General features: G+C 67.6%; 46 protein-coding genes (1 of these 46 running past the window's edge). 18 read left to right on the top strand and 28 right to left on the bottom strand.

Annotated features, from left to right (window positions below; genetic code table 11):
* The 4 genes from AB4Y92_RS09670 to AB4Y92_RS09685 all read left to right on the top strand — a co-directional run.
* Positions 1-301, top strand: partial view of a copper resistance protein B gene (locus AB4Y92_RS09670; protein ID WP_441819441.1) — the 3' portion only. Its footprint begins 731 nt before the window's first position; the window shows 301 of its 1,032 coding nt (coding positions 732-1,032); the start codon falls outside the window, past its left edge; it ends in the stop codon at positions 299-301.
* Positions 302-311: 10 nt separating this feature from the next.
* The gene (locus AB4Y92_RS09675; protein WP_441819442.1) at positions 312-1,025 is read left to right on the top strand and encodes a c-type cytochrome; all 714 of its coding nucleotides are present in this window, start codon (positions 312-314) and stop codon (positions 1,023-1,025) included.
* A gap of 180 nt (positions 1,026-1,205) precedes the next feature.
* Positions 1,206-1,640, top strand: coding sequence for a hypothetical protein (locus AB4Y92_RS09680; RefSeq protein ID WP_235114693.1), 435 nt, complete (start codon positions 1,206-1,208; stop codon positions 1,638-1,640).
* Positions 1,641-1,732: 92 nt separating this feature from the next.
* Positions 1,733-2,944, top strand: a complete 1,212-nt coding sequence (locus AB4Y92_RS09685) for an NAD(P)/FAD-dependent oxidoreductase (RefSeq protein WP_441819542.1) — start codon at positions 1,733-1,735, stop codon at positions 2,942-2,944.
* A 176-nt stretch (positions 2,945-3,120) separates the two neighbouring features.
* Here AB4Y92_RS09685 and AB4Y92_RS09690 read toward each other — a convergent pair whose 3' ends face one another.
* The 9 genes from AB4Y92_RS09690 to AB4Y92_RS09730 all read right to left on the bottom strand — a co-directional run bounded on the left by AB4Y92_RS09690 (position 3,121) and on the right by AB4Y92_RS09730 (position 18,653).
* Positions 3,121-7,212: an ATP-binding protein gene (locus tag AB4Y92_RS09690; protein ID WP_441819443.1), complete on the bottom strand. Its 4,092-nt coding sequence runs from the start codon at positions 7,210-7,212 to the stop codon at positions 3,121-3,123.
* 82 nt (positions 7,213-7,294) lie between these two features.
* Positions 7,295-7,966 (bottom strand): response regulator, encoded by a 672-nt coding sequence (locus AB4Y92_RS09695; RefSeq protein ID WP_441819444.1) that lies wholly within the window; start codon positions 7,964-7,966, stop codon positions 7,295-7,297.
* Between the two features lie 323 nt (positions 7,967-8,289).
* The gene (locus AB4Y92_RS09700) at positions 8,290-9,027 is read right to left on the bottom strand and encodes an OmpA family protein (RefSeq protein WP_441819445.1); all 738 of its coding nucleotides are present in this window, start codon (positions 9,025-9,027) and stop codon (positions 8,290-8,292) included.
* A gap of 580 nt (positions 9,028-9,607) precedes the next feature.
* The gene (locus AB4Y92_RS09705) at positions 9,608-11,068 is read right to left on the bottom strand and encodes a WS/DGAT/MGAT family O-acyltransferase (RefSeq protein WP_441819446.1); all 1,461 of its coding nucleotides are present in this window, start codon (positions 11,066-11,068) and stop codon (positions 9,608-9,610) included.
* A gap of 191 nt (positions 11,069-11,259) precedes the next feature.
* Positions 11,260-12,690 (bottom strand): cryptochrome/photolyase family protein, encoded by a 1,431-nt coding sequence (locus AB4Y92_RS09710; RefSeq protein ID WP_441819447.1) that lies wholly within the window; start codon positions 12,688-12,690, stop codon positions 11,260-11,262.
* A 197-nt stretch (positions 12,691-12,887) separates the two neighbouring features.
* Positions 12,888-14,594, bottom strand: a complete 1,707-nt coding sequence (locus tag AB4Y92_RS09715; RefSeq protein ID WP_441819448.1) for a S8 family serine peptidase — start codon at positions 14,592-14,594, stop codon at positions 12,888-12,890.
* A 417-nt stretch (positions 14,595-15,011) separates the two neighbouring features.
* Entirely contained in the window at positions 15,012-16,658 is a 1,647-nt protein-coding gene (locus AB4Y92_RS09720) for a S8 family serine peptidase (RefSeq protein ID WP_441819449.1), read from the bottom strand.
* Positions 16,659-16,899: 241 nt separating this feature from the next.
* Positions 16,900-17,991, bottom strand: coding sequence for an alanine racemase (gene alr, locus AB4Y92_RS09725; protein WP_386789044.1), 1,092 nt, complete (start codon positions 17,989-17,991; stop codon positions 16,900-16,902).
* Positions 17,992-18,317: 326 nt separating this feature from the next.
* Entirely contained in the window at positions 18,318-18,653 is a 336-nt protein-coding gene (locus AB4Y92_RS09730) for a glycine zipper 2TM domain-containing protein (RefSeq protein WP_148648876.1), read from the bottom strand.
* Positions 18,654-19,029: 376 nt separating this feature from the next.
* Between AB4Y92_RS09730 and AB4Y92_RS09735 the strand changes: the two genes are divergently transcribed.
* Complete coding sequence (locus AB4Y92_RS09735; RefSeq protein WP_441819450.1) at positions 19,030-19,650, top strand: hypothetical protein; 621 nt, start codon at positions 19,030-19,032, stop codon at positions 19,648-19,650.
* Positions 19,651-19,797: 147 nt separating this feature from the next.
* Here the strand turns inward: AB4Y92_RS09735 and AB4Y92_RS09740 are convergent, their stop codons facing one another.
* From AB4Y92_RS09740 to AB4Y92_RS09775, 8 genes are all read right to left on the bottom strand, one after another.
* Positions 19,798-20,346 carry a hypothetical protein gene (locus AB4Y92_RS09740; protein WP_441819451.1) on the bottom strand — a complete coding sequence of 183 codons (549 nt, stop codon included), beginning with the start codon at positions 20,344-20,346 and terminating at the stop codon, positions 19,798-19,800.
* Positions 20,347-21,002: 656 nt separating this feature from the next.
* Positions 21,003-23,150, bottom strand: a complete 2,148-nt coding sequence (locus tag AB4Y92_RS09745; RefSeq protein ID WP_441819452.1) for a peptidoglycan-binding protein — start codon at positions 23,148-23,150, stop codon at positions 21,003-21,005.
* A 325-nt stretch (positions 23,151-23,475) separates the two neighbouring features.
* Positions 23,476-24,000: a hypothetical protein gene (locus tag AB4Y92_RS09750; protein ID WP_441819453.1), complete on the bottom strand. Its 525-nt coding sequence runs from the start codon at positions 23,998-24,000 to the stop codon at positions 23,476-23,478.
* A gap of 223 nt (positions 24,001-24,223) precedes the next feature.
* Positions 24,224-25,639: a replicative DNA helicase gene (locus AB4Y92_RS09755; RefSeq protein WP_215058513.1), complete on the bottom strand. Its 1,416-nt coding sequence runs from the start codon at positions 25,637-25,639 to the stop codon at positions 24,224-24,226.
* Positions 25,640-26,031: 392 nt separating this feature from the next.
* Positions 26,032-26,484 (bottom strand): 50S ribosomal protein L9, encoded by a 453-nt coding sequence (gene rplI, locus AB4Y92_RS09760; protein WP_057943042.1) that lies wholly within the window; start codon positions 26,482-26,484, stop codon positions 26,032-26,034.
* 208 nt (positions 26,485-26,692) lie between these two features.
* Positions 26,693-26,923 (bottom strand): 30S ribosomal protein S18, encoded by a 231-nt coding sequence (gene rpsR / locus AB4Y92_RS09765; RefSeq protein WP_031372470.1) that lies wholly within the window; start codon positions 26,921-26,923, stop codon positions 26,693-26,695.
* An 11-nt stretch (positions 26,924-26,934) separates the two neighbouring features.
* Positions 26,935-27,363, bottom strand: a complete 429-nt coding sequence (gene rpsF / locus AB4Y92_RS09770) for a 30S ribosomal protein S6 (protein WP_441819454.1) — start codon at positions 27,361-27,363, stop codon at positions 26,935-26,937.
* 348 nt (positions 27,364-27,711) lie between these two features.
* On the bottom strand, positions 27,712-29,502 hold the full coding sequence (locus AB4Y92_RS09775; RefSeq protein ID WP_441819455.1) for a DUF885 domain-containing protein: 1,791 nt from the start codon (positions 29,500-29,502) through the stop codon (positions 27,712-27,714).
* Positions 29,503-29,759: 257 nt separating this feature from the next.
* Here AB4Y92_RS09775 and AB4Y92_RS09780 point away from each other — a divergent pair, with 257 nt between their 5' ends.
* Both AB4Y92_RS09780 and AB4Y92_RS09785 read left to right on the top strand, forming a co-directional pair.
* A complete protein-coding gene (locus tag AB4Y92_RS09780) occupies positions 29,760-30,749 on the top strand; it encodes a glycosyltransferase family 2 protein (protein ID WP_441819456.1) in 990 nt (329 codons plus the stop codon).
* Positions 30,750-30,842: 93 nt separating this feature from the next.
* The gene (locus AB4Y92_RS09785; RefSeq protein ID WP_441819457.1) at positions 30,843-32,972 is read left to right on the top strand and encodes a DUF7024 domain-containing protein; all 2,130 of its coding nucleotides are present in this window, start codon (positions 30,843-30,845) and stop codon (positions 32,970-32,972) included.
* A 36-nt stretch (positions 32,973-33,008) separates the two neighbouring features.
* On the opposite strand, the gene AB4Y92_RS09790 is transcribed toward AB4Y92_RS09785, so the two are convergent.
* Together AB4Y92_RS09790 and AB4Y92_RS09795 are read right to left on the bottom strand one after the other, a co-directional pair.
* Positions 33,009-33,347 (bottom strand): HesB/IscA family protein, encoded by a 339-nt coding sequence (locus tag AB4Y92_RS09790; protein WP_441819458.1) that lies wholly within the window; start codon positions 33,345-33,347, stop codon positions 33,009-33,011.
* 218 nt (positions 33,348-33,565) lie between these two features.
* Positions 33,566-34,792, bottom strand: a complete 1,227-nt coding sequence (locus tag AB4Y92_RS09795; RefSeq protein ID WP_441819459.1) for a DUF2891 domain-containing protein — start codon at positions 34,790-34,792, stop codon at positions 33,566-33,568.
* Positions 34,793-34,911: 119 nt separating this feature from the next.
* Between AB4Y92_RS09795 and asnS the strand changes: the two genes are divergently transcribed.
* The 4 genes from asnS (at position 34,912) to AB4Y92_RS09815 (ending at position 38,008) form a co-directional block, all read left to right on the top strand.
* The gene (gene asnS / locus AB4Y92_RS09800) at positions 34,912-36,312 is read left to right on the top strand and encodes an asparagine--tRNA ligase (protein ID WP_441819460.1); all 1,401 of its coding nucleotides are present in this window, start codon (positions 34,912-34,914) and stop codon (positions 36,310-36,312) included.
* 245 nt (positions 36,313-36,557) lie between these two features.
* Positions 36,558-36,863, top strand: coding sequence for a hypothetical protein (locus tag AB4Y92_RS09805; protein ID WP_057943048.1), 306 nt, complete (start codon positions 36,558-36,560; stop codon positions 36,861-36,863).
* Positions 36,863-37,174, top strand: a complete 312-nt coding sequence (locus tag AB4Y92_RS09810) for a hypothetical protein (protein WP_441819461.1) — start codon at positions 36,863-36,865, stop codon at positions 37,172-37,174. Before AB4Y92_RS09805 ends, AB4Y92_RS09810 begins: the two co-directional genes overlap by 1 nt.
* A 48-nt stretch (positions 37,175-37,222) precedes the next feature.
* Positions 37,223-38,008, top strand: coding sequence for an SDR family NAD(P)-dependent oxidoreductase (locus tag AB4Y92_RS09815; RefSeq protein ID WP_441819462.1), 786 nt, complete (start codon positions 37,223-37,225; stop codon positions 38,006-38,008).
* Positions 38,009-38,165: 157 nt separating this feature from the next.
* On the opposite strand, the gene AB4Y92_RS09820 is transcribed toward AB4Y92_RS09815, so the two are convergent.
* The 9 genes from AB4Y92_RS09820 to AB4Y92_RS09860 all read right to left on the bottom strand — a co-directional run bounded on the left by AB4Y92_RS09820 (position 38,166) and on the right by AB4Y92_RS09860 (position 51,304).
* Positions 38,166-40,007, bottom strand: a complete 1,842-nt coding sequence (locus tag AB4Y92_RS09820) for a carboxypeptidase regulatory-like domain-containing protein (protein WP_441819463.1) — start codon at positions 40,005-40,007, stop codon at positions 38,166-38,168.
* Between the two features lie 8 nt (positions 40,008-40,015).
* Positions 40,016-42,199 carry a hypothetical protein gene (locus tag AB4Y92_RS09825; RefSeq protein ID WP_441819464.1) on the bottom strand — a complete coding sequence of 728 codons (2,184 nt, stop codon included), beginning with the start codon at positions 42,197-42,199 and terminating at the stop codon, positions 40,016-40,018.
* On the bottom strand, positions 42,196-43,374 hold the full coding sequence (locus tag AB4Y92_RS09830; protein WP_441819465.1) for a BatA domain-containing protein: 1,179 nt from the start codon (positions 43,372-43,374) through the stop codon (positions 42,196-42,198). Before AB4Y92_RS09830 ends, AB4Y92_RS09825 begins: the two co-directional genes overlap by 4 nt.
* A complete protein-coding gene (locus tag AB4Y92_RS09835; RefSeq protein ID WP_441819466.1) occupies positions 43,371-44,264 on the bottom strand; it encodes a DUF58 domain-containing protein in 894 nt (297 codons plus the stop codon). The genes AB4Y92_RS09830 and AB4Y92_RS09835 overlap by 4 nt, the downstream gene beginning before the upstream one ends.
* Before the next feature lie 98 nt (positions 44,265-44,362).
* On the bottom strand, positions 44,363-45,370 hold the full coding sequence (locus AB4Y92_RS09840) for an AAA family ATPase (protein ID WP_441819467.1): 1,008 nt from the start codon (positions 45,368-45,370) through the stop codon (positions 44,363-44,365).
* 461 nt (positions 45,371-45,831) lie between these two features.
* Positions 45,832-46,506, bottom strand: a complete 675-nt coding sequence (locus AB4Y92_RS09845) for a DUF4159 domain-containing protein (protein ID WP_386793288.1) — start codon at positions 46,504-46,506, stop codon at positions 45,832-45,834.
* A 92-nt stretch (positions 46,507-46,598) separates the two neighbouring features.
* Positions 46,599-48,224 (bottom strand): TldD/PmbA family protein, encoded by a 1,626-nt coding sequence (locus AB4Y92_RS09850; RefSeq protein WP_441819468.1) that lies wholly within the window; start codon positions 48,222-48,224, stop codon positions 46,599-46,601.
* A gap of 96 nt (positions 48,225-48,320) precedes the next feature.
* Positions 48,321-49,655: a TldD/PmbA family protein gene (locus AB4Y92_RS09855; protein WP_441819469.1), complete on the bottom strand. Its 1,335-nt coding sequence runs from the start codon at positions 49,653-49,655 to the stop codon at positions 48,321-48,323.
* A 20-nt stretch (positions 49,656-49,675) separates the two neighbouring features.
* Positions 49,676-51,304, bottom strand: coding sequence for a TldD/PmbA family protein (locus tag AB4Y92_RS09860; RefSeq protein WP_441819470.1), 1,629 nt, complete (start codon positions 51,302-51,304; stop codon positions 49,676-49,678).
* A 439-nt stretch (positions 51,305-51,743) separates the two neighbouring features.
* Here AB4Y92_RS09860 and AB4Y92_RS09865 point away from each other — a divergent pair, with 439 nt between their 5' ends.
* The 7 genes from AB4Y92_RS09865 (at position 51,744) to AB4Y92_RS09895 (ending at position 57,654) form a co-directional block, all read left to right on the top strand.
* The gene (locus AB4Y92_RS09865; protein WP_441819471.1) at positions 51,744-53,171 is read left to right on the top strand and encodes an aldehyde dehydrogenase; all 1,428 of its coding nucleotides are present in this window, start codon (positions 51,744-51,746) and stop codon (positions 53,169-53,171) included.
* 7 nt (positions 53,172-53,178) lie between these two features.
* Positions 53,179-53,907 (top strand): carbonate dehydratase, encoded by a 729-nt coding sequence (gene can, locus AB4Y92_RS09870; protein WP_441819472.1) that lies wholly within the window; start codon positions 53,179-53,181, stop codon positions 53,905-53,907.
* A complete protein-coding gene (locus tag AB4Y92_RS09875) occupies positions 53,904-54,341 on the top strand; it encodes a RidA family protein (protein ID WP_441819473.1) in 438 nt (145 codons plus the stop codon). The genes can and AB4Y92_RS09875 overlap by 4 nt, the downstream gene beginning before the upstream one ends.
* Before the next feature lie 5 nt (positions 54,342-54,346).
* The gene (locus AB4Y92_RS09880; RefSeq protein WP_441819474.1) at positions 54,347-54,892 is read left to right on the top strand and encodes a 3-hydroxyanthranilate 3,4-dioxygenase; all 546 of its coding nucleotides are present in this window, start codon (positions 54,347-54,349) and stop codon (positions 54,890-54,892) included.
* Between the two features lie 7 nt (positions 54,893-54,899).
* Positions 54,900-55,910 (top strand): amidohydrolase family protein, encoded by a 1,011-nt coding sequence (locus AB4Y92_RS09885; protein ID WP_386815358.1) that lies wholly within the window; start codon positions 54,900-54,902, stop codon positions 55,908-55,910.
* A gap of 43 nt (positions 55,911-55,953) precedes the next feature.
* Positions 55,954-57,240: a kynureninase gene (kynU, locus tag AB4Y92_RS09890; protein WP_441819475.1), complete on the top strand. Its 1,287-nt coding sequence runs from the start codon at positions 55,954-55,956 to the stop codon at positions 57,238-57,240.
* 165 nt (positions 57,241-57,405) lie between these two features.
* Positions 57,406-57,654: a GIY-YIG nuclease family protein gene (locus AB4Y92_RS09895; protein ID WP_441819476.1), complete on the top strand. Its 249-nt coding sequence runs from the start codon at positions 57,406-57,408 to the stop codon at positions 57,652-57,654.
* Positions 57,655-57,671 lie beyond the last annotated feature (17 nt).

The raw sequence follows: 57,671 nt of genomic DNA on the forward strand, positions 1-57,671 counted from the left end.
CGGTCGCAGCGCCCTGAACTTCGAAGCCGAGTACGAGTTGCTGCTGACCAACCGGTTGATCCTGCAGCCGCTGATCGAGCTCGACCTGTTCGGCCGCGACGATCCGCGCCGCGGCATCGGCTCGGGCCTGAGCACGGTGGAAGCCGGCTTGCGTCTGCGCTATGAGTTCACGCGGCGGTTCGCGCCCTACATCGGCATCAGCCGCGAGCGCGCGTTCGGCGGCACGGCGGATTACCGCCGCGCCGACGGCGAGGACATCGACGACACCCGCGTGGTCGCGGGCCTTCGGGTTTGGTTCTGACGAGGTCGTAATGAACAAGACGATACGAGGAACGTTGCGGCTGAGCGCCGCGACGCTGGCGGCGCTCGGCCTGGTGGCGGGCGCGTTGTGGTGGGGCGTGTACGACGTCGGCGCGGATGCGCCGCATACCAAGCCGGTGTACGCCGTGCTGGAGTTCGCGCGCGAGCGCTCGGTGGCGATGCGCGCGATGCAGCTGAGCGTGCCCGCGCTCGACGATGAAGCCCGCATCCGCAACGGCGCGGGCAACTACCAGGCCATGTGCGCCGGCTGCCATCTGGCTCCGGGCATGGCGCCGACCGAGTTGTCGCGCGGTCTGTATCCGGCGCCGCCGAACTTGTCCGCGCGGCAGGTCGACGCGGCCGCCGCGTTCTGGACCATCAAGCACGGCATCAAGGCCTCGGGCATGCCGGCCTGGGGCGCGAGCATGGGCGATGAGCACATCTGGGACCTGGTCGCGTTCCTGGGCAGGCTGCCCGCGCTGGACGCGGCGCAGTACCGCGATCTGGTCGCGCGCAGCGGCGGGCATTCGCACGGTGGCGGCGAGACCGGCGACGACGATCATCACGCGCCGATGCCGTCGGACGCACCCCACCAGCCGCCGCATCCGCACGGCGAACACGACGCCCCCGCGCCGGACCACGGTCACGAAGCGGCCCCGCCGCCGAGCGCCGGACCGGCCGCGCCGCCGCGGAACCGTGAACACGGACACGCGCACGGCCATTGACCCGCGCACCCTCGCAGCGCCCGGCCGCTCGCCGGGCGCGGCGGCGGCGCGAAAGCCCGCCGGTGGCGAGGTTCCGACCGTTCCAGTGGCTATGATGAACACGTCCCGGCGGCGGTTTGGGCGCGCCGGTCGACACGTTATGATGGCCGCAGAACGTACCGGCACAGCCGAGGAAGCACCATGTCGATCAATTCCAAGGCCCGCCGCGACGCCAAGAAACGCAAACTCGCCAAGGCCCGCAACACGCCACTGCCGATCGCCGGCACCCGCATCGAACCGCACGCGGAACTGCGCGACGCCCAAGGCCGCCTGCTCGGCGGCATCGTCCGCCGCGAGGGCGAATGGACCCTGGGCCTGGGCGGCCGCATCGTCGGCGGTTCCGACAGCGCGGCGCGGGTGCTGGCCCTGCTCGAACGCGCCGCGACCATGCACCGCAACGAAGGCCGCGAGGTCAGCCTGGGCTGTTCCAGCGCGCTGCGCATCGCCGCGCAGAGCGAAGTGGCCGAGCGCGGCCTGAGTTTCGAGCAGTTCCAGTTGGAACTGGAGAAAGAACTGGCGATCGACCCGATGCCGGCGCTCAACGTCGTCCAGGGCGGCAGCGAAGTCCGGCACTGACCGATTCAGCGCCGCTCGCCGAGCCGCGCAATCACCTTGCGATTACGCCGCGCCGGCTTTGCTAGGCGCATGCCTTGCCTGCCCCGCTGCCCGTGGACCTGAAAAGCGGATACCCGTTCTGGGCGATCCGCAACGGCCTGATGCACGCGTTTCCGCGCCTGCAGCAGGATCTGCGCTGCGAAGTGGCGGTGATCGGCGGCGGCATCAGCGGCGCGCTGATCGCCGACGAACTGGCCGCGCACGGGTTCGAGGTGGCGGTGATCGAGCAACGCGACGCCGGCTGGGGCAGCACCGCGGCCAGCACGGCGCTGCTGCAGTATGAGATCGACACCCACCTGATCGACCTGTGCGCGCGCTACGGCGAGACCTTGGCGGCGCGCGCTTACCTGGCCTGCGCGCAGGCCATCGGCGATCTGCGCACTGTCGCGCGCGATTTGCGCGATGTCGATTTCCGCGATCAGTCCAGTCTGTACTACGCCAGCAAGCCCGCCCACGTGGCGGTGCTGCGCGAGGAAGCGGCGTTGCGCGCCCGCCACGGCCTGCGCCTGCGCTGGCTCGACGCCGAAGCGCTGGCGTCGGACTACGGCCTGCGCGCGCCCGGCGCGATCCTCAGCGACTGCGCGGCGTCGGTGGACCCGTACCGGATGAGCCTGCGGCTGCTGGCGCGGCTGCGCAAACGCGGCGCGCAGGTGTTCGATCGCAGCCGCATCGAACGGATGCAGGCGGGTTCGCGCTCGGTCGAATTGATCAGCAGCGACGGCGTACGCGTGCGGGCCGAGCATGTGGTGGTCGCCGCCGGTTATGCCGGGCAGCAGTGGATCGATCAGCGCCTGGCGCGCAACCGCAGCAGCTACGCCTTCGTCACCGATCCGTTGCCGGCCGAGGAACTGCAGGCGCTGCAAGACACCATGGTGTGGGAATCGGCGCGGCCTTACCTGTACATGCGCAGCACCGGCGACGGCCGGCTGGTGGTCGGCGGCTGCGACGACGCCATCGACATTCCGGCCAGGCGCGATCGCCGGGTGCAGTCGCGAGCGAAGAAACTCGTGCGCAAGGTCGGCGAGCGTTTGCCGCGGCTGGAACTGCAACCGGCCTTCGCCTGGGCCGGCACCTTCGCCGAAACCGCCGACGGTCTGCCCTGGTTCGGCCCGCATCCGCAGCATGGGCCCAGAGTGCAGTTCGCGATGGCTTACGGCGGTAACGGCATCACCTACAGCATGATCGGCGCCGGTTTGCTGCGTGCGCGTATTCAGCGGCGCAAGCATCCGTTGGCGAGTCTGTTCTCGTTCGCGCGGCTTAAGTAATGCCGACATGCAGGTGCGTGGCGAGTTGAGCCAAGGGCATCGGGCCTGAAAGGCCCTCCCACAACAGACCTCGTGGCTTCGTAGTTTTTGTGGGAGGGCCTTTCAGGCCCGATGCCTTCCGCTCAAATCGCGACAGCCCTGCAGGCACATGCCGGACAAACGCCGAGACGCCCCGCTCAACCCGGCCCGATCGCCTGTTGCAAACGCTCGCGAAGCCCTTGCAGCCGCTGCGCAAAGGCGTCGACTTCATGCAGCAATTCCGCCAACGGCTGACTCAACAACCGGGCTTCCAACTGCTGGCCGGCACGCGCGATCTCAGCATCGTACAAAGCCACACTGCCGACCACGCGATGGACCGCCGCCGCGACCGCCGCGCCGCCGCCGCTGGCCAGCGCCTGCGTCAGCCGCTCCTGATCGTGCGGCAGTTCGCGCAGCAACAGCGGCAGCACCGCGTGCAGGGCCGGCGGGAATGCAGCGGTCAATTCCTGCGCGTACACCTGCGGAAACGCAGCGGCCATCGCTGATGCGTCGGCTTTTGCTTCAGCGCCGCCGCCGGCCGCTTCATGCGAGCGCGACTGCGCCGGTATCCAACGCTGCAACGTCTGACGCAGCTCCGCCAGATGCACCGGCTTGGTCAAGTACGCATCCATGCCGGCGGCGCGGCACAGGTCGACCTGCTCCGGCAGCGCGCTGGCGGTGATCGCCACGATCGGCAAGCGCGGCCCGCCGCGTTCGCGTTCGCCGGCGCGGATTTCGCGAGTGAGCGTGTAGCCGTCCATCAGCGGCATCTGGCAATCGGTCAGCAGCAGGTCGTAGCCGCCGTGCTGCAACGACGCCAGGGCCGAGCGGCCGTCGTTGCACAGATCGCAGCCGTAGCCCAGTTGCAGCAGTTGCCGCCGGATCAGTTCGCGATTGACCGCGTTGTCCTCGACCACCAGGATGCGCGCGTCGTGCCGCACCGCCGCCGGCGCCGCGTAGTCGCGTTCGCTCTGGCCTTCGCCGGACGGATCGCGCGCCCAGGCGCAAGCGCGGACCACGTGCAGATGCAGCAGCGGGTTGGCGTCGATGACGTAGTCGGCCGCGGCGGGCGTGCCCGGCATCCGCACCACGCGCACGGTGTTCGCGGCATCGCCGTCGTCGAACCACAGTTCGGCGGGCGCGCCGCTGTCGACCGGTTCGTGACCCAGCGCCAGCAGCAATTGACGCAACGCATCGGCGCGGCGCGCATCGGCAAGCGTGACCGCGACACCCAGGCCGGCGTTGTCCGCGCCCGGAGATTCGTAAAGCCCCAGCGGCACCGTGGCGATCACCCGCGTGCCCTCGCCCACCGCGCTGTCGATGCGGATCGCTCCGCCCATCAGCTCGACCAGACTGCGGCAGATCGACAGGCCCAGGCCGGTGCCGCCGAAGCGGCGCGAGGTGCTGTCGTCGGCCTGATGGAAGGGCTCGAACACGCGCGCGACCTGCTCCGGGTCCATGCCGATGCCGGTGTCGCCGGCTTCGATCCGCAGCAGCGCGCCGGCGTTACCCGCGCGGTCCCGCGCCGCGCCCGGTTCCAGGCGGATATCCAGCCACACGCCGCCGCGCTCGGTGAACTTGACCGCGTTGCCGAGCAGGTTCAGCAGCACCTGCCGCAGCCGCATCGCATCGCCCAGGTAGAACCGCGCGACCGCCGCGTCGATGCGCGCGTCCAGGCGCAGGCCCTTCTTGCGGCAGATCGCGGCGATATGCATGACCACCGAATCGGCCAGCACGCGTGGTTGCAGCGGCGCATGTTCGATGCGCAGATGCCCGGCCTCGATCTTGGACACGTCGAGGATGTCGTCGAGAATGTCCTGCAGCGCCCGCGCCGAATCGTGCATGTGCCCGAGCAGCACGTGCTGATCGTCGTCCAGCCGCGATTGCTCCAGCAGTTCGAGCATGCCGACCATGCCGCCCATCGGCGTGCGGATTTCGTGGCTCATCGTGGCGAGGAAATTCGACTTGGCCCGGGTCGCGGCCTCGGCCAGTTCCTTCGCCGCCTCCAGCGCCGCGGCCTGGGCGTGGGCGTGGGTGACGTCGAGGAAGTAACCGGTGTAGCCGGCGGCGCCGGCGTCTTCGCCGGGCTGGGTTTGCCGCGGCAATGCGTTGACCCGCACCCAGCGGATCGAACCGTCGTCGGTCGCCACGCGGAAATCGGCGTTGATCTCGCTGCGCGCCTGTTCGGCGGCGGCGATGGCATCGAGCACGCCGGCGCGATCGTCGGGATGAATCCGCGCGAACAAGGCCCGGGCATCGGCGACGATGGCTTCCGCGCCGATGCCGAACAAAGGCTCCGGCCGCCCGGTCAGATACGGGAAACGCAGGCGGCCCTCGCCGTCGCGCTGGGCCTTGAACACCACTCCGGGCAGATTGCCGGCGACTTCGCGCAGCTTGCTGTCGGCCGCTTCGCGACGGCGCGATTCCTGGCGCAGGCGCAGATAACCGGCGGCGATCGCGCCGATCACCAGCACCGCCACGCTCAGGATCACGATCACCCGGCTCCAGGGCACGCCGTAGTTGTACTTGGCGCTGATCCAATGGTTGTGGATGCGCTGGCGCTCGGCCTCCGACACGCTCGCCAATTGCTGGTCGATCATCGTCATCAGCGGCGTCAGGCGCCGGTCGGCGACGAAAGCGAGTTCTTCGTCGCTGCCGGCCGGCGTGACCTGCAGGGCGCTGAAGGGATACTGGGTGTTGATCACCCGATCGATCACCACCAGGTTGCCGACGTGCGCGTCGACCTTGCCGGCGACCAGCAACTTGAGGCCTTCGGCATTGGTCGTCACCCCGACCAGATTGACGTCGGGCGCGGCCTTGAGCACGGCGCGGCCGGTCAGATGCAGATGGGTGACCGATACGCGCTTGCCGTCCAGACTTTCCAGGCCGACCGGGCTGGCCGCGCCCTGCGCGGTCACGATCACCACCGGGATGCGCTCGATCGGCTGGCTGTAGATCCAGTGCGCGCCGGGCAAGGCGCCGATCGGGATCACCGCCAGATCGGCCGCGCCGGTGGTCAGCGCGTTGGCCGCGCCCTTGAATCCATTGGCGTTGACCGGCTGGAACTGGATGCCGAGCCGGTCTTCGACGATGTGCGCGTAGTCCGGAAGAATGCCGACCGGGCTGCCGTCGCTGTCGCGCGCCGACAGCGGCGCGGCGTTGTCGTTCAAGGCGATGCGCAGCTTGGGCAGGTTGCCCAGCCATTCGCGCTGACTGGGATTGAGCTCGCCGTCGAGGTCGGCGCTTTGGAAATCGCCGCGCAGCCACTGCACGCGCAGCCGGTCCACGCGCGCCGGATCGCGCTTGATTTCTTCGTCGATCAGTTTCAGCAGCGGCAACTGCGCGTGCGGCGCCGCGTACAGCACGGCCAGGTCGTCGCGCTGCATCGACGGCGGGGTCTGCGAGCCCGGAACCAGCTCCAGGCGCGGATAGGCGCGCTGGCGCAGGTACCAATCCAGGATGTACGGCGCCTCGAAGAAGACGTCGGCCTTGCCGTCCTCGATCGCCTGCAGGGCCTGGACGCTGCCGGCCACCGGGACCAGTTCGGCCTGCGGATAGCGCTGGCGATTGCGGGTGTGCGCCATCATCGCCGCCGGGATCGCCATGCGCATGCGCTTGAGGTTGTCCCGGGTGAGCAGGCGCGTGTCGTCCTTGCGCTTCACCGCGTACATCGACATCCGCATGATCGGATCGGTATAGGACAGACAACGGGTGCGCGGGTAATTGAGCAACACGTTGACGGCCACATCGACGCGGCCCTCGCACAACGACTTGAGCATGTCCTCGGTGTTGCTGGTGCGCACGTACTGCAGGTCGATGCCGCGCGGGCGCAGAATTTCCTCCAGCAGTTCGATGCTGAAGCCGCGCGAGTGGCCCAGGTTGTAGTCGGCGAACGGCATCGCTCCCCAATCGGGGACCGCCACGCGCACGACTCTGGGCAGCGCGGGAGCGCCGCTGCGCGCACGCAGAGGCGGCACGATCGTCGGGCCGGTTCGCGCGGGGGTGGCGACGGTGGGAACGATGGAATCGGGGATTGCGGCGGGAACGACGCCGGAGGACGGCGGCGCGGTGTCCTGTGCCGGTTCCTGCGAATCCGCCTCGACCTGGGCCGGGGTGTCGGGCGATCCACGCGTGGCCGCATCGGCCGCGGCCGAATCCATCTGCGCAGGTTCGACCGCGCCGCCCGGCGCTATCAGCGCGAGCAGCAGCGCCAGCGCCGCGATACGCCATCGATGCGCACGCCGTTGCATGCCATTGCCCCGCGCCGGCATAGCGCCGCGCGGGCCCGTGCCCGCCGTCGCATCGATAGCGCTCGCCGCTGTCATCGCCGGCTCAGGAAAGCAATCCCTTGGAGCGGGCGTAGTCGTAGATTTCCAGATCGTTCCTGAGCCCGAGCTTGGTCATGGCATCGGTCTTCTGGCGGCTGATGGTCTGCTTGCTGCGATGCAGTTGCGCGGCGATCTCCGACACGCTGCTGCCGGCGGCGAACAGGCGCAGGACTTCGGCTTCGCGCGGCGACAACGCGATCTCCTCGCGCTCGCCGCCGCTGCGCACGCTGTCGAGCATCGGCCGCAGCGCCTCACCGTAATAGTGCCGGCCTTGCATCACCGCGCGCACGGCCTGTGGCAGTTCGGTGCCGGCGGCGGCTTTGTCAAGCAGGCCCTTGACCCCGGCGTCCACGATGGAACGCAGCACCGGCACGTTGCCGATCATGGTCAGCACGATCACCGGCAGGTGCGGATGACGGCGTTGTATCTGCCCCAACAGGCTCAGGCCGTCGCCGGCGCGGCTGCCGGGCATGGAGAAATCGGTGATCAGCAGATCCACCGGCGTGCTGGCCAGCAGGGTCAGCAATTCGTCGGCGTTGGCCGCTTCGGCGACCACCCGCCAGTTTTCGTTGAGCGCCGAGGCCGATTCCAACAGCGCGCGCACGCCCGCCCGCACCACCGGGTGATCGTCAGATAGCGCGATGCGCAGGCTCATGCCGTCGATACGGGGATTCACTGTCGCTCATTACTAGCACAGGGTGGGCCATCGGCCGGTGCGACCAAAGTCGCAACGGCGGCATCGAAACGCGAGCGCTGAATCGCGCATCGACCCGGGCATTGTAACGCCTGAAAAATCGCTTGATTCCCTATGAAACCAATCGCGCCCGGTGCGGGGGCATGCAAGCCGAGCGCGTGAATTATTAAATGATTTCTAACTATAAGCACCGGGCCGTAAGCCGGCCCGGTGCCTGGATCGATCGCGGCGCGACCTGCGCCGGGCAGCGCGGCGCGATGTGCGTCGCCGCCGCGACTACGCCGATCGATATCGCGGCCGATGCCTCAGGAGCGCACCGGCACCAGGGTGATTTCGACGCGGCGATTCTGCGCGCGGCCCTGTTCGGTGTCGTTGCTCGCGATCGGGCGGGTCTTGCCGGCGCCGGTGAGAATGAAGCGGTCGCGCACCAGTCCCTTCGACATCAGGTAGTTGCCGACGCTGGCCGCGCGTTGCTCGGACAGGCGCTGGTTGACCGCGTCGGAGCCGATGCTGTCGGTGTGGCCGGCGACCTCGACGATGGTCTGGTTGTATTCGGTGAGCGTGCTGGCGACGTTGTCGAGCACCGAATTGAACTGCGGCTCCAGGTTGGCGCTGTTGAAGGCGAAGGTGATGTTGCTGGGCATGTTGAGGGTGATGTTGTCGCCCTGGCGGACCACGTCCACGCCGGTGCCCGACATGCGCTCGCGCAGGGCGCGTTCCTGGCGGTCCTGGTAGTTGCCGATCGCGCCGCCGGCCAGGCCGCCGACACCGGCGCCGATCAGGGCGCGCTGGCGGCGTTCGGTGGCGTCGTCGCCGCTGAGCAGACCGGCGGCGACGCCGGCCAGGGCGCCGATCAGCGCGCCCTTCTGCGTGCGGTTCATCCCGCCCTGCTGTTGCGGCGGCGGGTTCTGGCCCTGCGGATACTGGTTATTGGGATACGGCTGCTGCTGGCCGCCGTAGTAACCGCCGCCACCGGTGGCGCAGCCGGCGAGCAGCGCGGTCATCGCGGCGGCCGCGAGGGCGAGTTTGAGCTGGGTCTTCATGGGATTCCTCGTCTGTGTGGCGGAGCGCAGACAAGCTAATCACGCCGCCGTTGGTGGCGAGTGACGAGGGCCCAGGCCTGTTCAGGCGGCGGTACGGAATTGGCGATGCGATAGGGAATTGGGCGTCGGGTGGCTGCGCGGCCGACTGCCGTTGTTCTCGCGAGGGGGGCCGCGGCACTGGTCTGTGTCATCGCGAAGATGGATCGGCCCACTCACCTACGGTCACTGCTCGCAACCTACCTATCGTCATTCCCGCGAAGGCGGGAATCCAGAGACTTCAGCGTCATCCTTCAAGAACGTCATTCCCGCGAACGCGGGCTCCGCTTTACTTCGGTGTAGCCGAGTATCCAGCGACTTCAAGCGTTCTCGCACGAAAGGCCCTGGATTCCCGCGTTCGCGGGAATGACGGTAGGTGAGTGCGATTGAAGGTTGGTGGGTTGCGACGAATGAAGGCAGGACACGAACAGGAAGTACGTCAGGACAAGTGACGGCAGGTAGGTTACGACGAGACCCGGGTACGCAGCCCGACTCCCGAATCGAGGTTCCGTTCCGGAACCCCAGTCCTCAAACCCTCAAACCATCAAGCCATCAACGCGTCCGCACCTTCCGCATCCAAGGTGAAGTCCCAATTCCCCATCAGCGCCAGATACAGCAGCTTGTCGAACTCGGCGCCGAAGCGGCTGATGACCGCGTCGGGATCGGGGATCAGCTTGCCGTCGGCGATCAGGCCGAAGTGGACCCGGCCGTTGTAGCTCAGGATCGAAATGCCCACGCCGATCGAACCGGTCTGCGGCACCCAGAACATCATCTCGTCCAGGCGGCTGCCGGCCATGTACAGCGGCTGCTGCGGCCCGGGGACGTTGGTCGCCACCGCGGTGGCCTTGCGGCTGAACAACTCCAGCGCCAAGCCCTGCACCTGCGCCGGCGCCATGCCGAGCGCGGCCAAAAGTCCAAATGCAACAATAGCTTGGCGTGAATTCTTGAGATTATTCATGCACTCAGCGACCCGCTCCACGCGGCGGATCGGATTGCTCTCGCCCACCGGTAGATCCAGGAACACCAGGCCGAAGTGATTGCCGAGCTTGCGCGCATGCTCCAGCGGACGCAGGTTGACCGGCACGGTCGCGCGCAGGGTCATGCCGTCGACCTGATCGCCGCGTTCGATCATGTAGCTGCGCAGCGCGCCGGCCGCGGTCGCCATCAGCACGTCGTTGACGGTGCAGTCGCAGGCGCGGCCGACCGCTTTGACTTCTTCCAGGTCCAGCGGCTCGGCCCAGGCCACGCGCTTGGACACGCCGAGCTTGCCGCGCAGCATCGACGGCGGATCGTCGGACAGCGACAGCGCATGCAACAGTTCGCGGGCGATCTCCCCGCCCTCCTTCGCCAGCATCGCGGCGAGGGTCGGGTCGCGGTACATCTCCATGCCCTTCTCGATCGCGCGGCTGCCCAGCTTCATGTAGCGATCGACCGCGCCGACGCGGCGCGCGACATCGGCGCCGTCCTGCTTGAGCCAGGCATGGGCCAGATCGCTACCCTTGGCCGGCTGCGCGGTGGTGTCGGTCAGCGACAGCAGCACCTGCACCAGGGCGATGCCGTCGGCATAGCTGTGGTGAATGCGCGCGACCAGCGCCGAGCCGCCGTTGTAGCGCTCGATCAGATGGAATTGCCACAGCGGCCGGCTGCCATCGAGCGGACTGGACGCGAGCTGGCTGACGAAGCGCTCCAGCACGCGCTTGCCGCCGCGTCCAGGCAGCGCGGTGTGCTGCACGTGCCAGTCCAGGTCGAGGTCGTCGTCGGTCTGCCAATACGCTCCGCCGGCGGTGTCCACGGCCTTCTGGCGGAACCGGGCGTAGGCGAGGAAGCGCTGCTTGATCACCCGCTTGAGCGCATCGACCGACATCGGCTCGGCGAACATCAGCACGCCGGTGATCATCATCGGATTGGTCGGACGTTCCATCCGCAACCATGCGGTATCGACCCGCGACATCGCTTCGCGGCGCGCGCGTTTGCGCGGCGGTGCATCCGATTCAGCCTTGGCCATGCGCCCTCCCAACGTGTCCGGCGAGTGAATCACGCGCTGGTTGGGGCGTCAACGCGAGGAGCCGGGAATAGGGAATTGGGAACAGGCAATGGTGAGAAGAACGGCGAATCAAGGGAACGCGGGCAATAGCGACATCACCTCGTCGGCCGATGCGTAGCTTCGCCGGTTTCTGTCGTTACCTTCTTTCCCCGCTACTCCCGCAACTTGCGGTAGGCCTCCAACGCCGCATCGCGCCCCGCTCCCAGATCGACCAGCGGCTGCGGCGGATAGTCCGGTGCGGCCCGGCGCAGCGCCTGCGGATCGCGCCACGGCGCATGCCGCAACGGCGCCGGCAACGCGGCGAGTTCGGGCACCCAACGGGCGATGTAGTCGCCGTCGGGATCGAACTTCTCCGCCTGCGTCACCGGATTGAACACGCGGAAATACGGCGCCGCATCCGCGCCGGTGCCGGCCACCCACTGCCAGCCCAGGGTGTTGCTGGCCAGATCGGCATCGACCAGGGTGTCCCAGAACCAGCGCGCACCATGGCGCCAGTGATAGCGCAGGTGCTTGGTCAGATAGCTGGCGACGATCATGCGCACGCGGTTGTGCATCCAGCCGGTGGCCCACAACTCGCGCATGCCGGCATCGACGATCGGCACACCGGTCAGCCCCTGCTGCCACGCCTCCAACTTCGGCTGCGACAGTCGCGCCCAGGCGAAATCGGTGAAGCGCGGATTGAAGTTCTGCTCCGGCGTGTCGGGAAAGTGATGCAGCAGGTGATGGGCGAATTCGCGCCAGCCCAGTTCGCGGATCGCCGACTCGACATCGCGCGCATTGCCGGCGTTGCGCTCGCGCTGCAGTACCGCGGCCGCGCGCCACGGTGCGATCTCGCCGAAATGCAGATGCGGCGACAGCCGCGAGGTGCCGACCCGGTCGGGCCGGTCGCGTTGGCTGGCATAGCCTCGCAAGGCGCCGTCCACGAACGTCTCCAACGCCGCGTGCGCGCCGGCTTCGCCGGGCGTCCAGTGTTCCCAGAAGGTTTCCGCCCAGTCGCGTTGCGGCGCGAGTTTGAGCGCCGCCAGCGGCACCCCCTCGGGACCTTCGCGGGTGTCGGGCAGCGACGCCGGCGGCTCCCACAGCGGCTCGTCCTTCCAGTTCGCCAGCGCGGCGCGCCAGAACGGCGTGAACACCTTGAACGGCCCACCCTGCTTGGTGCGCAGCGTCCACGGTTCGAACATCAGCGCGCCGTTGTAGCTCTCCACCTCCAGGCCCATGCGCCGCAGCGCCTGCTTGATCTTGGTGTCGCGCTTTTCGATGTAGGGCTCGTAGCGGCGATTCCAGAACACCGCCTGGGCGTCGGTGGCCAGCACCAGCGATTGCAGCGTGGTCAGGCTGGGGCCGAAGAACCGGCGCAGGTGCGAGCCGCGCTTGCGCAGGTCGGTATCGAGCGCGGCAAGCGAGCGATGCCGCCAGGCGTCGGAAGCGCCGCCGGGCCGCCAGGTGCCGTGTTCGTCCGGCGCATGGATGTAGATCGGCACCGGGACGTAGCCGGCGTCCAGCGCCGCACGCAAGGCCGGGTTGTCGGCCAGGCGCAGGTCGTCGCGGAACCAGACCAGGGCGAGAGGTGGGGCTTCGGGCATCGGGGCGGCGCGCTCGACGGGCACTCAGTATGCCGTCGCCACCGGCGTCGACGGCAGCGGCATGCGCGATCCGGGCCGGGGTGCCCGGCCTGGAAGCGCAATCGCCGCTTCCCGGGGGAAGCGGCGATCGCGGCTCAACGGTAGTCCAGCAGGGGCCGGCCCTTGCCGACCCCCGGATTCGGATCGCTCCGGACCGATTACGGCGCGCGCTTGAGCTCCTCGACCGCGGCCTTGATCTGGACCAGGCCCCAACCGGTGTTGTTGTCGCGGCCGGCAACGTCGATGTCCTTCGCCGTGGTCAGCAAGGCATTGCGAACCTGCTGCGCCGTCGCGCTCGGGCGTGCGCTCCACACCACCGCAGCCGCGCCGGCGACATGCGGCGAGGCCATCGAGGTGCCGGTCATGTACGCATACGAGCTGTCGTTGGCGATCTGCTTGCCGCTGACCGTGGCGACCTGTCCCACCATGCCGGCCAGGATGGCTTCACCATCGGCCTTGCTGATGCCGACCACCGGAATGGTCAGGGTGATCGCCGTCCCGCTGGCGTTGAACAGTCCGGCCTTGAGCGGGCCGTCGGCATTGTTGTAGATCACCACGCCGAGTGCGCCGCCCGATTTCGCGTTGCTGGCCTTGACGCCGAAATTGATCTCGCCGCGCTGGCACAGCACGACCTTGTTCTTGAACGTCGCCGACGACGCCTTGCACAGGCCGCCGTCGACCCAGCCGGCGCTGGCGCTGGAACCGGCCGAACCATTGAAGACGTCGGCCGGCATGCTGGAGTTGCCGACCAGCAGCGGGTCGCCCGTGGCCAGACCCAGGCTGCGCACGCCCACGCCCGGCGCGGCCAGGTCGATCTCGCTGTTGAACTCGGAGTTCGGGTCGCGCTGGTTGCCGGAGTCGACCGACGCCACCGACAACACGCTCGGATAGGACGCGGGATACCCCAGCGGGTTCGGCGGGGTGGTGCCGAACAGGCTGGGCGCTCCCGTCAAGGCCCAGTTGCCGGCCGCCGCGACCACCAGCACGCCGCGATCGGCCGCCGCCTGCAATTCCTTCTTCTCGGTGCTCGAGGATATCGTCCCGCCCAGGCTCATATTGACGACCTTGGCCCCGGCGGCCTCGCACTGCTTGATCCCGGCGACGGTGTCCGAAGCGTAAGTAGCCTGCTTGCAGTCGACGCCGGCGAACCGCTTGACGATATGCAGCGACACCTTGCCCGGGCTCACACCGACCACGCCGATGTCGTTGTTGGCCGCAGCAATGGTGCCGGCAACGTGAGTGCCGTGGCCGCAAGTGTCGGCATCCCAGCCCTCGGTGGCGTTGGGATTGTTGATGCCGGTGATCGTGACCCCGGCCAGATCTTCATGCGAGCGCTTCAGGCCCGAATCGATCACGCACACCTTGATGCCCTCGCCGGTCGGCGCGCCGGCGTCGATCACGCCGTCGCCGTCGGCATCCCAGGTCGCGCTGGCCTGGATGTGATTGACGCCCCACGGAGTGTCCTGTGCCAGCAGATAGCGCTCCGGATCGATCTCGACCGACTCCACGGAAGGATCCTTGCGCAGGTCCTCCAGCGCCGCGGCCGACGGCAGGGTCAACACCGCCTTGTTGAGTCCTTCGAACAGATAGTGCTGCCTGGCCTGGCCGAACTTGCGCTGGGCCAGCCGCGCATTCACGCCGCGCACGTTGGCGTTCATGCGTTCGTGCGCCTGGCCCACGAGTGCGGCGATCTGATCCAGCAGCGCCTTGGGGTCCGTGGACAGCTTGGGCACCGAGGTCGGCGTTTCCTTGAACTGGACCCATACCCGCTTCGTGCCGGTAGCGGTTTCGGCCTGAGTCGCACTCGCGATACACATCGTGGCCAGCGCCACACACATCGCACCTGCCAGCTTGGTCTGCTTCATCGTGTCGTCCCCTGAGCTTTGTGAAGCAGGTTGAGCCCGGCCGATACCTATCCGTTGACGGATGGCGACCGGGTCAAGGACGAAAACGACGGCACGGCCCGCGTCCCCTATGGCGGCGCTGGCTTTTCAGACTTGTCCTAACTCACGGAATGCACGGAACTTGCGTACCCGAGCGACGTGATGCGGACTGATGATGAATTCGACAGCAAACAGCAAGCCAACTAGGGCGCGTAATTTATGGCCGCCGCGAAATTTTCCGGATGCATCCGCCGGATCGACCGCACGAAAACCCGGCGCCATCGCCTGCGTCCGCGCCGGTGCGGACGCGTGCGCACGCGCGCCGGTCCGGGCCGCTGCGAAACAAAAAAACGGGGGCCGCGAAGGCCCCCGTTTGCCGGTTCGAACCGACCTGTGCGTTTACTGCGCTTGCAACTCGGCGATCGCCGCCGGAATCTGCACCAGACCCCAGCCGGTGTTGTCGTCGCGGCCGGCCGCGTCGATGTCCAGCGCGGTGGCGTCGAGCGCGTCGCGCACCTGCTGTGCGGTCGCGGTGGGCTTGGCGCTCCACACCACGGCGGCCGAGCCGGACACGTGCGGGGTCGCCATCGAAGTGCCGCTCATGGTCTCGTAGGCGTTGTTGGCCACCGACGGGGCGGCATCCACGGTCGCGGTCTGGCCGGCCAGATTGGCGACGAGGTATTCGCCGTCGGCCTTGCTGATGCCCACCGCCGGCAGGGTCGAGGTGGTCGGGGTCAGGTTCGGCGCGGTGCCGGTGTACAGGCCGATGTTCAAGGCGCCGTCCACGTTGTTGTAGATCACAACGCCGGTGGCGCGGCCGCTCTTGGCCTTGGTGATCTTGTCCAGGAAGGTGTTGGTGCCGCGCTGGCAGACCACGATCTTGTTGCGCCAGGTGCTGGAGGAGGTCTGGCACAGGCCGCCGTTGACCCAGCCGGCGCTGGCGGTGGTCTGCTTGGAACCGGCGACCGGGGTCGCGGCGAAGCTGGAGGTGCCGACGGTCAGCGGATCGTTCTTGAGCGGATAGGTGCTCTGCACGTCCACGCCCGGCGCGGCCAGTTCGACCTTGGGCGTGAACTGGGAGAAGTCGGCCTTGACGTTGGCCGAGTTCACCGCCGCCACCGAGACCACGCTGGTGTAACCGGCCGGATAGCTCTGGGTGTTGTTGCCGTCGTTGCCGGCCGCGGCGATGCTGAGCACGCCGGCGTCGGCCACGGTCTGGAACGCGGTGCGTTCGGCGGTGCTGGCGGTGGGGCCGCCCAGGCTCATGTTGATGACCTTGGCGCCGGCGGCCTGGCAGCGCTGCGCGGCATCGGCCAGGGTCGAAGAATACGTCCACGAGCACTGGCCATGGCCGCTGCCGTTATAGCCGTTGCTGCCGAAGATCTTCACGATGTGCAGCGACACCTTGCCCGGGCTCACGCCGACCACGCCGGCGCTGTTGTTGGCCGCGGCGATGGTGCCGGCGACGTGGGTGCCGTGCCCGCAGGTGTCGGTGTCCCAGCCGGTCGGATAACCGGTGATGGTCAGGCCGGCGAACTCTTCGTGGTTCTTGTTGAGGCCCGAGTCGATGATGCAGACCTTGATGCCCGCGCCGGTGGCGGCGCCGGTGTCGATGACGCCGTCGCGGTTGGCGTCCCAGGCATCGCGCGCCTGCACCTGGTCGATGCCGTAGGGCACGCTCTGCGCCTGCAGGTAGCGCGGCTGGTCGATCTCGACCGATTCAACCTCGGGGTTGGCGCGCAGCGCCTTCACAGCCTCGGGCGAGGCCAGGGTCATCACCGCGGCGTTGATGCGGTCGAACTGGTAGTTGAGTACCGCCTCGCCGGCCTTGGCCGCGCCGAGCTTGCTGCGCAGGGCCTGGATGCGTTGACCGAGGTTGGGCGTGGCCAGCGCGCTGCGCGCGGATGCCGAGCCGGCGGCGTTGGCGGACTTGAACTTGACCCAGACGCGGTTCGGGTTGGGGCCTTCCTGGGCCGCGCTCGCGGCCGACGCGATCATGGTCGCCAGACCCAGTCCCAGCGCGCACATCAACTTGCTCTGCTTCATCGAAACCCCGAATGCAATGATCGGCCGGACTCCGGTCGGAGCCGCCATCGGGCGTTGCCCGATCTCATTGCTAACGGTCCCAAAGCGGCGTCTCCCTACCCCGCCCGCACAATTTTCCTGACCCAGCTGAACCGCCAGGCACAAGAAGAGTGCTTGCAAGAGCAAGGGCCGCTATCGGCGGACGATTTTCCCGATGCAGTTCACGGCGCCGCGAATGCGCCGCGCCGAACGCCGCCGACGCTCAGGCTTCGACGAAACGCACCCGGCGAGTGATCGAGCAAGTCAGCTCGTAACCGATCGTGCCGCTGATCTGCGCGATGCGTTCGACCGGCAGCTCCGGCCCCCACAATTCGACCGGATCGCCGACCTTGGCCGCGGGCACGCCGCGCAGGTCGATGGTCATCAGATCCATCGACACCCGGCCGATGACCTGGGTGTCGTGGCCGGCCACGCGCACCGGCGTGCCCGAAGGCGCGGCGCGCGGGTAGCCGTCGCCGTAGCCGATCGCGGCCACGCCGATCAGCATGTCCTGCGGCGCTTGCCAGGTCGCGGCGTAGCCGATGCGTTCGCCCTTGCGCACACGGTTGACCGCGATCAGGCGCGTGGACAGCGTCATCGCCGGGCGCAGGCCGAAGTCGGCGCCGGTGCGGCCTTCCACCGCGCTGATGCCGTACAGCAGGCCGCCGGGACGAATCCAGTCGGCGTGGGCTTCGGGCCAGCCGAGCACGGCGGCGGAATTGGACAGCGAGCGCACCCCGCGCAGCCCTTCGGTGGCGGCGGCGAAGGCGGCTAACTGTTCGCGGGTCTGGCGGCTGCCGGGCGAGTTGCCGTCGAACTCGTCTGAGCTGGCGAAATGATTCATCAGCACGATGCCGTCGGCGACGCTGGCCGCTTCGCTCAGGCGCGCATAGGCCTCGCGCACCTGCTCGGGGGCGAAGCCGAGCCGGTGCATGCCGCTGTCGACCTTGAGCCAGCAGCGGATCGGATCGCCCGGCGCGGCCTGCTCCAGCATTTCGATCTGGCTGATGTGATGGACCACCGTCTCCACGCCGAGGCGGCGCAGTTGCGGCAGATCGTCGGCTTCGTCGAAGCCGGACAACAGCACGATGGGTTGCGACAACCCGGCCGCGCGCAGGCGGTCGGCGTCCGACAGCGCGGCCACGCCGAACGCATCGGCGCCTTCGAGCGCGCGCGCGACGCGTTCGAGCCCGTGGCCGTAGCCGTCGGCCTTGACCACGGCCATCACCCGGCTGTGCGGAGCAAGCGCCCGGGCCTGGGCGAGGTTATGACGCAGCGCGTCGGTGTGGATGTTTGCGCAAGTCGGTCGTGCCATGCCGCCTAGTCTAACGAAGGCCCCTGCCCGGCCTATGAGCCCAATGTGAAGTCGGGACTAGGCGGCACGCCGTGCAAACCGCGCGACGCGCCGGAATCAGAACCATTGCTGCTGATAGAGCGGTTCGACGACGGCCTGGAATTCGCGGGTAAACGCGGCCAGATACAACTTGCCGTCGATGCGGCGGAAGATCAGCAGCACGAATGCGTCGCGAAAGAACCGGGATAAGGCATCGGGCCCGAAGGCCGTTCCATAAAAAAACCGCGCGTGGAGAACCACGCGCGGTTTCTTGTTTGCCTCCGGACCTTGCGGCCGGAAGCCGCGGATCAGTCGCAGCGGCGCTCGATCACGGTCTCGGTCTTGTTCTGCTGGTGTTCCTGGATCTTACGGCCGGCGAACGCGCCGCCCACGGCACCGGCCGCGGTCGCGAGCTTCTTGCCGTTGCCGCCGCCGACCTGGTTGCCCAGCAAGCCGCCGGCCACCGCGCCGATCGCCGTGCCGGCGATCTTGTGCTGGTCCTTGATCTGCTTCGGACGCTGCACTTCGACGTTGTAGCAATGCGGAGTCTTCTTGGACGACTTGGACTGAGCGCCCGCGGCGCCGGTCACCATGACGCAGGACATCAGTACGGCGGCGATCATGGTCTTGATATTGGAATTCATATAACTCACCGATGGAGTTGGGGGGCAATGGCTACGATGCGCCGCGACTCGTCATCAACGCGTCAATCCGTGGACGAATCCGTGCACCGCGGACGCAGGCTAGCCCGAACTGGCTGAACGGGCGCATTCAAGAAACCGGTTGCAGGCAACAAAACTTCATAGCGTGCGCGAGGTCAACAATCGCTCGCGGCGGCTTCTTGGGCTACCGAGCGGGGCCTGCAGGCCTCGCGCGCGAGCGTCGCGGCGACGGCCGGGCCCGTTCGTGATGCGGCGAAACTGACCTATGATTCGCCGCATCGGCAGGCCGCGCTTGCGATGCCGCCGCCCTGCCCGACCGCTCACACGACCACCGCGCCGCCTCAAGGAGTTCCCGCGAATGAATCGCTCGATCCCGGCCATGACGCTCTGCCTCGTGCTCGCCGCCTGCAAGGCCGGCGCGCCCTCCGACACCGCCGCGCCGGCGGCGACGCCCGCGCCCGCCGCGAATACGGCGCCGGCCGCGCAACCCGCGCCTGCCGCGGCGCCCGCGCCCAAGGCGGTTTACCAGTTCTCTTTCGCGGCCAAGAGCGAAGAGTCGAAAGACCCGCGCATCGTCGATTGGGGCGAGGACGGCTGCGGCCGCTACCCGATCGTCAAGGTCGACTCGATTCCGCTGTCGGACCCGTGGCTGCTGCCCGACTCGGTGGTCGAGTTCGATGCCAAGGGCCAGGAACTGACCCGTTGGGGCAAGCCGATGGGCTCGGACCTGATCGGCCTGGACGGGCAGCGACTGCAGTTCCGGGTGGACGACAAGTGGCAGCGCGGCGCCTTCGCTACCGATGCCTCCGGCGCGGTCGAGCCGATCACCAGCCAGGCGGCCTCGCTGTACGACACGGCGAAGATGATCGATTGCCCGAAGCTGCCGAGCTTCGCCCAGTCCGACGCCGAGCAGTGCTTCGTGATCAAGGATGCGGGCGGCGCCGAACGGCGGCTGGCTTGGGAAGGTCCTTGCACTTGAGCGGTATCCGGACCGGTTGATCCCGGCAGGCGGCACTGCGCTGCGCATCATCGGCTCGCTAACGAAAAGCCCCGCGTCGCAGCGGGGCTTTTCGTTTGTGCGGAGCGGAGGCATTTCGGCTTGCGCGCAAGCCGCAGCCTCACCGCGTCATTCGTCGTCCACCGAAGTCACCAGGGCCCACGCCTGCTTGCCGGCGAGCCCGCGCCCGATCGCCTCCGCGTATTGCGCGCGCATCTGCTCCAGCGCCTGCGCGACTTCGTCGGCGGGGATCGCGATCGCGGACGCATCGGCCGGCGTGCCGCCCAGGTAAGCCCACTCGGCGGCGAGCTGCGCCAGCGCCTGTTGCACGGTCGCGCCGTCGCGGCCGGCGATGTAGGCGTGCACGGACGCGCGTTTGCGCACGATCAGGTACTCGGAAAAGATCCGCTCCTGCAATTGCGGATCGAAGGCTTGCGCGGGATCGAGCTTGAGCGCGCGCACGGCGAGATCGACGCTGGAGGGAATCAGCTGGTATTTGCCGATCGCGAACAGGCGGTCGGGATCGTTGCGCGGCAGATGCTGCAGGTTCTGCACCTGGCGCAAGGTCAGGCGCGAGAAGTCGATGCGCTGGCCCTGCGAGTCGCCGCTGCGGCCGCGGTTGAAGGCGCCGTATCCGCCCGAGCCGCGTTCGATCAGTGCGCTCAGCGGATTGCTCACGGGGGTCCTCACGACTGCATGGCGGGGGTTGGCGGCGAGGAGCATCGTACCGCGATCGGGGGCATGCCGATTTTGCGCAAATGGTGCGCGAGATCGCAGTGTGGCTGGCGCGTATCGGTGCGTTAGAACCGGTTCAAAGTTTCTGCTTTTGCTCGTCATTCCCGCGAACGCGGGAATCCAGGGCCTTTCGTGCGAGAACGCTTGAAGTCACTGGATTCCCGCGTTCGCGGGAATGACGGACTGGAAGGATGACGCTGAAGGCTCTGGATGTTCGGCTTCGCCGAAGTAGAGCAGAGCCCGCCTTCGCGGGAATGACGATCTGAAAGGATCGCGCTGAAGTCTCTGGATTCCCGCCTTCGCGGGAATGACGGCCTGGAAGGATGGCCCTGAAGTCTTTGGATGTTCGGCTCCGCCGAAGTTAAAACGGCGCCTGTCTTCGCTGGAATGACGAGCAAAAAAAACGCCGCCCGAAGCAGAAACTTTGAGCAGGCCGCTACACGAGCGATACCGGGCCCCACAACAACGCGGCCCCGCCGAAGCGGGGCCGGTTGTCTCGTGCACATGCGGATCGATCAACAGCCAGCCGAGAGCCAACTGCGAAGCCCGGCAATCGCCGGACTCATCCGATCATCGCCTGGCTCACCCGAGCCAAACCATCAACGCCCCGGAGCCGCCAACTGCTGGCGCTGTTGCTGCTCCAGGTCCTGCTGCTGGCTCTGCTTGGCCATGTGGTCGCTCATCTGCTGCATCGGCGGGGTCGGCGCCTGGGTGTCCACGCGCACGTGGAAGCCCGGGGTCGACCCTTGCACCAGCACGTCGCTGCCGTTCTTCCACACGGTGCCGATCTGCTCCGGGCGGGTCATGCCGTTCTCCATCGCCTGCAAGGTGACGTTGGCGACGGCTTCCGGACGCGCGCCGGGCATCTGCCGGCCGATGGCGGTGTACAGCGCATGGTTGGGATGCGAGGCGTCGGTGATCAGCGGACCGGGGGCGGCTTCGCGCGGGGCCGGCGGCGTGTTCGGCGACGGCGCGGCCGGTGCGGTCGGCGCCGCGGCGTCGCGCGGAGCCGGCGGCGTATTCGGCGTCGGCGACGGTGCCGCCGGTGCCGTGTTCTGCGGCGCGGCCGGCGTCGGCGTTGCGGCCGGCGCGGTCGGTGCGTTGACCTCGGCGGTGGCGGTCACCCGGCCCTGCGGCAGTTGCCGGCCGATCGCGTCCAGCGTGCGCTGATCGGCGATGCCGGTCGGCTCCAGATTGTGCGCGCTCTGGAAATTGCGCACCGCGCCGGCGGTGTGCTCGCCATAGATGCCCGAACGCGTTTCCAGCGGCTGGCCGCGCTCGTCGCGCACGCCGAGCTGGTTCAAGGACTGCTGCAGACCGCGCACGTCGGCGCCGCGTTCGCCCTGGCGCAGCACGCCGTCGGCCATCGCGTCGCGGGTGGCCGGCGTCGGTGCCGGGGTGGTCGGAGCCGTCGGAGCGGTCGGCGTGGTCTGGCCGCGGCCGGGCACGGTCAGGTGCTGCATTGGATCGACCGCGACGCCGTTGACGCGATACTCGAAGTGCAGATGGGTATCGCCCTGGCGCGGCGTGTTGCCGGTGCGGCCCATGGTGCCGATCTGCTGGCCGGGCTCGACATGCTGGCCGTCGCGCACGTTGATGTCGCGCATGTGCATGTAGACCGTGGTGACGCCGTTGCCGTGATCGATGCTGACCATGTTGCCGGCGGCGCCGTTGTTGGGCTTCACGTGCACGGTGCCGCCGCTGTAGGCCTGGATCGGGTCACCTTCGCGGCCGACGATGTCCACGCCCTTGTGGGTGCGCGCGCCGCCGCCGCGCGAGGTGCCGAATTCGCCCTGCCCTTCGCCCGGCTTGTCGGCATGGTTGATGGTGGTGTTGCCCGGCGCCGGCCAATGGCCGGTGCCCTGCGGCTGCGGCGTCGCCGGGGCCGGATGGTTGCGGCTGGCTTCGGGCAATTGCAGTTGCGTCTGCACCGCCGCCAGAGTGGCGCGATCGGCCACGCCGGTTTCCGGCAGATGGTTGGCGTGCTGGAAGCTGCGCACCGAGGCCGCGGTGTGTGCGCCGTAGACGCCGGAGGTGGTTTCCAGCGCCTGTCCACGCTCGTCCTTGAAGCCGAGCTGGTTCAAGTTGCGCTGCAGCTGGCGCACCGGTTCGCCGCTCTCGTTGCGGCTCAGGGCGCCGTCGGCCAGCGGATTGGCCGGGGTCTGGGTCTGAGTGCGGGTCGGGCCGGCGTCGGTGACCGTGCGCCAGGCCTGTTCCGGCGTCTGGCCGCGGCCGATCGCTTCCTGATAGTTGGTGCGCATCTGCTGCAGGGCGCGGCCGGCGTCGGGCGCCGAGATCGAGGCGGCATTGCCGCCGACGCCGCCGTAGCGGCTGCGGCCGGTGTCGGGATCGGCCACGCTGGCCCATTCGCCGGCCAGCTGGTCCTGGGCGCGATGCAAACTCGCGCCGGGCTGGCCGGTGATGTAGTCGCGGATGCCGGGCTGCTTACGCGAGATCAGGTAGTCGGAAAAGATCCGCTCCTGCAGCTCGGGGGTGACGCGCTGGTTCGGGTCCAGACGCAGGCTGGCCACGGCCAGGTCCATAGTGCCGGGAATGATCTGGTATTTGCCGACCGCGAACAGGCGGTCGGGATTGCCCGCGGGCAGATGCTGGCGACGCTGCAGTTCGCCCAGGGTCATCTGCGAGAAATCGATGGTGCGTCCGTTGGCATCGCCGGCGCGGCCGCGGTTATAGGAACCATAGCCGCCTTCGCCGCGCTCCAGGAGCTCGCTCAGTGGATTGCTCATGTTGGAAATCTCCGTTTACCGACAAGTGGTTGGATGGCGTATCCGGAGAGTTTCGTCCTGAATCAGCTCCGGCCATGGCAAGCGGGACGGGTGTCCGACTTGCACTTCGCGGCACGGATCCTTGCTAATCCGTGCCGCTTGCGGCCCTGACTGCACCGCGACCTGCCGGGGTTCACTGGCAGGCGTTTGCTGGGTTCCTCTGTAACGTCTGGTGGAAACGTCTGGGTGGAAACATCTTGATGTGAGTCTGATCCGGCGGGCGGCGCGCGATCGCGCGCCGGGCCCGGGCCCGATCCGGCGACCGCTCAGCGCGGCCGGCCCGGTGTTATTTGCTGAAACTCCATTCGGTCACACGCAGGCGCGAGTCCGCGCCGGCCACGTTCCAGTCTTCGATCATGCCGTAGCTGGTGACTTCCAGGCGCTGCGCATCGTGGCTGAAGCGGGTGGTGGCGTAGCCGTCGCCGCTGTAGGCGCTCAGCTCGGGGATGTCGGTGCAGGCCCGGCAGATCGCCAGGTCCGGGTTTTCCTTGCAGGTCTGTTCGTCGTGGCCGACCACCTGGGTCCGGCACTGCGGGTCCACGACCGGCTGCCAGCCGCCGTCCAGGGCGAGCTTGCGCAGATCGGCGTAGGCCATGTCCTTCTTCAACGCATCTTGCAGAGACGACATGTCGGGCTGTCCTTGCTGGGAAACGGTGGCGGCCGGCGCAGGCGTCGCGGCGGCGGGCGCCGCGGGTGCGGCGGCGCTCGGCGCGGCCGGTGCCGGGGGCGCCTTGCACGCGGCCAAAGCCGCGGTCGCGGCCAGCAGCACGGCGGCGGCGCGGGCGCCCGCACGGAATCGGGAATCGACCATGACACTTCCTGTGTGAGTTCAGACGAACTGGAGCAACACCGGCAAGGCTACCGTTCCGGCCTTGCACACGGCAACTGCCGGCCACGGCGGCGGGCCTTGGCCCGACCGGCGGCGGTTTGGATGCGGGAGGTTTGGATCGGTGGGCAGGCGCGCCGGCGAATGCGGCAATGCCCTGCCCCAGCCGCCGCCCGGCCGATGCGGGGCGGCGTGGGCGGATGCGGACTTACTCGAAGGAACCGACCGAATCGTGGGCCAGGTTGTCGAAGCGGGTGTACTCGCCGAAGAACTTGAGCTTGAGCGAGCCGGTCGGGCCGGAACGCTGCTTGCCGATGATGACCTCGGCCAGGCCTTTGTCCGGCGAGGTTTCCTTGTTGTAGTAATCGTCTCGGTAAATGAAGACGATCACGTCCGCGTCCTGCTCGATAGCGCCCGATTCGCGCAAGTCCGCCATCACCGGGCGCTTGTCGGCGCGCTGTTCCAGCGAGCGGTTGAGCTGCGACAGCGCGATCACCGGCAGGTTGAGTTCCTTCGCCAGATGCTTGAGCGAACGCGAGATTTCGGAAATTTCCGTGGCGCGGTTTTCGTTGTTGCCCGGCACCGACATCAGCTGCAGGTAGTCGATGACGATCAGGCCCAGGTCGTGCTCGCGCTTGAGGCGGCGCGACTTGGCGCGCAGCACTTCCGGCGACAGGCCCGGGGTGTCGTCGATGAAGATCTTGACCTCGCGCAGCTGGCGGATCGCGCCGGTGACGCGCGCCCAATCTTCGTCTTCGAGCTGGCCCGAACGCAGGCGCTGGGCGTTGACGCGGCCGACCGAGGAGATCAGTCGCAGCGCCAGCTGGCTGGCGGACATTTCCATCGAGAACACCGCCACCGCTTTCTTGGTGCGGAACGCGGCGTGCTCGGCGATGTTGAGGGCGAAGGCGGTCTTGCCCATCGCCGGACGCGCGGCGAGGATCAGCAGGTCGGTGTTCTGCAGACCGGCCGTCATTTCGTCGAATTCGGTGTAGCCGGTCGGGATGCCGGTGACCGAGCCGCCGTTGGCGTAGCGGGTCTGCAGCACGTCGAAGGCTTCCGACAGCGCCTTGGTGACCGGGGTGAAGTCGGTGCGGCCGCGGGCGCCGGCTTCGGCGATCGCGAACACCTGCTGCTCGGCCTTGGCCAGGATCTCGCCGCTGTCGCGGCCATCGGGTTGAAAACCGTCGTTGACGATCTCGGTGCCGACCTCGATCAGCTTGCGCATCACCGCCTTGTCGCGAACGATCTCGGCGTAAGCGGTGATGTTGGCCGCCGACGGCGTGGTCGTGGCCAGTTCGATCAGGTAGGCGCCGCCGGCGACCTGTTCGGTCAGGCCTTGCGATTCGAACCATTCGCCCAGGGTCACCGCGTCGAACGGGCGGCTCTTTTCCGCCAGCTCGCGGATCGCGCGGTAGATCAGCTGGTGATCGCGGCGATAGAAGTCTTCTTCCACGATCTGGTCGGCGACGCGGTCGTAGGCGTCGGGCGCGAGCATGAGGCCGCCGAGCACGGCCTGCTCGGCCTCCACCGACTGCGGCGGGACGCGCAGTTGGTCGATGCGCTGTTCGGCGCGGGTCTCGAAACGTTTTTCGCCACGGAATCCGCCGGCACGTGCGCTCATCGGGGAGACGATCCTCGTCGTTTCGGCCGCAACGCGGCCGATCGAGCCCGCAAGGGCCCGGAACTGGTCATTGGCGTGCCGGCCGATCTTCCGAGCGGGCTCAGGGCGAGCGCCGCACGATGGCGAATCGGAACCGGATTTCGATAGTAGATGCGAAAGCGCCGTTCTGGTTGCAGATAAGGTTGTGGATAAGAGCGGGATAAGCTGTGCTTCTATCGCACACTGTCGTCGCAAGCGATGAGATCGAGCGATCTGCGCCGACTCTCTGCGAACGACGGCGAAAGCACGGGCCCCTCACGCTCCACCCAGCAACCGCGGCGCTGCGAATCCGCCGTCGCAAAAAAACGAAGGGCGCCTCGCGGCGCCCTCGTTCGTACCGCGTCAGGCTCGGATCAGGCGACTTCGCCGGCGACCGTGACCTTGACGGTGATTTCGACGTCGGCGTGCAGGTGGATCAGCACGTCGTACTCGCCGGTGCGGCGGATCGGGCCTTCGCCCATGATCACTTCCGACTTGTTGACCGGGTAGCCGGCCTTGGTCAGCGCCTCGGCGATATCGCGCGGGGTCACCGAACCGTACAGCTTGCCTTCGGTCGCGGCGTTGGCGTGGACAGTCACCGTGGCGCCTTCCAGCTTGGCCTTGCGGCCTTCGGCGCCTTCGAGCTGCGACTTGGCCTTGGCTTCGTACTCAGCGCGACGGGTTTCGAACTCGGCCAGGTTGCTGGCGGTGGCCGGAACGGCCTTGCCCTGCGGGACCAGGAAGTTGCGGCCGTAGCCCGGCTTCACGTTGACCTTGTCGCCGAGGTTGCCGAGGTTGGTGACTTTCTGCAGGAGGATCAGTTGCATGGGATTGCTCCGTATTCGTTAGCGGGCCTGTAGGTCCGCAGCGGGATTCGCTGTCCGAAGAGCTGGAATCGGGATTTGTGTTGGTGAGGAGGCCAGATGCGGGTTCTATGCAGAACTTTGCGATCTGGTGGCCCCTCACCCCTGCCCTCTCCCGCAAGCGGGAGAGGAGGAGGAAGAGTTCGTCCGCTGAGCGGACGAACTACTTGCTTCAAGCGTTGTGGTTGTCCGTGTACGGGATCAGCGCGAGGAAACGAGCGCGCTTGACCGCCGTGGCCAGCTGACGCTGGTACTTGGACTTGGTGCCGGTGACGCGGCTCGGCACGATCTTGCCGGTCTCGGTCAGATACTGGCGCAGGGTGTTGAGATCCTTGTAATCGATCTCTTTGACGCCCTCGGCGGTGAACTTGCAGAACTTGCGGCGACGGAAGAACTTGGACATGGGGGCAATCCTCAGGCGGCTTCGGCGTTGTCTTCGGCGCTGTCGGCGGTGCCGACGGCGTTGTCGCTGTCATCGTCACGACGACGGCGTTCGCCACGCTCGGGCTTGTCGCCCTTCTCGTCCTTGAACTTCATGATCAGGGACTGTTCGGTGTCGGCTTCGTCGCGCTTCATGACCAGGTGACGCAGCACGGCATCGTTGAAACGGAAACCGTCGACCAGCTCGTTGAGCACGGTCTGGGTGACTTCGATGTTCAACAGGACGTAGTGAGCCTTGACCAGGTTCGAGATCGGGTAAGCCAGCTGACGGCGGCCCCAGTCTTCGAGACGGTGGATCTTGCCTTCACCGGCTTCGATCAGCGACTTGTAGCGCTCGATCATGGCCGGCACCTGCTCGCTCTGGTCCGGATGGACCAGGAACACGACTTCGTAATGACGCATGGTGTGATTCCTTGTGGATGAGGGATCGCCGGGGGCGACCCGATTCAGCCCCCCAAGACCCGCATCGGGTCCGGTGGAGCAAGGTCCCGACACGGCCGCAGGCCATGTGGGAGCCGGAAAGTATGGCAGGGACAGGGGCTTACGTGCAAATCGACGCCAGGGCGGCGAACGGGGCCGGCGATGCGGATGCGGGCCCGAGGCCCGGACGGACGCCGGGCCGGCCCGTTGCCCAGCCCTCGCCATAAGTCCGCGTCAGGCCTGCGGCCGCGCGGCGGGCGCCGTGATCCGATCACAGCGCCCGTGTGCGTAAAACCTTAAATATATGCCGTAAGTAATTGAATTAAATAATCAGGTGCGCTTCTTACCGGCAATCCACGCATCGATATGCTTCTCCAGCACGCTCAGCGGCACCGAGCCGGTCGAGAGCACTTCATCGTTGAAGTCGCGCACATCGAAGTCTTTGCCCAGCGCTTGGCGCGAACGCTCGCGCAGCTCGGAAATCTTGAGCTGGCCGATCTTGTACGCCAGCGCCTGTCCCGGGGTGCCGATGTAGCGGTCGATCTCGTTAACCACGTCCTGCTCGGTCTTGGGCGCGTTGTCGGTGAAGAACTTGATCGCCTGCTCGCGGCTCCAGCCCTTGGCGTGCATGCCGGTGTCGACCACCAGCCGCACCGCCCGCCACATGTCGTAGGACAGCTGACCCATGCGGTCGTAGGGATCGTCGTACAGGCCCATGTCGTAGCCCAGGCGCTCGGCGTACAGGCCCCAGCCCTCGCCGTAGGCGACGAAGTAGCCGGTGCGGCGGAACATCGGCGCGTCGGGCAGTTCCAGGCCGCGGGCGAACTGGAAGTGATGGCCCGGCACCGCTTCATGCAGCGACAGCGGAATCATTTCCCAGGTCGGGCGCATCTCGGGCTTATACAGATTGACGTAGTAGAACCCCGCGCGGCTGCCGTCCACGGCACCGGCCAGGTAATAGGCGGTGGTGGTGTCGGGCGCGATGTTGTCCGGGATCGGACGCACGCCGTAGGGCTGGCGCGGGATGATCTTGGAGATCTTCACCAGTTCCGGATCGATCCGCTTGGCCGTGGCCTGATACGCCTCCAGCAGCTCGGCCGGGGTCTTGTGGAAGAACTTCGGATCGGTGCGCAGGTAATGGAAGAACGCCGGCAAGTCGCCCTTGAAGCCGACCTCGCTCTTGATCTTCTCCATCTCGGCGCGGATGCGCGCGACTTCCTTCAGGCCGATCTGGTGGATCGCATCGGCGCTCAGGTCGGTGGTGGTGTAGTCGGCGGCGAGGAAGTCGTAATAGGCCTTGCCATCGGGCAGATCGGCGGCGGCGATGCTGGTGCGGGTGTTCGGCAGGTAGTCCTTGTCGAAGAACTCGCCGAAGCGGCGATAGGCGGGCACCAGGGTTTCGCTGATCACCTTTTTGGCCTCGGCCTGCAGCGCGCTGCGCTCGGCCGCCGGGATGGCGTCGGGGAAACGGGCGAAGGGCTTGTAGAACGGGCTCTTGCCCGGATCGGTCACGACCTGCTTGGCGATCTGGCCCGGCACGCGCTGCATCAGCACCCGCGGCGGAGTGAGGCCGGCCTTGACGCCCTCGCGCAGCAGCGCCTGGTTCTGTTCGATCACTGTCGGCACCGCGCGCATGCGCGCGAGCCAGTCACGGTAGTCCTTGACCTCGGTGAAGCTCAGCGCCTCGACCACGCCGTCCAGGGTCTGCACCCCGCCCTGCTGGCTCAGCGGCATCAGGTATTCGCGGTACTTCTGCCGCTCGATGGCTTTTTCCAGGTTCCAGGCGAATACGTCGTAGTTGAGCTGATCGTCCACCGACAGCTGGCCGCGATCGATCGCCTTGAGCTCGGCGAGCGCCTTGCGATCGCCTTCGGCGCGCGCCTGGATCGCGCTCAGGCTCTGGTCGGTCCAGCGGTCGTTGAAGCGCTTGTCGCCGTTGTAGCTGGCGCCTTCCGGGCTTTCGCGCAGGCCGCGTTCCCATTGCGCGTCGAACAATCGGAACAAGGCTTGCGCGGAGGCGTTGCGGGCGGGCGTGGCGGTGGCGGACGCCGCCGGCGCGGCGGCGGCGGAAGTCGCGCACGCGCAGGCCAGGGCCGAAGCGAGCAGCACGGAACGAAGCATGTGGGATTTCCAGCGAGGCGAGCGTCGCAGTCTAGCCGCCGGCCCCGGGCGCGGCCGCGTGACGAAAGATGGGGGCCAGACATGCCGATGCGCGATCCGGATCGGCCAGGCGAGACGCGTCTTTCCCTAACCGGCCGTGAACCCGCTCACATCGGCGACGTTCCATTTCGTTACCATGTGAAAAAATCTCAGTCATATCAATGCCCTGCCCGCTGTCGCGGCAGCGCACGTCCGCTCATTCGGGATTCGCCACACAGATGCCTACCCACCCCGCGCCCGACCGGATCGCCGTGATCATCCCCAGCTACAAGGTGCGCCGGCACATCCTGGCCGTCATCGACGCGATCGGGCCGGAGGTCGAGCGCGTCTACGTGGTCGATGATCAGTGCCCGGACGAGAGCGGACGCTATGTCGCGGAGAACTGCCGCGACCCGCGCGTGGTGGTGCTGCGGCATGAGGTCAACCAGGGCGTCGGCGGCGCGGTCATGACCGGCTATGCGGCGGCGGCGGCGGACGGTTTCACCATCGCGGTCAAGATCGACGGCGACGGCCAGATGGACCCGCGCCTGCTGCCCATCTTCGTCCAGCCCATCCTTGAAGGCCGCGCCGACTACACCAAGGGCAACCGCTTCTACGATCTGTCGCAGATCCAGCGCATGCCCAAGATCCGCCTGATCGGCAACGCCGGCCTGTCGTTCCTGAGCAAGCTGTCGACCGGCTACTGGAACACCTTCGACCCCACCAACGGCTACACCGCCATCCACACCCGGGTCGCCGCGCACCTGCCCTTCGACCGCATCAGCCGTCGCTATTTCTTCGAGACCGATCTGCTGTTCCGGCTCAACATCGCCCGCGCGACCGTGCTGGACATCCCGATGGACGCGGTCTACGCCGACGAAGAAAGCAACCTGCACATCCGCAAGATCTTCGGCGAGTTCCTCGGCAAGCACATCCGCAATTTCTTCAAGCGCATCTTCTACAACTACTTCCTGCGCGACATGTCGGCCGCGTCGCTGGAGCTGGCCTTCGGCAGCGTGCTGATCGCCTTCGGCCTGATCTACGGCTGCTGGCAGTGGTTCTCGTCCATGCAGCTGGGCGTGACCACGCCGGCCGGCTCGGTGATGCTGGCGGCGCTGCCGTTGATCGTGGGTTTGCAGTTCGTGCTTGCCTTCGTTTCCTTCGACGTGGCCAATGTCCCGGCCCGCACCATCGCTCCCCTGCTGCCTGACACGCATCGCAATAGATAATGGTGCGGCACCCGCGCTCGCGTCGGCTCGACAGCCGACCGGCGACGCGCACCGGGGCCGCGCACCTCATCTTCATCGCAAGGACATGTTCTGTTGAAGCCCGATCAGCCGACCCGTTTCAATCACTGGAATGCAGTTCTCGCGCTCGGCGCCGTCGCGGTGTTGGCGGCGATTATTACGCGCGATACCGGCCTGTACGCATCGGTATTCGGCGATGAATGGACTTACAGCTCCAACTCGCGCCTGGCCCCGATCGCGGATGCGAAAATCCCGTCCTATCTGTATTTGTGGATATTCCGGCTGACCAATCAATGCGGCGCCGACTTTTTGAGCTGCGCACGCTGGTTGAACGCGATTTTCTTCGTGGCCGCGGCGCCCTTCATCTACGCGGTGCTCAAGCCTTACACCAGCCCGGGCAAAGCCGTGGCGCTGGCGCTGGTGGCGATCGCCGCGCCGGCCAATTCGTTCGCCACCTTGTTCATGCCCGAATCGCTGTATTTCTTCATGTTCTGGGTGCTGAGCTTCGTGGCGCTGCGTCCGTATGCCGCCCGGCCCTGGCGCTACGCGGTCCAATGCGGCGCGATGCTCGGCCTGATGTGCCTGGTCAAGCTGCATGCCTTGTTCTTGCTGGGCGGCCTGTGCGCTTTCGTGCTGATCGACGCGCTGTGGCCCGGAGTGCGGGGCCGGCTTAAACCGGCGTTGATCGTACTGGCCGCGACCGTCGTGGTGTTCTTCGCGGTTCGCTTCGGCCTGGGCTATGCGCTCGGCGGAAAGGGCGCGTTGAGCTTGATGGGCGAGTTCTATTCGACCCAGGCGAACGTAAGCAAGGGACAGCTTCCGCTGGATGCGCTGATCTGGAACACGATGAAGTCCGGTTGGGGCCATGTGATCGGGCTGTGCATGCTGTTCGGGCCGCTGCTTGTCGCCGCCGTGTTCAATCTGGTGCGCGGCAACGACGAGCAGTCGCAACGCGCACGCAGCGCGGTCCTGTTCGGGTTGACCATGTTGGCGGCGCTGGTGACCATCACCGCGTACTTCACCGCCAGCATGAGCTACAGCGAAAACATCGGCCGCCTGCACCAGCGCTATTACGATTTCTGCTTGCCGCTGCTGTTGCTCGGCGCGCTCGCCTGGCGCGGACTGGAGGCCCATCCGGCGGCGTGGAAGAAGACGCTCACCCGTGCCGCGACCGTGATCATCGCGCTGCTGATGTTGTATGCGGCCACCATCGGGCTTCGGCTCTACACCCCGTATTTCGTCGATTCGCCGGAACTGAGCTGGGTCCAGGGCCGGCGCCTGTTGCCGGCGCTGATCGGCGGCATCGGCGCGATCGCCTGCTTGAGTTTCATTTTCAGCGATCTGCGCAAGGCCCGTCTGGCCGCCCTGGGCTACTACGTGCTGATCGTCGCCGCGGGCACGACGGCGGCGACGGTGACGACGCGTTCGCGCACCTACGTCGACGAGTTCGTGCAGGCAGGACAGTTGCTGCGGACCCAGTACCCCGATGTCGCCCGAGATGGGCAGTTGGTCGGCGATCTATATGCCGGATTGCTCAAGGCGAAGTTCTATGCCGACTCGAATACGCTCGAAGTCGTCGCCACCAATCCCGCCGGCGGCTTCGACAAAGGTCTGGACTGGACGCGCGACAGCGCGGTGTTGTTCGACGATTGGCAGCTGCCGCCCGGCAGTTATCACCGCAAGCGGGCGTACAAGGGCTTCACCGTCTACTGGCTGCGCAAGCGCGACACGCTGGATTTCAGCAAGCCGCTGCCGGCTTCGGTGAAATCGGCGCAAGGCCTGGCGGCGCCGGAATCGTTCGGACGCTGGTCGCAGGACAAGGAAGTCGTGCTCGCTTTCAATGAGCCGATCTCCGGCGACCTGCAAGTGACTATCGAAGCCAGCGCGTTCGGGCCCAACGTCGGTCAACCCTTCGCCATCGCGCTCGGCCAAGTGGAGCGGCCGCTGCAACTGGGGGCCACGGCGCAGGTCCACACGCTGGACTTTCCGGATGTGGTCGATGCCCGGACCTTGGTGATCCGCGTGCCGCAGCCGACCTCGCCGCAGCAGCTCGGGATCGGCCAGGATCCGCGCGCACTGGGCATCTCGCTGGTCCGGTTGAGCATGGGCCCGAAAAACAACCAGCCCGTGCGCGTCTGCGACCGTCTCGCCGCAGACTGCCGCGCTGCCACCGACGGCTTGCCTACCGGCCAGCCGGAGAAGTGATGGGAATCCGCCGGCCCGGTTTCGGGCCGCGCGGTTTCAGGCCGCGTCTACCTGCGTGGTGAAGCTCTCCCCGCAACCGCACTCGGCCGTGGCATTGGGATTCTGGAACACGAACATCTCGCCCAGGCCCTGCTTGAGGAAATCGATGCGGGTGCCTTCGACCAGCGGCAGGCTGATCGGATCGACGTAGATGCGCACGCCGTCCTGTTCGAACACGGTGTCTCCGGCGCGTTCTTCGCGGGCCAGGTCGGCGGTGTGCTGCCAGCCCGAGCAACCGGTACGGGTCACGCCGAAACGCAGGCCCAGGGCGGTCGGCGTCTCGGCCAGGAAGGTCTGGACGCGGGCAAGAGCGGCGGGAGCGAGGGTGACGGGCATGACGGTACTCGTAGGATGCGGCTCGACGGACTGGCTGAGCCGGTCGGTCCGGCCGGCTGCGATGGTTCACCGATGACGGAATCTTATCAGTCCGGCATTCGGGGGCTGTACCCGATATGGCGGCATGTGCGGCCGGTTCAAGCCGGGCTGAATCGGGCCGTGGCGCCCGGCTTGGTTGGGGTTCGGGCTTCGATCGGCGCCGATCGGCCGCGATCGGGTCAGCCGCCCCCACCCGCCGCGCTCGCGCCCGACGCCGGTTCCGACTCCGGCGGCGCCAGCAGATAGGTCGCGAAACTGCCCAGCCAATGCGCGCCGGCGTAATGCGTGTCGCCGACCGCGATCAGCCCCAGCTCGCGATGCACCGCCGCGGCCGCGCGCAAGGCGCCGATGCGACGGTCGCGCGGCGGCAGGCCGCGGGCGATGCCTTCCAGCATCCAGGCGCGGCTGAGATTGAGGCCGTCCAGGTGCGCCAGCTTGCCGTCGCCCGGGTCCAGCACCAACCCCGGGGTGAGCCAGTCGGCGCGGGCGCGGCGCGGAATCTGCGGCAGGAAGTCCTTGAGCCAGCGGGCGAATTCCGGCGCCGGCAGCACCCGCCGCATCAGGTCGGCCTCGGCCAGGCACGGCGAGAGGAAGTCCTGGCCCGAGGGCTCGTAGGCCAGCGGGCAGTTGCGGTCGCCCAGGTAATAGAAGCGCGAGCGGGCGATCAGCGCCTCGCGCAGGGCGTTGTCGCCGCTGATCCCGGTCCAGTCCAGGGCCAGGCCGAAGGCGAACGCGGTCTGGCTGTGTTCACCGACCCGGATCGGCTTGGTCAACTTGGGCAGCCAGCGCTGCAGCCGCTGCGATGCCTCGCGTTCCAGCGGTTCCAGCGCTTTCGCCCATTGCCGCGCCTGCGGATCGTCCCAGCCGCGCAGTTGCGCGCCCAGTTGCAGCAGCCAGGCCAGGCCGTAGGGGCGTTCGAAACTCTCGTCGGCATGGCGCAGGTAAGCCAGTTCGCCGGCCAGATTGCTGTCGGTCAGGCTGCGCGCGAGCGCCGCGCGGGCCTGGGCCGCGAACGGCGCCTGCGGAAAGCGCTGCGCCAGCCGCGCCAGCAGCCAGTGGCCGTGGACCGAGGAATGCCAGTCGTAACAGCCGAAAAACGCCGGATAGAGTCTGCTCGGCGCGGCGACATCGCCGGCGCCTTCCAGGCGGTGGGCGATCTTGTTCGGGTACTCGCGGCCCACGCAGCTCAGCGCCAGGCCGGCGAAATGGGCGGCGTGGGCTTCATCCAGCGAGACCATCTCCGGCTCGGGCAGCAGCGGCGATTTGGCTATCGGCTCCTGCGCCGATACGCCGCCCGCGCAGCACAGCAGCGCCAGCGCGGCCCACGCCCGCGCCGTCCGCGCGCCGGCCCGCAACCATCGCCGCGCACCGATCCGGCCCTTGCCGCCCGCCCCGATTGTGCTCATGCCACGCCCCTACCCGTGATCGATAGCGCAGTCTACGGGCGCCGCCGCCGGCGCGCTGCGCCGGTCCCATCCGTTATGATCGCCGTCCCTCACTTTTCATTGCGCTAAGGCGGCACGACATGACGGTGGTAAGCGTCGAACAGGCACTCGCGGGCAAGATCCCGGCGGGCGGCGAGGTCACGGTACGCGGCTGGGTGCGCACCCGGCGCGATTCCAAGGCCGGACTGAGCTTCGTCAACGTCAGCGACGGCTCCTGCTTCGCGCCGATCCAGGTGGTCGCCACCAATGCGCTGTCGAATTACGACGATGAGGTCAAGCACCTCACCGCCGGCTGCGCGGTGATCGCCACTGGCCATCTGGTCGCATCGCAAGGCCAGGGCCAGAGCTACGAGATCCAGGCCAGCAAGCTGGAAGTGGTCGGCTGGGTCGAGGACCCGCTCACCTACCCCATGCAGCCCAAGCAGCACACGCTGGAGTACCTGCGCGAGTTCGCCCACCTGCGCCCGCGCACCAACCTGTTCGGCGCGGTCACCCGCATCCGCAACTCGCTGGCCCAGGCCGTGCACCGTTTCTTCCACGAGAACGGTTATTTCTGGATCAGCACGCCGATCATCACCACCTCCGACGCCGAAGGCGCCGGGCAGATGTTCCGCGTGTCCACGCTGGATCTGGTCAACCTGCCGCGCGACAAGGAAGGCGCGGTGGATTTCTCGCGCGACTTCTTCGGCAAGGAAACCTTCCTGACCGTGTCCGGCCAGCTCAACGCCGAGGCCTACGCGCTGGCGATGAGCAAGGTCTACACCTTCGGCCCGACCTTCCGCGCCGAGAACAGCAACACCACGCGCCATCTGGCCGAGTTCTGGATGATCGAGCCGGAGGTCGCGTTCAACGACCTGGCCGCCAACGCGCAGCTGGCGGAGGACTTCCTCAAGTACCTGTTCCGCGCCGTGCTCAGCGAACGCGCCGACGATCTGGCCTTCATCGCCGAACGGGTCGAACCCACCGCGCTGACCCGGCTTGAAGGTTTCGTCAACGCACCGTTCGAACGCATCGACTACACCGATGCGATCAGCCTGCTGCAGAAGTCCGGGCAGAAGTTCGAGTTCCCGGTCGAATGGGGCCTGGACCTGCAGACCGAGCACGAGCGCTGGCTGACCGAGCAGCACGTCGGCCGCCCGGTGGTGGTGACCAATTACCCCGAGCACTTCAAGGCCTTCTACATGCGCCTGAACGACGACGGCAAAACCGTCGCGGCGATGGACGTGCTGGCTCCGGGCATCGGCGAGATCATCGGCGGCAGCCAGCGCGAAGAGCGCCTGGACGTGCTCGACGCGCGCATGGCGCAGTTCGGCCTGGACCCGGCGCATTACGGCTGGTACCGCGATTTCCGCCGCTACGGCTCGGTCCCGCATGCCGGCTTCGGCCTGGGCTTCGAGCGCCTGGTGGTGTACGTGTGCGGGTTGAGCAATATCCGCGATGCGATCGCGTATCCGCGCGCGCCGGGTAATGCGGAGTTCTGATTCGCGACACGCGCCAAGCGAAGCGTGCGCTTTGGCCTTCGCTTTTTCGCTCGTCATCCCCGCGAAGGCGGGGATCCAGAGACTTCGCAGCCATGTCGCGGTACAGCCCTGGATCCCCGCCTTCGCGGGGATGACGGTCTGAAAATTACGCGATACGCGTGAAACGGCACGGCGCTCGACTTGAATCGCCAAGTGGTAGTTCGGCTCGCATCGCCGCTTCGTCCGGTAAATGAGGTAATGCCCAAGTGATCCTGTTCCTGGCCCTGACCTTCGTAGGCATAGCGGTGTCCGCGTTCTGCGCCTTCGCGATCTTCTGGCCGCTGGCGCTGGTGCATCTGCGCGACCGCCATCCGGCCCTGCGCGGGCAACTGGGCGAGGCCGCGTTCGTGCATCCGGCGGCGTGGAACTGGCTGCTGCGCCAGCGTTATCGCGCCGCCGCCGACCGCAATCTCGACGGTCTGGCGACGCCGGCGCGGGTGTCGCTGCTGATCGTGTTCGCGTCGCTGGCCTGCGCCGGCCTGCTCTGGCTGCTTTCCTCCGTGGTGTCCTGATGAACGATATGTACGAAAACGAACAATGGTGGCTGGCCACGCTCGGCCGCACCCTGGTCTGGGCGCGGCTGCGGGTGCTCGAAGCCGGCACCGCCGAGGTCCTGGACAGCGACGGCAAGATCCTGCCCTACGACAGCGAAGACACCGCGCGTGCGGCGCTGATGGACGCGGAGTTCGTCGAACTCACCGGCCTGGACGAAGACGACGCGCAAAGCCGCGGCTTCTCCCTGGCCGAGCTGACGCCGCCGCAGGCCGGCAACGATGAGGCGCTGGCCGCGCTGATGATGCGCAAGCTGCCGCCGCGCCACTGACGCGCGCCGCAATACGAACACTCACCGTCGCCGCATCCGGAGACCCGCATGGACCTCAACCTCACCGGCAAACACGCCCTGGTCTGCGGCGCCTCAGAAGGCATCGGCCGCGCGAGCGCGCACGAACTGGCCCTGCTCGGCTGCGACGTCACCGTGCTGGCGCGCCGCCCCGAGGCCCTGGCCGCGGTCGCCGAAGCCCTGCCGCGCAGCGGCGCGCAGGCGCACGGCTGGATCGCCGCCGACGTCGGCGACGCCGCCGCGCTGAGCGCGCAGGTAACGGCGCTGGCGGCCGGCAAGCCGGTGCATATCCTGATCAACAACACCGGCGGCCCGCCGGGCGGCCCGGCGCATACCGCGCTCGATGCGGCCTATCAGGATGCGTTCGCGCGCCACCTGATCGCCAATCAGACCCTGGTGCGCGCGTTGCTGCCGGGCATGCGCTCGGCGCAGTGGGGCCGCGTGGTCAACGTGATCTCGACCTCGGTCAAGGAACCCATCGTCGGCCTGGGCGTGTCCAACACGATCCGCGGCGCTGTCGCCAGTTGGGCCAAGACCTTGTCGCGCGAACTGGCCATCGACGGCATCACCGTCAACAACGTATTGCCCGGCTATACCAAGACCGCGCGCATCGAGCAGATCATCGGCGATCGCGCGCGCAACACCGGCCAGAGCGAGGACGCGGTGATCGAGGCCATGCGCAGGACCGTGCCGCTCAACCGTTTCGCCGAAGCGGCGGAGATCGCCGCGTGCATCGCGTTCTTGTGTTCGCCGGCGGCGGGCTACGTCAACGGCGTGAGTCTGGCGGTGGATGGCGGGCGGATGCAGTCGATCTGAGGGTTGGGGTTCGCTGCTGCTGACCGAACAGCGTCGGGGCTGAAGCCCCTCCCACAAAAGATTGCCCGGTCTTCGCGAGGCGTCGAGTTTTTTGTGGGAGGGGCTTCAGCCCCGATGCTGTTCGATCAAATCTCCGCAACACCCTCAAGTGCCTGCCCTACTCGGCCGCTAGATAGCGACCGCGCAGCGAACGCTCGAACCACCACAAACCCGCGCTGAGCGCCAGCCAGGCGAAGAACCACGGCCACGGCGAGCCGCGTTCGCCATCGGCGGCCTGCGCTCCCGTCGCCGCGCCACCGCGCTGCATCGACTCCAGACTCAACCCCGCCGTGGCTTCGCGCAATTCGCTGGCCCGCAACCCCGGCGCTTCGTCGCGAGCGCGCACATAGAACGGCAGCAAGCGCTCGCCTTGCCGCAACGAATGCCAGCCCGCCGAGCTCGGCCAGAACCCGGCGCAACGCTCGCGGCCAGTGTCCGGATCGACCACCAGCGCCACCGCCGGCCCGCGCGGCGGCAGAACCTGCGCGCCGTCGGCGAGGCCGCACACGCGCGTGCGCTCATCCTGGCGCGGCGAACCGTCGATACGCGCCGATTCGCTCGAACGCGCTCGGGTCAATGTCGACAACGCATCGCTCCACAGCCGGCCATGCAGATCGTCGCGCCCGGCCAGCACCAGCTTGAAGCTGTCGCTCAGGCCCCACAGCGCAAATCGTCCCTGCCCGAGCGCACGCCATGCCGCATACGCCTTGCCGTCGGCATCGCGCGCCAGCGGTTGCAGCCCGGCGCTGTCGAGCGCGAGCACGCGCCGCGTCAATGCCGGCGCCTCGGCCGGCGCTTGATCGCGCGGACGCGGCGCATCGACGCTGCCGGGCCCCAGGCGCGCGCGCGTGGCCGCTTCGTCGGCGCCGATCACCGGCAGACGCAGCTCGCTCGCATCCGCGCCGGCGCCGGGCTCGAAACCCAGCTCGCGCAACTGCGCGCGCGTGCGCGGCGACAACGGCCCGCCGACGCGCAGCAACACACCCAGGCCGCCGCGCGCTGCGGCGATCACCGCGTTGCGCTGAGTCTCGCCGAGCGACTCCCAGGCGCGTTCGTCCAGCACCAGCAGATCGAATCCGGCCAAGGTCGCCGCGTTCAAACTCAACGGCGCATCGCCGAGCTGCAGCCCCGCGCCGACACTGATCTGCGTGTGCGGCTTGAGCCCGGCGTCGGCGGCCCAGCGGCGCAGATACTTGAGCTCGGGGCCGGGCGCGCCCGCCAGCAACAACAACTTCGGCGCCGGCCGCGCTTCGATCGCGACCGGCACGTCGACCTGTTCGATCACCTGCTGGCGCGCATCGCGCAAACGCAACTGGAACATCGCCAACCCGGCGCTGCGCGCGACCGCGCTCAGGGCGAAGCCGCCGTCGCCGCGCAGCACCGCGCGATCCACCCGCTGCGAGCCCGGATCGAGCAATTCCACGCTGCCGCCGGGCATGGTTTCCACCCGCCCGGACAGCCAGAACTCTTCGCCTTCGCCGACCCGCGCCGGCGACCACAGTCCGCTCAGTCCGCGCGGCAACGGCGCGGCGACGAATTCGATCGCCAGCCCGCGCGCGGCGTCGCGATCGCGCGGCGGCAGACCCGCGCCGAGCACACGCAGCCGCTGCGTGCCGGGATGACGGCGCAGCGCGCTGGCCAGATCCGGAACGCGCTCGCCGACCGCGGCAGGCGGCGCTTCGGGCAAGGCCACGCGGATATCGCCGGCGCCCTCACTGGCGCCAGCGGCGGCGCCGGCGGTGCTGACGATCATGGTTCCGGCCTGGCCCGGCAGGCGCGGCGGCAATACGGCGAAATACAGCAGCGCGGCGATCACCGGTTGCGCGATCAGCAACACAGCCATGCGCCAGCCGCGCGAGCGCGTGGCCGCATCGCTGCGGTACTGGCGATACAGCAGTCGCGCGCTGGCGAGGATCGCGGCCAGTCCCAGCATGATGGCGACGGCGAGTTCGATGTTCATGCCCGCGCTCATGGCCGCGCCTGCTGCAAGGCGTCGAAGTAACGTCGGTCGCTGGCGTCGCCGCCGTCGCGCGGCCGCACCGACGCCGCCGGCCGGTTCAACAGCGGCCATAACAGGCCGCGCAGCTGCGCGCGGCAGCTCGCGCATTCGGGTTGATCGCGCAATGCCGCCAACGCGGCGGCGAAGGCCAGCGGATCGGGCACGCGCTCATCGTGTTCGCGCAGCCAACGCTCCAGCGCGGCGTAGTCGATCGACGCCGATGCCGCGCCGCGCGCGCCAGGTTCGAGTTCGCGCCACAACGCGGTCAGGGTCGGATCGGACGCGGTGGCCGCGCGCAGCTCATCGCCGCGCCGCGCCAGTCCCTTGCGTTCGCCGCTGAGCCGCCGGGTTTCGTCGATCGGCGGCAACTCCGGCCCGACCCGCGCCAGATAAATGCGGCTGGCCTGCTGCACCTGCTTGATGAAGGCCAGCGCCTTGTACGCATACGGCAGGGCTTGTTGTGGATGGCCCTGGCGCAGATGCAATTCCGACTGCCACATCTCGTCGAGCGCGGACTTGAGCAGCTTGCGCGTCTGCGGATCGAGCAAGGTCGCGGCCTCGGCGTGATCGTGGGTGTGGCCGTATTGCTCCAGCACCGAGCCTTCTTCGCCGAACACCGGCGGCTTGGCGTCGGGCGCGTGGCCGTGATCGTCGTGGTCGTCGTGCGCCTCGGTCTTGGCCGCGGCGCCGGCCTCGGCCGGGTGCGCGTCGTCCGGCGTTTGTTCGCTGTCGCTGGTCGGCAGCTTCGGCTCGCCTTCGGCTTCTTCTCCGAGGAACTGGCCGTAGCGCAAACGCAGCAGGCGCTGATCCACGCCGATCTCGTCCGAGCGCTTGAGGAAATGCTCGCCGTCGAGTTTGCGCCGCTGCGCGATCAGCGCTTCGGCGTCGATGATGATCTGGCGCTGGCTGCGGAAATAGGCCGGCAAGGTGGTCTTGACCATGCCCTCGATGCCGGTGGCCTCGCTGCCCAGATCGGCTGGCCAGCGCAGGATCAGGCTCGGGCTCAAGGCGCTCTGCGGCTTGGGCGCGCGATTGTCGTCGACCGCCAGTTGCACAATCAGATCGTCGCCGACGGCGAAACCGAGCGCGGCCAGATCGAGCCGGTGCTGGTAACGCTTCAGCCGCGCGCCGCCGCTGCCGCGCACGCTGACGAATTGCTCGCGGAAGGTGATGTTCTCGCCGCTGCCCTGGGCCAGGGTGATGCGCAGCCGCGCGTTGTCGGCCAGGCCGTAATCGTCGCTGGCCTCGAACGCGAGCGGCCACGCCTTCTGCCCGGGCGTCATCAGGCTCAATCCGCGATCGGGTTCGAGCACGCGCAGCTGCGGCGCCCGGTCGGGCGTGACGTCGATGCGATAGAGCCTGCGTGTCTGCGCTTGCGGCGCGGCGGTCGCTTCGATGCGGTACAGCACCGACTTCATCATGACCCGTTGCGCGCTCCAGTCCTCGCCGGCGCGGCTCAGCGTCAGCCGTTGGCCGTCGTGGAACACCAGCGCCACCGCGCTGGGTTGCGGTTGGAAGCGAAGGGTCCAGCGCAGTCGCGCGCCTTCGGCGACGCGGCCTTCCAGGCTCGGCTCATTGCGCGGCGGCAGCGCGGTGTACGCCGGGGAGTCGATGCGCAAGGCCTGCTGGATCAACCGGGGTTGGCCCGGCGCGGCGGCGATTTGCGGCGATGGCGATAAGCGATCGAGCGCCGCCGGCGTCGACGCGGCCGGCCACAGTGCGAGCGCCGCCAATGCGAACGCGGCGAGCAACAGCGACACGATCGAGCGACGCCGCGACCACGCCGGGCGCAGCTCCGTTGCCGGCGCGGTTTCGATCCGCTGCCGCAGCCGCGCTTGTTGCAGGCGCTGCAGCCCGCTCAGACCTTCCTCGCGCGCGAACAGCAGATCGGCGCTGTCGTCCATGTCGGCGCGCAAGGCGTTGAGCCGGCGGATCAGCCACGCCGTATCCAATCGCAAGCCATGCCACCAGGCGATTGCGCCGATCAAGCACAAGCCCACGAGCAACGCGATCCATGCCGGCGCCATGCCGTGCCAACGAGCGATCAGCAGCGCGACCGGCGTCAGCCACGGCAGCAAGGTCAAGGCGAGGTCGACACCGCGCCGGCGCCGCGCATCGCGCAGATATTGGTGCAAACGCTGCGCCGCGCTCATGGCGCCGCTCCGCGTCGACGGCCGGTGGCGAACCAGCGTTCGATCAGGAACAACACAGCGATCAGCAACGCCAGCCACGGACGCAGGTCCAGCGGCGGTCGCGCGAACGACGGCCCGCCGGCGCTCGGCGTGTAGTCCTGCGCCAGCACTCGCGCCGGTTGCGCGGCGGCCGGCTCGAACACAGCCAGCCAGCGCTGGGCGAATCCGGGCTGCAGCATCTGCGGCCAGGCGCGCGGCGACAACGGCCCTGTCAGGCGCAGCACGCGGCCGCGCCCGAACGACGCGCCTTCGATGCGCAGCGTTCCGTCGCCGTCGCGCCAGACCGGCGCGTCGAATCGCAACGCCGCGCCGGGCCAGCGGCTGTCGGCATCGATCAGCACGCTGCCGCCCTGCTCCACCCACGCGCTCACCGCCGCGGGCACGGGGCCGGGTGCCAGCCAGATCAGCGAGCGGCCCTGCGGGTCGAAGGTTTGTTCGATCGGTGCGATGGACGCCGATGCGGGATCGCCCGCGGCGTTCGCATCAGCGCCCGCGGCGATGGCGGCGCGCAGATACGGCAAGGCCGCGGCGCGATCGGCGGCGTAGCGGATCTGCGTCGGTGACGAACGCGGCGGCGTCGGCGCAGGCACATCGGTTGCGGCGCCGTCGATGATCCGCCATTGCAGCGGCCGCGACAGTTGCGGGCGCGAGCCATCGGCGCCGGTCAGCCGTCGCGGCGCGTACACCGTCAACGCGACCTCAGCCGGCAAGGTCGCATCCAGTTCGCGCAGCAGACTGGCGACCGGCTGCGGCGAAGTTGGCGCCGGGCGATCAAGCGACGGGAATCCCGGCGCCAACCAATGCCATTCCACTTCCTTCGATCCGGCTTGCGCAGCCGCGGCCTTGGCATCGACACCGGGCACCACCACGGCCCAGGGCCTGTCGCTATGCGCGCCGAACAACGCCGGCCGGGCCAGCAGCAGCGCCAGCGCCGCCAGCAACAGCAGGCGCAGCGCCAGCAACAGCCACTCATCGAAACGGATGCGATGACGCGGCTTGGGTTTCTGCCGCAGCCAGCGCAACGCGGCGAAATCGGTCGGGCGCTGTTCGCTGCGCCGGGCCAGATGGATCAGCAACGGAATCGCCAGCGCCGCCAGCGCGGCCAGGCCGATCGGCAGCAACAGCACCGGCGTCACGACGCCTCCATCGCATCGCGCGCGCCGAACAGACGGCGCAGCGGCAGATCGAGTTCTTCGTCGAGCACGTACTCGGCGTGACGGATGCCGCTGGCGTCCAGGCGCGCGTCCAGCGCCTTGCGCGCGGCGGCGAAGCGGCCGAGGAATTCATCGCGCAGCGCGGCGCCGTCGCCGAGCAGTTCTTCGCCGGTTTCCGGGTCGCGGAAGCGGTAGCCGCCGCGAAACGGGAAATCGCGTTCTTCCGCGGTGACGATGCGCAGGCTCAGCACTTCGCGCCGCGCCGAGGCCAGGCGCTCGGCGATGGCGACCGCGTCTTCGTCGAATCCGTCGCCGATCATCAGCGCCAGATCGCCGGCGCCGATGCGTTCCCACAGTGGCCGCAGTTGCTCGGCCGCCGGCCACGCGCCCTGCGCCGACACGTTGTGCAGTTCCAGCAGCAGGCGATCGCGCTGGCGCGCGCCGGCCGCGGGCGCCAGTAGGCGCAGGCCGTCGCCGCGCAGCACGATCAGGCCGAAGCGGTCGCCCTGGCGCAGCGCCAGTTCGGCCACGCAGGCGCTCAGGGCCTTGGCCGCGTCCAGCCGCGACCAACCCGGCCGCGCCGCGTCTTCCTGGCGCATCGAGGCGGTGGCATCCAGCAGCAGCCAGATCGCCAGCGGGCTTTCGCGTTCGGCCTCGCGCACGAAGAAGCGGTCCGAGCGCGCGTAGAGTTTCCAGTCGATCTGGCGCAGTTCGTCGCCGGGCTCGTAGGCGCGGTATTGGGCGAATTCCAGGCCGGCGCCGCGGCTGCGGCTGCTGTGCATGCCGATGCCGTGGGTGCCGACCGCGCGCTTGGAGGTCAGGTGCAGATTGCGCAGGCGCGCGCGCACCTTCGGCGGGATCAGATCGTGCACGGGCGGCTCCCGCGGCCAAGCGCGCATGCACGCGCGCCCGCCGCCGCGATCGCGGCGACGCCGGCACGATGGCCGATCGCGATGCCGTTCACCGCCGCTCAGCCGTCCGGGAACGGCACGCCGCGCAGCAACGCGGCGATCACGTCGTCGGCGCTCTTGTTCTCGGCCTCGGCCGCGAACGACAGCAGCAGGCGATGGCGCATCACCGGCGCGGCCAGCGCGGCGATGTCCTCGCGCGTCGCGGCGAAGCGCCCGTGCAACAACGCCCGCGCCTTGGCCGCCAGCACCAGCGACTGGCCGGCGCGCGGGCCGGCGCCCCATTTCACCCATTGTTTGACTTCCGCGATCGAGCGCTCGTCCGGACGGCTCGCGCGCACCAGTCGCGTCACCCACAGCAGCAGGTCTTCGCCCAGATGCACTTCGCGCACCCGCGCCTGCAGCGCCAGCACGTCCTCGCCGTCCATCACCCGCGGTACCTTGGCGCTGTGCGAGCCGGTGGTCTGCTGCAGGATGTCGTGTTCTTCGCGCTCGCTGGGATAGCCGACGCGGATATGCAGGAGGAAGCGGTCCAACTGCGCTTCGGGCAAGGGATAGGTGCCGGCTTGTTCGAGCGGATTCTGCGTCGCCAGCACGAAGAACGGCGCCGGCAGCGCGTGGGTGACGCCGGCGTAACTGACGGTGCGCTCCTGCATCGCTTCCAGCAGCGCGGCCTGGGTCTTGGGCGGGGTGCGGTTGAGTTCGTCGGCCAGCAGCAGGCTGGTGAAGATCGGCCCGGGCTGGAAACGGAAATGGCGGTGGCCGGTGCCGTGGTCTTCCTCCAGCAGCTCGGTGCCGAGGATGTCGCTGGGCATGAGGTCGGGAGTGAACTGGACGCGGCGGAACTGCAGTTCCAGCGCCTGTCCGAGCGAACGCACCAGCAGGGTTTTGCCGAGCCCGGGCACGCCTTCGAGCAGGCAGTGCCCGCCGGCGAGCAGGCCGATCAGCAGCTGTTCGACGACTTCGTCCTGGCCGACGATGGCTTGCGCGATCGCGCTGCGCAGTTCGCTAAGGCGAGCCAGTTGCGCTTTCAGTTCGGTTTCGTCGCCGCTTGTCACGTTCGTATTCATCTACGCTTCCCATGAAACGACGCTGCCCCAAACGACAGCGTCAAAGTTCCCCCCTTTAAAAAAGGGGGGCTAGGGGGGATTTGCTTTTGCTTTGCCCTTCCAATGCAAAAGCAACAGCAAAAGCAAATCCCCCGCGTCCGCTTCGCGGTCGCCGCCCCCTTTTTCAAAGGGGGCAACTGCCGTCGCGTCCTTGTTCAATCGCTCCCTTGGCGCCCTACTGCCTGCCAACGAGTTTTCTGTCTTTTCCGTAAAACGATGCCTCTTTAAAACACCGCGTCAAAGTTCCCCCCTTTGAAAAAGGGGGGCTAGGGGGGATTTGCTTTTGCTTTGCTCTTCCACGGCAAAAGCAACAGCAAAAGCAAATCCCCCGCGTCCGCTTCGCGGTCGCCGCCCCCTTTTTTAAAGGGGGCAACAGCAGCCGCGTCTTTGCTCAATCACTAACTCGACGCCCTACTCCCGGCTCACGAATTCAACGCATACATCACGATATTGACCCCGAACTTCGTATTGTCCTCGGCCAAAAACCGCTTGTTGCGCCAGTCGTAGTCCCACTCGCAGCCATAATCCTTATTGCTGTACAGCAACCCAAGCCGCCCATCGATATCGATGCCGCGCAAATAATCGTGCACCAGATCGTCGCCCCAGCCGTTGAGTTCGAAGCCGGTCGCCGGCGGGCCGTCGAAGACGAAGAAGCTGCGGTAGATAGCGTGGTTCTTCGGCAGGCGCTTGAGCGCCTTGGCGCCGAAGATCTTCGCCATCTGCGCTTCGAACGACTTCGCGAACAAGCCGTCGATGTCGTGATTGCAATCGTCCACGAACACGAAGCCGCCATTGCGCACATAACGTTCGAAATTGCGCCGCTCGTCCGGATTGAACTCGACCAGCTTGTGCCCGGCCAGATAACAGAACGGCGCGGTCAACATCTTCGGGTCGGCCAGCGCCAGCACGTGTTCCTTCGGGTCCACGCGCAGGTTGGTGTAGTCGATCAGCGAGGTGATCAGGTTCGCCGGCATGCGCTGATCCACGTCCCAGTCGCCGGAATCGTATTTGAGCCGGGTGAACCAGAAATCGTAGTCGGCGCCCGCCCGCGCCGGCGGCGAACGCGCCAGCCACGCGCCGGCGGCGGCGCCGAGCATCAGCCGCAGGAACTGCGCCCGGTTCACGGCGCCCTGCCCGCGCCGCGCACCGCGGCGACGGATGAAGCGGCCTGGCCGATCACGCCCATTGCTTACAGCGCACGCGCGGTGTTGATGATGTTGATGCCGTTGAAGCGCGAGGTGCTCGAGCCGTGCGACACCGCCGAAACCTGGCTGGGCTGGCCCTTGCCGTCGAAGAACGAGCCGCCCAGGCGGAAGTCGCGTTCGTCGCACACCGCCACGCAGGAATTCCAGAATTCCGGCGTGCGGATCTGGTAGGCCGCGTCCTCGATCATGCCGGTCACCTGGCCGTTCTTGATCTCGAAGAACAGTTGCCCGCCGAACTGGGCGTTATAGCGCTGCTGGTCGATCGAATACGAGCCGCGGCCGTGCACGTACAAACCGCGCTCCACGCCCTTGATCATCTCGGCCACGCTCAGCGGCTGCTTGCCCGGCTTCAGCGACACGTTGGCCATACGCTGGAACTGCACGCTCGACCACGAATCGGCATAGCTGCAACCGTGCGACTGCTTGTGGCCGAGCAGATGCGCTTCATCGCGCGTGGCCTGATAGTCCACCAGGATCCCGTCGCGGATCAGATCCCATTCGCGGGTTTTCACGCCTTCATCGTCGTAGCCGACCGCGCCCAGGCTGCCCGGGCGGGTTTTGTCGGCGACGAAGTTGACCACCTCGCTGCCGTAGCGATAGCCCTGATCGCGCTTGTCCAGGGTGGCGAAGCTGGTGCCGGCGTAGTTGGCCTCGTAGCCCAGCACGCGGTCGAGCTCCAGCGGATGGCCGACGTTCTCGTGGATGGTCAGGAACAGATTGGACGGGTCCAGGACCAGATCGTACTTGCCCGGTTTCACCGACGGCGCCTTTAGCTTGGCGCGGGCGTGGCGCGCGGCGGCGGCGGCGTCCTCGATCACGTCGTAAGAGCGGCCGTAACCGGTCAACCCGCCGGGCAAGGCGAATTTGCCGGCCGGATCGGCGTCGAGGTATTCGTAGCCCATGCCCATCGGCGCGGACAAACCATCGCGGCTGCGGAACTTGCCGCTGGCCTTGTCCACCGCGGTCGCGGTCAGCGGCAGCCAGATGCGGTGCACGTCCTGATCGATATAACTGCCGTCGGTGGAAGCGAAGTATTTTTGTTCGTTGATCGCGAACAAGGTCGAGTTGACGAAATCGGCGCCGGCCTTGAGCGCGGCGGCGTTGACCGCGAGCAGCAGATCGACCTTGTCCTTGATCGGCACCGCCATCGCGTTCTTGCGCACCGGCGTGGCCCAGCGGACCTCGCCGACGCCGCTGACCGGCGCCAGTTCGACCTTGCGCGTCTGCACCCGGGCGTTGGCGCGCGCGATCGCCACGGCCTGGCGCGCCGCGGCGGCCACCGTGTCCGGATTCGCATTGGCGACGGCGGCGAAGCCCCACGCGCCCTGGCTGAGCACGCGGATGCCGATCCCGGCCGATTCGGCGTTGACGATGTTGCGCACCTGCGCTTCGCGGGTGATGACCGACTGGCGCAGATAACGGCCGATGCGCACGTCGCAGTAGTCCGCGCCGCCTTCGCGCGCCGCGTTCAGCGCGATGTCGGCCAGGCGCCGGCGCAGCGCGGCGTCGACCGGTTCGAGCAACGCTTCGGCGGCGATGCTGCGGCCGTAGGGAAGCACCAGGCCGGCCAGGCCCAGGCCGGTGAAACTGAGGAAGTCGCGTCGTTGCACAGCGGACAGACTCGTTCGGAAGCTGAAGGGCGTGATGCGGCGGCGAAGCGGCGGGCGGCGGGCCGATGTACCGGCCGCGCCGCCCGCGTCACTCGGTCAGACCGCGTCCGACAGCGAGGTGAAGGTGAAATCGCGCAGCTTCATCGGCGGGATCATCATCACGAAGCTGGACTCGTCGCCGGCCACGCGCACCGGACGGCCGAGTTCTTCGATGTTGTTGAGCATGATCACCGGCGATTCGTTGAAGCGGAAATTCTTCACCGGGTGCTTGATCACGCCGTTCTCGATGTAGAAGGTGCCGTCGCGGGTCAGACCGGTCAGCAGCACGGTCTGCGGATCGACCATGCGGATGTACCAGGTGCGGGTGACCAGGATGCCCTTCTGCGTGCCCTTGATCAGCTCGGCGGTGGACTTGTCGCCGCCGGCCATCAGCAGGTTGCCGGGCGCGCCGACCGCTTTCTTGCCCTGCTTCTGCGCCCAGTAGCGCGAATAATTCAGCGAGGCGACCTTGCCGTTTTCGATGATCGCCATCTTTTCGCGCGGCAGGCCGTCCTGGTCCCAGGGCAGCACCGGCGCGCGCGAATCCCACGGGTCGGCGCTGATGTTCACGCGCGAGTCGTAGACCAGCTCGCCGAGTTTGTTGCCGCCGCCCTTCTTGGACAGGAAGCTGCGGCCTTCGTCGGCCTGGCGCGCGTCGAAGAACCCCATCATGAACGAGATCAGGCCGGCGGCCGCGTGCGGCTCCAGGATCACCGTGTACTTGCCCGGCTCCAGCGCCTTGGCCTCGGCCGATTCGGTGGCCTTGCGCATGGCCACGCGCACGTCGGCCTCGCCCTTGAAGTCGGTCGAGTCCTGCAGGTTGCGTCCGACCCAGCCCGAACCGCGGCCGTCGTCGGTGCGCACGGTGCAGGTGTAGTTGAAACCGGTCGAGGTCTGGTAGCCGAAATTGCCCTTGCTGTTGGCGATGGCGACGAAGCTCTGGCCGTCTTCCAGGAAGCCGGCGGCGGTGAGCTTGTTTTCGCGGCACGGCGCGATCGCGTCGGCGGCGACCTTGGCGCGGTAATCGGGCGTGATCGCGGCGGTGGCGGCGCTGAAGGTCGGGCTGGACTTGTAGGTCTGCTTGTCGATCGCCGGGATGAACTCGGGATTCTCCGGAGCCAGGCGCGCCAGATCCTCGGCGCGGCGGACCACGCGTTCGAGCGCGGCGTCGTCGAACTCGTTGATGGTGGCGGTGCCCACGCGCTTGCCGAAGGCGACCTGCACGGCCAGATTGACGTCGCTGACGATGCCGCTGGTGGAAATGTTGTTGAGCGCGAACCGCACGTTGCCTTCGATCGAACCGGTCAGGCTGGCGGTGCACTCATCGGCCTTGGACAGGGCGATGACCTTGTCGAGGATGGCTTTGGACTGGGCTTCGGTGAAAATGCTCATGTTGGATTCTCCTGCGCCGGTCAGCCGAGCTTGCGGGCGGTGTTGATGACGTTGACGCCGTTGAACCGCGCCGTGCTGGAACCGTGCGAGACCGCCGAGACCTGCCCGGGCTGGCCCTTGCCGTCGAAGAACGAGCCGCCGAAGCGGTAATCGCTCTGATCGCAGACCGCGGCGCAGGAATTCCAGAACTCCGGCGTGCGGATCTGATAGGCCACGTCTTCGAGCATGCCGGTGATCTTGCCGTTCTTGATCTCGTAGAACAGCTGGCCGCCGAACTGGGCGTTGTAGCGCTGCTGATCGATCGAGAACGAACCGGCGCCGATGATGTAGATGCCGTTCTCCACGTTCTTGACCATGTCGGCGACGCTCAGCGGATTCTTGCCCGGCGCCAGCGACACGTTGGCCATGCGCTGGAACTGCACCGACGACCACGAATCGGCATAGCAGCAGCCGTCGGACTCGGTCTTGCCCAGGATGTGGGCCTGATCGCGGATGGCCTGATAGTCCACCAGCACGCCGTCCTTGATCAGGTTCCAGCGCTTGGTCTTGACGCCCTCGTCGTCGTAGCCGACCGCGCCCAGGCTGCCTTCCTGGGTCTTGTCGGCGAACACGGTGACCTGCTCGCTGCCGTACTTGAAGCCGGCCTTGAGCTTGTCGAGCGTGGCGAAGCTGGTGCCGGCGTAGTTGGCTTCGTAGCCGAGCACGCGGTCGAGCTCCAGCGGATGGCCGATGGATTCGTGGATGGTGAGCCAGGTGTGCGACGGGTCGAGCACCAGATCGTACTTGCCCGGCTTGACCGAGGGCGCGGTGAGCTTCTCGCGCGCCTGCTTGGCCGCGGCGACCGCGTCGCCGAGCATGTCGTAGGACTTGTGATAGGTGGTGACGCCGTTGGGCGAGACGATCTTGCCCGCGGCCGCGCCGTCCAGGTATTCGTAGCCCATGCCCATCGGCGCGGACAGGCCGTCGCGGGTGCGGAACTTGCCGCTGGCCTTGTCGATGGCGGTGACCGTCAGCGGCGCCCAGATGCGGTGCACGTCCTGGTCGATGTACGAACCGTCGGTGGAAGCGAAGTATTTCTGCTCGTTGACCAGGAACAGGATCGAGTTGACGAAGTCGGCGCCGGCGTTGATGGCCGCGGCGTTGACGCTCAGCAACAGGTCGGCCTTGTCCTTGAGCGGCACCGCCATCGCGTTCTTGCGGATCGGCGCCTTCCAGCTGACCTCGCCGGCGCCGGGCGCCTTGGCCAGTTCGACCTTGGCGGTCTGGCTCTTGGAATTGGCGCGGGCGATCGCCGCGGCCTGCTGCGCGGCCTTGGCCACCGCGTCGTTGTTGAGCTGGTTGGTGGCGGCGAAGCCCCAGGCGCCGTCCACCAGCACGCGGATGCCGATGCCGGTCGATTCGGTATTGACCACGTTCTGGACCTTGTCCTCGCGCGTGATCACGAACTGGCGCAGATAGCGGCCGATGCGCACGTCGCAATAGCTGGCGCCGGCGGCCCGGGCGGCGTTGAGCGCGGCGTCGGCCCAGACCTTTTTCTTGCCCACATCCAGCGGCGCCAGCAAATCCTCGGCGGCGATGAGATTACCGAAGGGAATCATGAGCCCGGCGATGCCGAGTCCGGACATGCCCAGAAAGTTGCGTCTATCCACGAGATGGTTCCGCCGTTGTGGCCCACGAGCGCGCGTGGCGATCGCCAGGCATGGATGAAAGTGTCCCCGCCGGAATGTGCGCAGCGTCGTAGTTGCGCGTCAAGTGCCGAGAGGCGCTGTCTGCGCATTTGTCGATCGCCTCGATCGAGCGTTTTTAACGCTTGGTCCAGGCGGTTTCGCGCATCGGGCGCATGAGGCATTACTTTCGACCTACGACGAAATCGTGACAGCTCAATCGGCAAAGCCGTGATGTCGCGGTGAGCGCACGATGAAGCGAAGGATGCATCGCGGCGATGCCTTCGCCATGCGGCGACGCACGAACGCCTGGCCCGGTCGATCGCTGCGCCGCGGCGTTCGCGCCGCCTTTGCGCGAGCGCCCTGCCCGCACCCGCCCGGCCGCGCTATGGGCGCCATCACGCCCACGCGTTAAGCTTGGCGCATGCATAGATTCCGGCACTGGATCGACGGCGAGCCGCGCGATGCGGCCGGCGGCCGTTGGCTCGACGTCTTCGATCCGGCCAATGCGCAGCCGTATGCGCAGGTCGCCGCCGGCGACGCGGAGGATGTCGAAGCCGCCATCGCCGCCGCCAAGGCCGCGTTCCCGGCCTGGTCGGGCCTGCCCCACAGCGAACGCGCGCACTGGCTGGAAGCCCTGGCCGCGGCCCTGGAGGGGCGCCTGAACGAGTTCGCCCAGGCCGAATCGCGCGACGGCGGCAAGCCGATCCGGCTCGCGCGCGAGGCCGAGATTCCGCGCGCCGTCGCCAACCTGCGCTTCTTCGCCCAGGCCGCGACCCAGTTCGCGAGCGAATCCCATCACGGCCAGGCCGGGCTCAACTACACCTTGCGCGCGCCGCTGGGCGTGGTCGCGACGATTTCGCCGTGGAACCTGCCGCTGTACCTGTTCACCTGGAAGATCGCGCCGGCGCTCGCCGCCGGCAACACCGTGGTGGCCAAGCCGTCGGAGGTCACCCCGGCCACGGCGGCCATGCTCGGCGAGTTGTGCGCGCAGATCGGTTTTCCGCGCGGCGTGCTCAACATCGTGCACGGCCTGGGGCCGCAGGTCGGCGAACCGCTGGTCGGCCACCGCGACGTGCGCGCGGTGTCGTTCACCGGCAGCACCGCGGTCGGCCGGCGCATCGCCGGCATCGCCGCGCCGCTGCTGCGCAAGGTCTCGCTGGAACTGGGCGGCAAGAACCCGACACTGATCTTCGCTGACAGCGACTGGCGCGCGAACCTGGACGTGCTGGTGCGCTCGGCGTTCCAGAACTCCGGGCAGATCTGCCTGTGCGCCTCGCGCATTCTGATCGAGCGCGGCATCTACGCCGAAGTCCGCGACGCGCTGGTCGAACGCGCGAACGCGCTGAAGATCGGCGAGCCCAGCGATGAGACCACCGCGCTCGGCCCGCTGGTGTCGCAGGCGCATTTCGACAAAGTGATGGCGGCGCTGGCCCGCGCCCGCGACGAAGACGGCCGCGTGCTGTGCGGCGGTACGGCGCTGGATCGGCCGGGCTGGTATGTCGCGCCCACGCTGATCGAAGGCCTGGGCCCGGACTGCGCGAGCAATCGCGAGGAAATCTTCGGGCCGGTCGCGACACTGCAGGCCTTCGACGACGACGAACATGCCCTGGCCCTGGCCAACGCCAGCGATTACGGCCTGTGCGCTTCGCTGTGGACGCGCGATCTCAACCGCGCCCACCGCCTCGCCGCGCGCCTGAACGTGGGCATGGTCTGGATCAACACATGGCTGCAACGCGACCTGCGCACGCCCTTCGGCGGCACCGGCGCGTCCGGCCTCGGCCGCGAAGGCGGCGTCGAGGCCATGCGTTTTTTCACCGACGCGAAGAACGTCGGTCTTCACCTGGGATGACCGCAGCATGAGTTCCAAGGATTCAAATTCTAAGAGTTCCGGCGCGGCCGGCGAGGTCAACGCCGGCGCTTCGACTACGCTGGACGATCTGCTCGAACGCAATCGCGAGTGGTCCGAACGCATCAACGCCGAAGACCCGCAATTCTTCGACCGCCTCTCGCATCAGCAGGCGCCGGAGTATCTGTGGATCGGCTGCTCGGACTCGCGCGTTCCGGCCAACCAGATCATCGACATGGCGCCGGGCGAGGTCTTCGTCCACCGCAACATCGCCAACGTGGTGGTGCATACCGACCTGAACTGCCTGTCGGTGATCCAGTACGCGGTCGATGTGCTGAAGGTCAAGCACATCCTGGTCGTCGGCCACTACGGCTGCGGCGGCGTGCACGCGGCCCTGCACGGGCTGCGCGTGGGCCTGGCCGACAACTGGCTGCGCCATGTCAGCGATGTCGCCGACAAGCATGTGGGCTGCATCGCCCACGTGCACGAAAGCGAGCGTCACGACCGCCTGTGCGAGCTCAACGCGATCGAGCAGGTGCAGAACGTCTGCCTGACCACGGTGGTGCGCGACGCGTGGTCGCGCGGCCAGCCCTTGAGCGTGCACGGCTGGGTCTACAGCCTGCGCAACGGCCGCGTGCACGACACCGGCATGAACGTGGATTCGTTCGAGAGCCTGCAACCGGCTTACGACCGCGCCATCGCCAAGGTCCACTCCACCCACGGCGGTTCGCCGCGATGAGCCGGTCGGTGCGCACCGGCGATGCGCCCAAGCCGGTCGGCTTGTACCCGCATGCGCGCCGGGTCGGCGATCTGCTGTTCCTGTCCGGTATCGGCCCGCGCGACGCGGCCAGCAACGCCATTCCCGGCAATGTCCATGACGCGCAGGGGCGGCTGATCGCCTACGACATCGATCTGCAATGCCGCTCGGTGTTCGCCAACGTGCGCGCGGTGCTGCAGGCCAGCGGCGCGAGCTGGGACGATCTGGTCGATGTGACCGTGTACCTGACCGACATGGAGCGCGATTTCACCGCCTACAACGCGGTGTGGGCGGAGTATTTCCCGGATATCGACCGCGCCCCGTGCCGCACTACGCTGGGCATCACCGCGCTGCCCACGCCGATCGCGATCGAACTCAAATGCATCGCGCACCTGCGCGGCGCCGCAACGGAGTAAGAACCATGCTTCCCGGACCGATCAACCTCGCCGCCTGGATCGAAGAGCATCGCCATCTGCTCAAGCCGCCGGTCGGCAACAAGGTGATCTATGTCGGCGACTTCATCGTCATGGTGGTCGGCGGCCCCAATCAGCGCACCGACTATCACTGGGACGAAGGCCCGGAGTGGTTCTATCAGCTCGAGGGCGAGATGGTTCTGCGCATCCAGGACACGCTTTCCGACGGCAGCGTCGCGGTGCGCGACATCCCGATCCGCGCCGGCGAAACCTTCCTGCTGCCCGCGCGCGTGCCGCATTCGCCGCAGCGCATGCCCGATTCGATCGGGCTGGTGATCGAGCGCAAGCGCCTGCCGCACGAAGACGACGGCCTGCTGTGGTTCTGCGAGCAGTGCAATCACAAGATCTACGAGGAATATTTCCACCTGCACAACATCGAGACCGACTTCCCGCCGGTGTTCGAGCGTTTCTATTCCTCGCGCGAGCACCGCACCTGCAAGAACTGCGGTCACCTCAACCCGGCGCCCGCGCGCTATGTGATGCCGGACACCTGAGGCCGCGATGCTCAAGATCGATACCCACGCCCACTACCTGCCGCGCGACTGGCCCGATCTGGCGCGCAAGTTCGGCGACGATCGCTTCCCGGTGATTCACCACACCGACGACGGCCGCCATCGCATTTACAAGGACGGCAAGTTCTTCCGCGAGATCTGGTCCAAGACCTGGGACCCGCAGGAGCGCATCGACGACTACGCGCGCTTCGGCGTGCAGGTGCAGGTGATCAGCACGGTGCCGGTGATGTTCAGCTACTGGGCCAAGGCCAATCAGGCGCTGGAGCTGCATCAGGCGCTCAACGATCACATGGCCCAGGCCTGTCGCGACAATCCGCGCCATTACGCCGGCATCGGCACGGTGCCGCTGCAATCGCCGCGGCTGGCGGTGCAGGAGCTGGAGCGCTGCATGGATCAGCTCGGCCTGCAGGGCTGCCAGATCGGCAGCCACGTCAACGACTGGAATCTCGACGCGCCGGAACTGTTCGAATTCTTCGAAGCCGCCGCCGATCTGGGCGCGGCGATCCTGGTCCATCCCTGGGACATGATGGGAACGCCCAGCATGCCCAAGTACTGGCTGCCCTGGCTGGTCGGCATGCCGGCCGAGCAATCGCGCGCGGCTTGCTGTCTGGTGTTCGGCGGCGTGCTGGAACGTCTGCCGAAGTTGAAGATCTGCCTGGCTCACGGCGGCGGCAGCTTCCCCTACACCATCGGCCGCATCGAGCACGGCTTCAACATGCGCCCCGATCTGGTCGCGACCGACAACCCGCGCAATCCGCGCGATTACCTGTCGCAGTTCTACTTCGATTCGTGGGTCGCCGATCCGCGCGCTTTGCAATACCTGCTCGATACCTGCGGCGTGTCGCGGGTGATGCTCGGCACCGACTACCCCTTCCCGCTCGGCGAACAGACGCCGGGCGCCGGCATCGCGTCGTTGAACCTGGGCGAAACCGAGCAGGCGCGGCTGTATCACGGCACCGCGCTGGAATGGCTGGGGCTGTCGAAGTCGCGCTTCGCATGAGCCTCGCCCCGCACTGCCCGCCCCACTTTTGTTCTGGACTGCGATGACCGACCTGCATTCGCCCGCCCACGCCGCCGCGCTCGACGCCGCCGACCCGCTGCCGAGCTTGCGCGGCGAGTTCCTGATCCCGAAGCACCGCGACCGGGAACAGACCTACTTCGTCGGCAACTCGCTCGGCCTGCAGCCGCGCGGGGCGCGCGCGCATGTCGAAGAGGTCATGGACAAATGGGCGATGGAAGCGGTCGAAGGCCACTTCACCGGTCAGGCGCAGTGGATGCCGTACCACGAACTGGTGCGCGAACCGCTGGCGCGCGTGGTCGGCGCGCTGCCGCACGAAGTGGTCGCGATGAACTCGCTGACCGCCAATCTGCATTTGATGATGGTCAGCTTCTACCGGCCCACGCGCGAGCGACCGGCGATCCTGATCGAAGCCGGCTCGTTCCCGTCGGATCGCTACGCCGTCGCCTCGCAGATCGCCTTTCACGGTTTCGACCCGGACACCGACCTGATCGAACTCCAGCCGGACGAACCCGGCGGGCTGATTTCGATGGAGAGCATCGAGCGCGCCATCGCCCAGCACGGCCCGCGTCTGGCGCTGGTGCTGTGGCCGGGCGTGCAGTACCGCACCGGGCAGGCGTTCGATCTGAACCGTATCGTGCAACTGGCGCATGCGCAGGGCGCGGTGTGCGGTTTCGATCTGGCCCATGGCGTCGGTAATCTCGAATTGGCGTTGCACGACAGCGGCGTCGATTTCGCCGTGTGGTGTCACTACAAATATCTGAATTCCGGCCCCGGCGCGGTCGCCGGCTGTTTCGTGCACGAGCGCCACGCCCACAGCGATCGCCCGCGCTTCGCCGGTTGGTGGGGGCATGAGACCTCGACCCGCTTCCGCATGGGCCCGCAGTTCGTGCCGACCCCGGGCGCGGACGGTTGGCAGCTGAGCAATCCGCCGATCCTGGGTCTGGCGCCGCTGCGCGCGTCGCTGGATCTGTTCGACCGGGTCGGCATGCGCGCCTTGTGCGAGAAATCGCGGCGCCTGACCGGCTACCTGGAAACCCTGATCCGCGACCGCCTGAGCGACACCCTCGACATCCTGACCCCGTCCGCACCGGAACAGCGCGGCTGTCAGTTGTCGCTGCGCGTGATCGACGGCCGCGGCCTGACCGGCCGGCCGGCGGGGCGGGCCTTGTTCGACTATCTGGCCGAACACGGCGTGCTGGGCGATTGGCGCGAACCCGATGTGATCCGCATCTCGCCGGCGCCGTTGTACAACACGCATGTGGATGTGCTGCGGTTTACTGAGGTGGTGGAGAATTGGAGGCGCGGTTGAACCGATCGCACGGCGCGGCGAACGCCATGGTTCATCTGTCCGGCGAATCCATGAGCCCCGGCGCCCTCACCTGCCGTCATTCCCGCGAAGGCGGGAATCCAGAGTGAGGCCGATGTGGCCAGGTCTCCCGCCGTTTACATACTCGCCAGCGCTAAGCGCGGCACCTTGTACATCGGCGTCACCTCCGACCTGGTCCGGCGGATATGGCAACATCGCGAGCATGCCGCGGATGGTTTCGCCACTCGCTACAGCGTCGATCGGCTGGTCTGGTACGAAATGCACGACACGATGGAAAGCGCGATCCTTCGCGAGAAACGGCTGAAGAAATGGAACCGGGAATGGAAGATTCGACAGATCGAGGACATCAACCCGACATGGAGGGATCTGTGGCCGGACATCGCCAGTACGTTCTGAAGTCTCTGGATTCCCGC

This window comes from Lysobacter sp. TAB13 (assembly GCF_052113885.1).
Taxonomy (GTDB): Bacteria; Pseudomonadota; Gammaproteobacteria; order Xanthomonadales; family Xanthomonadaceae; genus Lysobacter; species Lysobacter gummosus.

Excerpts from the sequence above, each read along its gene's own strand:
- AB4Y92_RS09675 (WP_441819442.1), top strand. The coding sequence starts at position 312 with ATGAACAAGACGATACGAGGAACGTTGCGGCTGAGCGCCGCGACGCTG.
- AB4Y92_RS09680 (WP_235114693.1), top strand. The coding sequence starts at position 1,206 with ATGTCGATCAATTCCAAGGCCCGCCGCGACGCCAAGAAACGCAAACTC.
- AB4Y92_RS09690 (WP_441819443.1), bottom strand. The coding sequence starts at position 7,212 with ATGCAACGGCGTGCGCATCGATGGCGTATCGCGGCGCTGGCGCTGCTG.
- AB4Y92_RS09700 (WP_441819445.1), bottom strand. The coding sequence starts at position 9,027 with ATGAAGACCCAGCTCAAACTCGCCCTCGCGGCCGCCGCGATGACCGCG.
- AB4Y92_RS09705 (WP_441819446.1), bottom strand. The coding sequence starts at position 11,068 with ATGGCCAAGGCTGAATCGGATGCACCGCCGCGCAAACGCGCGCGCCGC.
- AB4Y92_RS09710 (WP_441819447.1), bottom strand. The coding sequence starts at position 12,690 with ATGCCCGAAGCCCCACCTCTCGCCCTGGTCTGGTTCCGCGACGACCTG.
- AB4Y92_RS09715 (WP_441819448.1), bottom strand. The coding sequence starts at position 14,594 with ATGAAGCAGACCAAGCTGGCAGGTGCGATGTGTGTGGCGCTGGCCACG.
- AB4Y92_RS09720 (WP_441819449.1), bottom strand. The coding sequence starts at position 16,658 with ATGAAGCAGAGCAAGTTGATGTGCGCGCTGGGACTGGGTCTGGCGACC.
- alr (WP_386789044.1), bottom strand. The coding sequence starts at position 17,991 with ATGGCACGACCGACTTGCGCAAACATCCACACCGACGCGCTGCGTCAT.
- AB4Y92_RS09730 (WP_148648876.1), bottom strand. The coding sequence starts at position 18,653 with ATGAATTCCAATATCAAGACCATGATCGCCGCCGTACTGATGTCCTGC.
- AB4Y92_RS09735 (WP_441819450.1), top strand. The coding sequence starts at position 19,030 with ATGAATCGCTCGATCCCGGCCATGACGCTCTGCCTCGTGCTCGCCGCC.
- AB4Y92_RS09745 (WP_441819452.1), bottom strand. The coding sequence starts at position 23,150 with ATGAGCAATCCACTGAGCGAGCTCCTGGAGCGCGGCGAAGGCGGCTAT.
- AB4Y92_RS09750 (WP_441819453.1), bottom strand. The coding sequence starts at position 24,000 with ATGGTCGATTCCCGATTCCGTGCGGGCGCCCGCGCCGCCGCCGTGCTG.
- AB4Y92_RS09755 (WP_215058513.1), bottom strand. The coding sequence starts at position 25,639 with ATGAGCGCACGTGCCGGCGGATTCCGTGGCGAAAAACGTTTCGAGACC.
- rplI (WP_057943042.1), bottom strand. The coding sequence starts at position 26,484 with ATGCAACTGATCCTCCTGCAGAAAGTCACCAACCTCGGCAACCTCGGC.
- rpsR (WP_031372470.1), bottom strand. The coding sequence starts at position 26,923 with ATGTCCAAGTTCTTCCGTCGCCGCAAGTTCTGCAAGTTCACCGCCGAG.
- rpsF (WP_441819454.1), bottom strand. The coding sequence starts at position 27,363 with ATGCGTCATTACGAAGTCGTGTTCCTGGTCCATCCGGACCAGAGCGAG.
- AB4Y92_RS09775 (WP_441819455.1), bottom strand. The coding sequence starts at position 29,502 with ATGCTTCGTTCCGTGCTGCTCGCTTCGGCCCTGGCCTGCGCGTGCGCG.
- AB4Y92_RS09780 (WP_441819456.1), top strand. The coding sequence starts at position 29,760 with ATGCCTACCCACCCCGCGCCCGACCGGATCGCCGTGATCATCCCCAGC.
- AB4Y92_RS09790 (WP_441819458.1), bottom strand. The coding sequence starts at position 33,347 with ATGCCCGTCACCCTCGCTCCCGCCGCTCTTGCCCGCGTCCAGACCTTC.
- AB4Y92_RS09795 (WP_441819459.1), bottom strand. The coding sequence starts at position 34,792 with ATGAGCACAATCGGGGCGGGCGGCAAGGGCCGGATCGGTGCGCGGCGA.
- asnS (WP_441819460.1), top strand. The coding sequence starts at position 34,912 with ATGACGGTGGTAAGCGTCGAACAGGCACTCGCGGGCAAGATCCCGGCG.
- AB4Y92_RS09810 (WP_441819461.1), top strand. The coding sequence starts at position 36,863 with ATGAACGATATGTACGAAAACGAACAATGGTGGCTGGCCACGCTCGGC.
- AB4Y92_RS09815 (WP_441819462.1), top strand. The coding sequence starts at position 37,223 with ATGGACCTCAACCTCACCGGCAAACACGCCCTGGTCTGCGGCGCCTCA.
- AB4Y92_RS09820 (WP_441819463.1), bottom strand. The coding sequence starts at position 40,007 with ATGAACATCGAACTCGCCGTCGCCATCATGCTGGGACTGGCCGCGATC.
- AB4Y92_RS09825 (WP_441819464.1), bottom strand. The coding sequence starts at position 42,199 with ATGAGCGCGGCGCAGCGTTTGCACCAATATCTGCGCGATGCGCGGCGC.
- AB4Y92_RS09840 (WP_441819467.1), bottom strand. The coding sequence starts at position 45,370 with ATGAATACGAACGTGACAAGCGGCGACGAAACCGAACTGAAAGCGCAA.
- AB4Y92_RS09845 (WP_386793288.1), bottom strand. The coding sequence starts at position 46,506 with ATGCTCGGCGCCGCCGCCGGCGCGTGGCTGGCGCGTTCGCCGCCGGCG.
- AB4Y92_RS09855 (WP_441819469.1), bottom strand. The coding sequence starts at position 49,655 with ATGAGCATTTTCACCGAAGCCCAGTCCAAAGCCATCCTCGACAAGGTC.
- AB4Y92_RS09865 (WP_441819471.1), top strand. The coding sequence starts at position 51,744 with ATGCATAGATTCCGGCACTGGATCGACGGCGAGCCGCGCGATGCGGCC.
- can (WP_441819472.1), top strand. The coding sequence starts at position 53,179 with ATGAGTTCCAAGGATTCAAATTCTAAGAGTTCCGGCGCGGCCGGCGAG.
- AB4Y92_RS09875 (WP_441819473.1), top strand. The coding sequence starts at position 53,904 with ATGAGCCGGTCGGTGCGCACCGGCGATGCGCCCAAGCCGGTCGGCTTG.
- AB4Y92_RS09880 (WP_441819474.1), top strand. The coding sequence starts at position 54,347 with ATGCTTCCCGGACCGATCAACCTCGCCGCCTGGATCGAAGAGCATCGC.
- AB4Y92_RS09885 (WP_386815358.1), top strand. The coding sequence starts at position 54,900 with ATGCTCAAGATCGATACCCACGCCCACTACCTGCCGCGCGACTGGCCC.
- kynU (WP_441819475.1), top strand. The coding sequence starts at position 55,954 with ATGACCGACCTGCATTCGCCCGCCCACGCCGCCGCGCTCGACGCCGCC.